The following is a 55,671-nucleotide window of genomic DNA, read 5'->3' as shown; positions in this document are numbered from 1 at the left end:
CATTGTATCCGGGGACCTTAGCCCTCTGTCTTCTGCTTCCTGCGCGCCTTGATGATCGGCATGGCCTCGGCGTAACTCACGCAAGCAACATCGTCGCTGCGGCAGACTTCGCGCAGCAGCCGCTCATAGGCGTTCCAATAGGCGCCGCCATTCATCTTCACGAAATGGAAGCCCATCTGCAGGGGGATGCGTTCGCCATTATACTGCTTGTCGAAAGCGGTGCGGAACGCCGCATAGGCGCGTTCCTCGAATTCCTGCGCGCGGTCCGGCGTCTCGATGCCGATGGAGTGGCGGATGAAGAGGTTGTAGTCCATGGCGATGATCGGGCGATTGCCGGGGCCTTCCGGAACCAGCGGCAGACCGAAATGTTCGATGCCGTCGCGCTCCACCGGCCATTCCGGTCCCTTGGTGATGCTGGTGGCGTCATAAACGAAGCCGTGTTTCTTCTGGGCTGCGGTCAGCGCCGGCCCCTGCGAAAGATAGGGCGCGCGGAAACCGTTGATGTTTTTCACCATGTCGCGCCAGCCTTCGGGTTCTTCACCCTTCTTGCCAATCATCTGCCAGGCATTTTCCAGCGTGCTGGTGAAGGTGGTAAACTCGCCGTCCCATTGCTCGGCGGTCCATTGGCCGCCATCGAAATGCCCACAGGTGTGATTGCCGATTTCGTGACCTTCGCGATAGGCCGACCAGATGTTGCGCAGCCGCGTCTCCACCTCTTCCGGCGACTGGCCAAATCCGACATTGGAGCGCCCGGCCTTCTGGCCGGGGCCCTGATAGGTCTTGGCGCTGGTCTTGCGGTCCATCACCAGCGTGCAGGCAAGGAAATAGGTGAAATGCGCGCCGACCTCCTTCGCCGTCGCCCGACTTCTTTCCCACAGCGAATTGTCGCCCGCACCGTCGAAAGAAACGATGACGAGCTGCTTCGGCTTCTCTGCATTTTCGGCAAAAGCGGGAAGGGCAAGGCATAGCGACAGGGAAAAAGCAGTCAATGGGCGAAACATCAGGCATCCGTCATGTGAAACACCGCTGCCTTTTGCGGGTGGAATAAGGCGAAGCTTTGAATAAACTGGCTTTTTTACGTCTTTCAGCCTAATTCCTTTTCTGCGTCGCGGTAATGAGGCCGCATTCCGTTCCACCGGGGGACCGTGTTCCATGCTTTTTCTCGTACTCTGTCTTGCCTTGTTTTTCCTGACGCATCTTTTGAAGGTGTTTGCGCCGCGATTTCGCGCGCAGATGATCGCGAAGATGGGAGAAGGACCGTTCAAGGGCGTCTATTCTCTCGCAAGCCTCATAACGCTCGGTCTCGTCATCTATGCGTTTGGCGAGGCGCGACAGGAAACCGGCGTTCTGTGGAACCCGCCGGTCTGGACGAGCCACCTCGCCGTGACCCTGATGCTGCCCGCGATGATCTGTCTTATCGCCAGCCTCATCCCGGCTGGCCACATCGCAACCAGAACCAAACATCCGCTCATTCTGGCGGTCAAGATCTGGGCGCTCGCCCATCTTCTGGCGAATGGAGAGACCTCTTCGATTCTTCTCTTTGCATCGTTCCTCGCCTGGGGTGTGGTGATGCGGATTTCGCTGAAGCGCCGGGAAAGAGCGGGTGAAAAAGTGGTCCGTCCCTTCGTCTCGGGCCGTTACGATCTGGTGGCCATCGTCGGCGGCATCGTTCTCTGGGGCGCTTTCATCCTGAAACTGCACGAATGGTTGATCGGCGTTCAGCCCATCGCCATGTAGGAAATCAACGTTTCCCCCTTACATATCAGGCAAAATAGGCTAGAAGGCCGACCATGACCCGTCGGCCGGACTTTTGCTGACCCGGGTAAGCGGCTTGGTATGTCTGCGAACGGATGGATCGGCGACGATCTCCGCGCGGGTAACGGAGAATTTGATGGCAAACGAAAATGATACCTTTATCCGCGAAGTGAACGAGCAGATCCGTTCCGAGCAGCTTTCCCGTTTCTGGGGCCGCTACGGTATCGTGGTCGTTGGCGCCGCCGTTCTCGTGGTTGTGGGCGCCGCCGGTGCCGGCATCTACGAATACTGGAACACTAGCCGCGCTTCCAACTCCGGCGACCAGTTCATTGCGGCGCTGAAGCTTGCTTCCGACAACAAGACGGACGAAGCGCTGAAGGCCTTTGCCGATCTTGAAACCTCCGGTCATGGCAATTATCCGGTGCTGGCGAAGTTCCGTTCTGCGACGCTGCTTTCGCAGAAGGGCGATGCGGCCGGCGCCATCGCTGCCTTCACCGCGATCGGCAACGACACGTCTGCCCCGCAGGTCTTCCGCGATACGGCGAAGGTGCGCGCGGCGTGGCTGCTGGTTGACAACGGCACGTATGATCAGGTCGTTGCACTTGCGGAGCCGTTGAGCGGCGAAGGCCAGACCATGCGTGCATCGGCTCGCGAAGCCCTTGGTCTTGCCGCCTACAAGGCTGGCGATTTCGCCAAGGCCAAACAATGGTTCGAGCAGATCGTCAGCGACGCGCAGGCGCCACGCAATGTGACGAACCGCGCGCAGATCATGCTCGACAATATCACTGCTTCGGGCAAAGCTGTCTAACACGGCTTTCCCACCTCCAAGGATTAACGATCAATGAGCTTCACCGTCGCCATAGTCGGGCGCCCCAATGTCGGCAAGTCCACGCTTTTCAACCGTCTGGTCGGAAAGAAGCTGGCGCTTGTCGACGATACGCCGGGCGTGACCCGTGACCGCCGCCCCGGCGACGCGAAGCTTGTCGACCTTCGTTTCACCATCATCGATACCGCCGGTCTGGAGCAATCCGGGCCGGAGACGCTTCAGGGCCGCATGTGGGCGCAGACCGAAGCGGCGATCGACGAAGCCGATGTGACCCTTTTTGTCGTTGACGCCAAGGCAGGCCTGACGCCCGCCGATGAAACGCTGGCCGAAATGCTGCGCCGTCGTGGCAAGCCGGTGGTTCTGGTGGCCAACAAGTCCGAGGCGCGCGGTTCCGATGCGGGCTTCTACGATGCCTTTACGCTCGGTCTTGGCGATCCGTGCGCCATCTCGGCCGAACATGGCCAGGGCATGATCGACCTGCGCGACGCCATCGTCGAGGCGATCGGCGAAGACGTTGCCTTCCCGCCTGAAGTGGATGAGGCGGAGACCGATATCGTTCTTCCGCGCACTGAGCCCGGCAGCGAGGAAGAGGAAGAAGAAGAGCCTGTTTATGACGAGACCAAGCCGCTGCGTGTCGCCATCATCGGCCGACCGAATGCGGGCAAGTCCACCCTCATCAACCGTTTCCTTGGTGAAGACCGCCTGCTAACCGGCCCGGAAGCGGGCATTACCCGCGACAGTATTTCCGTCGAGTGGGACTGGCGCGGCCGCACCATCAAGATGTTCGACACGGCCGGAATGCGCCGCAAGGCCAGGGTGACGGAGAAGCTGGAGAAGCTCTCGGTCGCGGATTCCCTGCGCTCCATTCGTTTCGCCGAAACGGTGGTGATCGTGTTCGACAGCACCATTCCGTTCGAAAAGCAGGACCTGCAGCTGGTCGATCTCGTTATCCGCGAAGGCCGCGCCGCCGTGCTTGCCTTCAACAAATGGGATCTGGTTGAAGATCCGCAGGCTTTTCTGGCCGATCTGCGTGAAAAGACCGAGCGGCTTCTGCCGCAGGCCCGCGGCATTCGCGCCGTGCCGATGTCCGGCCAGACGGGCTATGGCCTTGACCGGTTGATGCAGAACATCATCGATACCGACAAGATCTGGAACCGCCGCATCTCGACCGCCAAGCTTAACCGCTGGCTCGATGCGCAGACCACGCAGCATCCGCCGCCGGCCGTTTCCGGCCGCCGCCTCAAGCTGAAATACATGACGCAGGTAAAGGCGCGCCCGCCAGCCTTCATGATTTCCTGCACCCGACCGGAAGCCATTCCGGAGAGCTACACGCGCTACCTCGTGAACGGTCTGCGCAAGGATTTCGACATGCCGGGCGTGCCGATCCGCGTGCATTATCGTGGCTCGGACAATCCATTCGAGAGCAAGGCGAAGAAGAGGCGGTAATCGGCTGCTGAAAACCTCTCCTCCGTTATTCTCGCGCTAATCCCGAGAATCTGCAAACTTTCGATTTTGCGACTCGGGAGGTAGATCCTCGGGACAAGCCCGAGGATGACGTCGCGTGGGGCCGAGGTCTCACCAATATCGAGATCGACGGTGAACCGGTCTCTCCCGTTGCCTTCCGATAATCATAAAACTGGCGAGTAAAAAACCATGTTGATCAAGCAGACCGACTATCACCGGATTTACCGCGTCATCAACAGCCTGCTCGTCAACGACAATGCCGACCCGGCTACGGCCTGCATGTATTTCAGCACCTTCGGCGCCTTCATCCTTCAGCAGCATTACAAGGTGAAAGCTGTGCCGAAGGGCGGGCTTGCCGCTTATAATCTGGGCGGAACGGTGATGCTTTTTGCGGACCATCGTGACGATGGTTACGTAACGGGCGCTGGCGATAATTTCCATTGCTGGGTCGAAGCGGACGGATGGGCTATCGATTTCATGGCGCCCGCTTTTTCGCAGAGCGCACGCGAACTTTCCGTGCCCCCGAAGATGTTTCAGCGTCCGCTATCGGCCATGGCGGCTTCCATCAACGATCTCGATCATTCTGGCGATTTCTTCTACCGCTCCGAGCCGGAAGCCACCGCGCGGCGTTTTGCCGACTGGCATAAACAGGCGATGATCGGCGATCTGGCGAGCGTCGCCGCAAACTGGTTCCGCAAGTCGCCGAAACAGATGTCCCCGTCGCTTTCGGTCACGGAGCGGAACGGCAAGGCGCGGACGGTGCCGCTTTCCGGCCAGACGCTCGTCGGCGCGTGGTGATCTGAGACGGGATAAGTCTTTGCGAAATTAGGACGGCCAGCGTGATCTCGCGGCAGCCGCCTGACGTCAATCAGCAGCCCGACCCCGTTCTAAAGATAACGGCGGTCGCGTCCAGATCGTCTTGTGACACTCCTGCTTTGTTTCGTCCACCGTTCCCCGATAAAATGTCGGGGATCAATGTGTCTCCACGTCAGGCAAGTCGTGAGCGGGACAAAAGCGGCAGGGATTTTCCGGCGGCGTGAATGACGTTGTCGAGGAATTGCCGCGATGCCTTTTCCCAGCTGTAGCTTTTGGAAAGCGCCAGAGCCTCCTGCGATGAACAATGGAGCGCTGCAAGACACGCGTCGCGAAGATTGTCATTCAGCGCGCCTGCCCCGGGATTGCCGCCGAGAATATCGATCGGCCCGGTAACGGGGAAGGCGGCCACCGGCACACCGCTCGCCAGCGCTTCCAGAATGGTGTTGCCGAATGTGTCGGTCTTGGACGGAAAAACGAAGACATCGGCCTGCGCATAGGCAGCCGCGAGTTCTTCCCCGGTCTTGATGCCGGTAAACAGCACGTCCGGATATTTTTCCTGCAATTCATGGCGGGCCGGGCCGTCGCCGATCACGACCTTCGATCCGGGCAGCTCGAGGTCGAGGAATTCAGGCAGGTTCTTTTCCACCGCCACACGACCGACCGTCATGAAGATCGGTCTCGGCAGATCGAAAGGCAGCGACGTTTTCGGACGTGGATGGAACAGTTCGGCATCGATGCCGCGGCTCCAGCGCTTCAAGTTGCGAACCCCGCGGGCCTCAAGCTCGGTCTCCAGGCTTGGCGTCGCCACCATGCAGGTGTTGCCGCCATTGTGAAACCAGCGCACGAAAGCGTAAAGCCAGCTTTCCGGGACGGGGAAGCGCGCCGCGACATATTCGGGAAAGCGGGTGTGATAGCTGGTGGAAAAACGCATCCTGTTCTTCACGCACCAGCGCCGCGCCATGAAACCCAGCGGACCCTCGGTGGCGATGTGGACGAAGGAGGGCTGGCTTTTTTCAATCTCCGCCGCGACACGGCGATAGCCGGCGACTGACAGGCGGATTTCCGGATAGGTCGGGCAGGGGATGCTGTAGAAACTCTGCGGTGTCACCATGTGCACATCCACGCCCAGCCGCGCGAGTTCCGTATTGGTATTTTCGATGGAACGAACCACGCCGTTGACCTGCGGGTGCCAGGCATCTGTGACAATCGTGATTCTCGTCATGAAACACCGATCCTGCTCGACTGCGCGCGGGCGATTCCCCACCACCCGGCTTCCGCCCGTATATGCGGCGTGCGTGTTACAGGATCATGTCAGGTCGGATGAGGGTAGAGAAGTGTCCTTTGCACACACAAGCTTGCTCTGTCCGTAATGCGCGCTCCTGGTCATCCCTGTGACAAGCACAGGTATCAGGAAGCCGGTTCCGTCTTGCATCATCCGACCAACGGAAGAAGCTCGGGGCTGATCAGCGCGCCGTGATGGCCGATGACGGTTGCCGCTGCCCGTGCGGCAAAGACGGCGGCGTCATGCGGCGAACTGCCGGTTACATATCGGGCGAGAAACGCGCCGTTGAAACTGTCGCCTGCACTTGTCGTATCCACCACATCCACGGCTTCTACCGCCGGAGCGTGGCTGCGTGCGCCGCTGAAATCGAGTGTCGCACCCTTTGCGCCATCCTTGACGACGATGTTGGCGACGCCGAGCGCACGGTAACGCTCGATTGTGGCCTCGACAGATGTGTCACCGAAATGGCTGGCTTCGTCATCGAAACTTGGCATTACCAGCGTTGCGGCGCGTGCGCCGTTGGTAATCGTCTCCAGCATCGTGTCCTTGTCGGACCAGAGGCGCGGGCGGATGTTCGGGTCGAAGACCACGGGCTTGCCCGCTGCCTTGGCGCGGCGCAGTTCCGCAAGGAAAGTATCGACATCGTGCGGCGAGGCGAGAATGGCGAGCGTGATACCGGAAAAATAGATGACGTCGGCGCTTTCCACCGTCTTGCGCAGGTGGTCCGCATCTGCTGCGAGTTGCCTTGCTGCTGCGGCGTTGCGCCAATAGCTGAAGGTGCGCTCACCATCCTTGAGGTTGATGAGGTAAAGGCCGGGTGTGCCGCCCTTGATGCGGCGGATTTTTTCCGTGCCGATACCGGCATCTGCAATGAAGGCCAGCATGTCCTGCGAAAGAGGATCGTCGCCGAGTGCCGTGAAATAATCGACGGACCAGTCTTCTGGCAGGCAGGCACGCGCATACCATGCCGTATTGAAGGTATCACCGGCAAAACCCTTGCGCAGCAGCCCGTTTCCGGCCTGCGACAGTTCCACCATACATTCGCCAATCGACAGAAACCGTCCGCCCACGCCGTCATCCTCCACTTGCTTTACCTTCGGGATTACGACGACAGGAGGTGCCTGACAAGCCCGCTTCGAGGTGATTTTGGGCATTTGCGAAGTTCCGGTTTACGCAGGGACAGCTGCTTTATATTCTCGGACCAACCCTCATCAGGAGATCGCTCATGCCGACAACCCATGCCCCGGTCCACAAATCCCAAGCGCAATCGGACTGGTGGAAGGGGGCGGTGATCTATCAGGTATATCCGCGATCCTTTCAGGACACGACCGGGGACGGTTACGGCGATCTTGCTGGGGTGACGAAGCGGCTTTCCTACATCGCCTCGCTCGGCGTCGATGCCATCTGGCTCTCGCCTTTCTTCACCTCTCCCATGGCCGATATGGGCTATGACGTTTCCGATTATTGCAATGTCGATCCGATGTTCGGCACGCTTGCCGATTTCGATGCATTGATGGCCGAGGCGCACCGGCTGGGGCTGAAAGTCATTATCGACCAGGTGATTTCGCATACATCCGATAAGCATCCCTGGTTCGTGGATAGCCGTGCAAGCCGCATCAACAGCAAGGCGGACTGGTATGTCTGGGCCAATCCCAAACCGGATGGCACGGCGCCCACCAACTGGCTTTCCGTGTTCGGCGGGCCGGCATGGGAATGGGATGGCGTGCGCAAGCAATATTACATGCACAGCTTTCTCGCCTCGCAGCCGGATCTCAATTTTCACAATCCGGATGTTCAGGATGCGCTTCTGGAAACCGTACGGTTCTGGCTCGATCGCGGCGTGGACGGTTTTCGTCTCGATACCGTCAATCACTATTTCCACGACAAGCTGTTGCGCGACAACCCGCCGCTTTTGGACGACGAAAGCTTTGGTCTCGATGCGTCCGACGTCAATCCTTACGGCATGCAGGATCATCTCTACGACAAGACGAGGCCGGAAAACGTGGCCTTCCTCCAGCGCTTCCGCGCGCTTCTCGATGAATATGAGGGCCGCGCCACCGTGGGCGAGGTGGGGGACGGCGCACGCTCGCTGAAGACGGTCGCGGCCTACACATCCGGCAACGACAAACTCAACATGTGCTATACCTTCGATCTGCTTGGCCCGGATTTCAGCGCAAAACACCTGCGGGGCTCGGTCGAGACCTTTGGCAAGGTGGTGACGGATGGTTGGGTGTGCTGGGCTTTTTCCAACCACGATGTGGTGCGCCATCTGAGCCGGTTTTCCGAAGGCTCCGAGGAGCAGACGCGGGTTGCGAAGCTCGCCATCTGCGTTCTCGCCAGCCTACGGGGCTCGATATGTCTGTATCAGGGTGAGGAGCTGGGCCTGACCGAGGCCGAACTGGCCTTCGAGGATTTGCGTGACCCCTACGGCATTCGCTTCTGGCCCGCCTTCAAGGGGCGTGACGGGTGCCGCACGCCGATGGTGTGGGAAACCGGCAAGCCGAATGCGGGTTTTTCAAGCGCGGAAAAGCCGTGGCTGCCGGTGCCCTATGTCCACGCCATGCAGGCGGCGGATGCGCAGGAGCGCAAGCCGGACTCGGTTCTTAACCACTACCGCGCGGTCTTGTCCTTCCGCAAAACCCATGGAGCATTGCGCGACGGCGATATGGACTTCATCAAGACCAATCTCGATGTGCTGGCCTTCACGCGCCACAAGGGTGACGAAAAACTGCTGTTCGTTTTCAACCTGACGCGTGAGGCGGTGGAATTTCCTATCCCGAAGGGTATGGAGGTCACGGATATCCTGCCGATGCCGGGTTTTGAGCCTTTGTTCGACGCCGGGATCGTGAAGCTTGAGGGGTTGGACGTGTTTTGCGGGGTCGTCGCTTGAGCCTGCAATTTTCCATCAGGGACGCCGCAGCATCTCTGGATGACTGGTCCCTTTTGCGCCACCGTTTATGGCCCGATGCCTCTGTTGCCGACCACAGGGCGGAATTGCAGAACCTATCCGACAACGACGCCGGTTTCATTGCCTATGATCTGGTCGGAATGGCCATCGGTTTTGCCGACGTCAGCCTCCGGCGGGATTATGTCAACGGATGCAATACCTCGCCTGTTGCGTTTCTCGAAGGCGTTTATGTGGAGGAGGAATTCCGCGGTCAGGGCGTTGGCGCGGCATTGATCGCCGAGGTCACCCGCTGGGCGATCAGCAAGGGTGTGAGCGAACTTGCCTCCGATGCCAATATTGCCAATGTCGATTCACACCGTATGCATGCGGCGCTGGGGTTTGAGGAGACCGAACGGGTGGTTTATTTCCGCAAGCTGCTGCCATCGCATTCATGACTTGCCGATGCTGTAAGTCAGCCGATTTAGCAATCCGTCCGTTTCGCCTTCTTTTTTATGCGGACGTCGCTCGGCTCATTTATTCTTATTCCGGTAACTTGCGCCACGCCTATTTTGGCAGGGTCGCGGGCAAATATTATTACGTGACCTGGCCTGCAGAAACGAAAATCTGAGACGGCTCGCGCCGTCTCAGAAACGCGGCATAAGCAGATTACGCTGTTTCCAGCCGATAAACTCCGTCGTCAGATCAGTGCAAACCGATCCACATCCACCATGCCCATGTCGGAAATCTTCAGGTGCGGGATGACGGGTAGCGGCAGGAAAGCCACCTGCAGGAAAGGCTCCTCGAGCGTCGTGCCGAGCGCATAGGCTGCCTTTCGCAGGGTGTGGAGCGTGTCTCGCACCGTTTCGTAAGGTTCGAGGCTCATCAACCCGGCCACCGGGAGCGCAATCTCGCCCGTCACCTTGCCGTCTTCGACTACCACAAAACCGCCCTTGATTTCGCCGAGCCGGTTGGCGGCCAGCGCCATGTCGTCCTCGTTAACGCCGACAACGCAGATATTGTGGCTGTCATGACCGACAGTGGAGGCGATGGCACCCTTCTTCAGCCCGAAGCCCTGCACGAAGCCGTTGGCGTGGTTGCCGTTCTTGCCATGGCGCTCGATGACGGCGACCTTGATGATGTCGTTTGCGAGATCGACAGTCGTCTGGTTGCCGTCCGTCGGCAGCGTGTAGCGGCGATGTTCGGTGATGATCTTGCCGGGGAGCACGCCCATCACCGGGGTCTCGCCTTGCGCGACCGGCACGCCGAAATGGGCGGCGAGCACGGGTCTTGCCTTGACGCTGTCAAGACCGACGGGCGCGACCGGCTTGCGGGTGGCAAACAGCGCGTCATCGACGATACGGCCGCCGGAGAAGACCATGCCGGCCTTGCAGTTCTGCAAGGTATCGATCACCACGAGGTCGGCGCGCCAGCCCGGTGCGATAAGACCGCGATCGCGCAGGCCGAAGGCCTTTGCGGCGGAAATCGAGGCGGCGCGGTAGATGGCGAGCGGTTCCACGCCGTTGGCGATTGCCGTGCGGATCATATAATCGAGATGACCCTGTTCGGCGATGTCGAGTGGGTTGCGGTCATCGGTGCAAAGCGCAAGATAAGGCGACAGACGCTCGGTGATAACAGGCATCAGGGCGTGCAGGTCTTTTGAGACCGAGCCTTCGCGCACGAGAATATGCATGCCCCTGCGGATCTTTTCCAAAGCCTCGGCAGCACTGGTGCACTCATGTTCGGTGCGGATGCCGGCTGCCAGATATCCGTTCAGCGCCGTTCTCGACAGAAGCGGCGCGTGTCCGTCGATATGCTGTCCCTGAAAGGCTTCGAGTTTTGCCATGCATACCGGGTCTTTGTGGATGACACCCGGAAAATTCATGAATTCGGCAAGGCCGATAACCTTCGGATGATCACGGAACGGCAGCAGTTTTTCGATCGGCAGATCGGCGCCCGAGGTTTCCAGATGGGTTGCGGGCACGCAGGACGAGAGCTGCACGCGGATGTCCATGATGGTTTCCATGGAACTGTCCAGGAAGAACCGAAGCCCCTCCGCGCCCAGAACATTGGCGATCTCATGCGGGTCGCAGATGGCGGTGGTAACGCCGTAGGGCAGAACGCAGCGGTCGAATTCGTGCGGCGTCACCAGCGATGATTCGATGTGGAGATGGGTATCGATGAAACCTGGAACGACGATTTTCCCCGAAATGTCGATTTCCCGGCGACCCTTGTAGCTTTCGCAAGTTCCAACGATGGTATCGCCGCATATGGCGATGTCGGAGGCAACAAGTTCTCCAGTTACGAGGTCGAAGAATCGTCCGCCCTTGAGAACTATATCTGCCGGTTCACGGCCCGTACCCTGATCGATGCGCGTTTCAAGTTTCGAATTCATGCGGCTTTTCTTCGGCTCCTGGTTTACGTCGTTCGCGAGAATTTTCAGTATTTACATTCTTAGGTTGTTTCTTGGCTTAATCGAATTGATTCTTTGCGTTTTAAATATATCCAGAGTAAAAAATTTTCATATTCGTGCTATCTTATGTTTAAGTTCCAAAATTGAACAATGTTAGGAATGCGTAACTTACCCTTGCAGGGATACCGGTTGGTTCCGGTCTTTTCAGCATTTGCCAGTGCAGGTTACCATTCCCGGGAAGGAAAATAAAAGCGTCTGATGCTCAAACGAATTTCTACCCAGCAATTGACGGTTGGCATGTTTATCGAAGCGGTCGAGGGAGCGCTTTCGAACAGCGGATTTTTGCAGCGATATCGATTTCTTCTGCGCCATGAAGAGTTGATGCGTCAATTGAAATTGAGCGGCGCTGAAAGCATCATCATCAATACGGCCAAGGGAAACGATATCGAGGGTAGGCCGTACTCTGAAACCGTCCCGCCGCGATTAAACAATGGCCCCGAAACCATGGCTGCCATTACCCATGCCGTGCGCTCTGCCGCCGATGCCATTGCCGAGACATTTGCCGTTGCCGAAGCCGGTGGCTGCGTGTCCCTCAAGGGCATGACTGCGGCGGCCGGCAAGATTTCCGATGCGGTCCAGTCGAACCCGGCGATTTTCATCGGGGTTACCCGGTTGAAGTCGAAGGACGAGACGACCTTCGTGCATTCGGTTTCCGTCAGCGGGTTGATGATCCATTTTGGCAATTATCTCGGGCTGGAGAAGGAAACGGTCGATCTGCTCGGCATCAGCGGCCTGCTGCACGATATCGGCAAGGTGGAAATTCCTTCGTCGATCCTCAACAAGGCGGAAGGGTTAAGCGCCACCGAGCGGGAAATCATCAATCTTCATCCAACGTTCGGCCGGGATATCTTGTCTCGCAACGAGCAGATGCCGGCCATGGTTCTGGATGTCTGCTTCAATCATCACGAGCGCATTGATGGCGGCGGTTATCCCAGCGGCTGCGCCGGAAACGAGATCAGTCTTCACGCGCGCATTGCGGCGATCTGCGATGTCTATGACGCCGTAACCTCGGTTCGGCCCTACAAGAAGCCGTGGACGGCAAACGAAGCGCTGACGTGGATGTTGCGCCGGGAAGGCCACTTCGACATGCAACTTTTGAAGAAATTCGCGCTGTGTATTTCCACATCGCTGCCGCGTAGCTAGGCAGCAGGCGATCTCGAAGTCGCGCTGTTTGAGGCTTGCCCGGCGGCGCCGAAGTGACGCCGCCGATGCAGGATGTTTACGCTGCCTTGGTTTTCGCCTTGCGGGTGAGATGCACCACGACGTTCTCGATCATGCGCATGCCGGCATCCTGGCCGAGAGTCATGATCGATTCCGGGTGGAACTGAACGGCGGCTACCGGTTCCTTGGCGTGTTCGATGCCCATGATCGTGCCGTCTTCACTTTCCGCGGTGATGATGAAATCACGCGGAAGGGTGGAAGGGTCGGCGAAGATCGAGTGGTAGCGACCCACGGTCACTTCCTTGCCGAGACCGGAGAAGACCAGGCCTGGCTCCAGCACGCGGATGCGTGAGGGCTTGCCGTGCATTGGTACCGCAAGTTGGCGAAGTTCGCCGCCATAGGCTTCCGCCAGAGCCTGAAGACCGAGGCACACGCCGAAGATCGGCAACTCGCGGGCGCGGGCGGCCTTGATCGTCGCCTTGCAGTCGAAATCCGTCGGGCTGCCCGGTCCGGGCGAAAGCACGACGAGATCGGGCTGGAAGCGGTCGAAGACCTCCGCTGCGACCGGCGTTCTGACGGTGGAAACCGTGGCGCCCGTCTGGCGGAAATAATTCGCCAGCGTGTGCACGAAACTGTCTTCGTGATCGACCAGCAGGATCTTGACGCCGGTGCCTACCTTGGCGGCATCGCGCTTGGTGGCGGCCGAGTTTGTGGCTTTTGCATCGCGAATGGCCGCGATCATGGCGGATGCCTTCAGTTCGGTTTCGGCTTCTTCTTCCTGCGGATTGGAATCATTGAGAAGCGTCGCACCGGCGCGGACTTCCGCGATGCCATCCTTGATACGGATGGTGCGCAGCGTAAGCCCGGTATTCATGTCGCCGTTGAAACCCACCATGCCGATTGCACCGCCATACCAGGCGCGCGGGCTCTTTTCATGGCTTTCAATGAAGCGCATGGCCCAGAGCTTCGGTGCGCCGGTGACGGTGACGGCCCAGGCGTGGCTGAGGAAGCCATCGAAGGCATCCATGTCGTCGCGCAGACGGCCCTCGATGTGGTCGACCGTGTGGATGAGGCGCGAATACATCTCGATCTGGCGGCGGCCGATGACCTTCACCGAACCCGGCTCGCAGACGCGGCTCTTGTCGTTGCGGTCCACGTCCGAGCACATGGTCAGTTCGGACTCGTCCTTCTTCGAATTCAGCAGCTTCAGGATCTGCTCGCTGTCGGCAATCGGGTCGTCGCCACGCTTGATGGTGCCTGAAATCGGGCAGGTCTCAATGCGACGGCCGGAGACGCGCACGAACATTTCCGGCGAAGCACCGACCAGATATTCCTGATGACCGAGATTGATGAAGAAGGAATAGGGCGAAGGGTTGATCGCCTTCAGGCGGCGGGAGATCGCCGATGGATTGCTTTCGCAGCGCTCCATGAACTTCTGCCCGGGAACGACCTCGAACAGATCGCCGCGTCGGAAGCTTTCCTTGGCCTTCACCACCAGCTCGGAATATTCGCCTGGACGGTGATCGCCCTTGGGCGGGATCGTGTCGGTGGTCTTGAAGGGATCGGGCGCGATCTCTGAGGACTTGCCGTCCGTCGTTACACCGTCCTTCTCGAAATCGTAACGGTCGATCCAGGCCTTGGCGGAATAATGGTCCACGACGAGAATTTCGTCGGGCAGATATAGCACCATGTCGCGCTGGTCTTCCGGGCGCGCGAGCGAAAGCTTGATCGCGTCGAACTGGAAAGCGAGATCGTAACCGAAGGCGCCGAACAGGCCGATGGCCGAATCCGCATTCGAATAGAACAGGTCGACGATGGCGCGCAGCGCCGTGAAGACGGTCGGGATTTTCGAGCGTTCTTCTTCTGTAAAGACGCGGTCCGGCTCGTTGACCGTGAGGTCGAGACGGCGGACGGAGGATGCGCCCAGCGTCAGATCGGGCGTCGCCTTCAGCTTTTCGGTGATGAAGTCGAGCAGTACTTCGCCGCGGCCGTTATAGGCTTCGATCCACATCTGGCGACCGAAGCAGGAAATGCCGAGCGGCGGATCGATGATGGCCGTATCCCAGCGCGTGTAGCGGCCCGGATATTCGTAGTTCGACGAGAAAACCGCGCCGCGATGGGCATCGAGCTTTTCGATGTAGTTGTCGATGGCGCTGGCATATTCGGCGGCGCGACGCTTTCGGCTGACCTTTATGCCGCCTTTCGTCTCGTAGGTTTCCGCTCCGTCATCCTGAATGATCGTTACCATTTCTTTCGCACTTCCCGTTTTTCAGGCCCGATGACAGGCGGCAGAATAACAAAAAAGCCGCCTGAAAATTCGGGCGGCTTGGACTTTGTCTGAAGACATGACTGGTCAAGGCCGCGTAAAGCTGCTCCACCACCAGTTAGCAATGTTCATAGACACGATGTTCATGGGAAAATTGTTAGCCTGCACAATTCGCCTTGGCAAGCGGATTCCGGCGACGGAATGAACCTTACCGGCGCGAGTTGCGTTCCTGTCCTGCCGAAACAGTCAGGAGTGCCCCGGAAAATGCTTCATCGCCTGTGTCTTCTGATGACGAGTCTCGCCCTTATTTCCGCTTCCGAACCGCCGCCACAGGTGCCGGTGCCACAGCCGAAGCCTGGCGAACAGCAAGCACCTGCCACGACGGAAAAGCCGGCCGATAAGGGCGCGCAAACGCCCGAAGACACACCGAAGCCGACCCCCAAGCCGCAACCGCCTGAAGAAGGAAAATCCGACGCGGAAGGGAAGGGTGCCGAGGACAAGAAGAAAGATGACAAGGGGCAAAACGGCGGCGAGACGGTAACTCCGGCTGTCGAAGCAACGAAACCCGAGGAAAAACCGCCGGAGCCTGTGAAGCCGGAAGACCCGGCAGAGCTTCAGGCCTGCCTTGGCGCATTGAAGGAAATCGGCGCGGAATTCAAAGAGCTCGAGCCGATCCGCGACGACGAGCAGGGGTGCGGTATCGAAGCGCCGATCGAGCTTTCCGTGGTGCTGCCGGGCATCAAGCTTGAACCATCTGGCACCATGCGCTGCGAAACGGCCCTTGCGCTATCGCGCTGGACAAAGGAGATGATGCTGCCGGCTGCGGCTCTCGCCCTGCCGGACAAAAAGGTAACGGCGATTGCCAATGCCTCGACCTATATTTGCCGCAACCGCAACAGTGCCGAAACCGGCAAGATTTCCGAACATGCCAAGGGCAATGCTGTCGATATTTCCACCATCGCCTTTGACAAGGGCGATCCGCTGGTGATGAAGCCGCGCGGCGAGGATGGAACGGTGGAAGGTGCCTTCCAGCGGACGATCACAGCCGCCGCCTGCCTGTTCTTCCGAACCGTTCTTTCCCCCGGCAGCGACGCGACCCATCAGGATCACCTGCATCTCGACGTGCTGGAGCGAAAGGGAGGTTATCTCTACTGCCGCTGATAAAAAGGGGGCGACCCGAAGGCCGCCCCGACTGGAGATGATGTTCCGACCGGGTTCAGAATTTCTGGGTCAGAGAGATTTTGAAGGTGCGTCCCGCTTCCGTATAGAAGTCGACAGGCTGGTTGACGGTGCTGACGGCATTGGGGTTGACGTCACGGACGCCGACGGCGTTCCAGTATTGCTTGTCGAACAGGTTGTAGACGCCGGCCTGAATACGCAGGCCCTTGGTCTGTTCCGGTTCCCACCAGCCGGTCAGGTTGAAGATGCCGTAACCGGGTGCGTCGTAGGTTGTGGCCACCTTGTCGTCACGCATATGCGAGGAGAAGATGCCGGTGAATTCCGTGCCCCATGTCTCCTGTGCGTAGCCGACGCCGAGGACGGACTTGAACGGCGCCACCGTGCGGATGAATTCGTTGCTGTCTGTGTCTTTGCCATAAGCATAAGCAAGCGACGCATGGGCGAAGAAGCCGTTTGCGAGTTCCTTGCGGACCTTGGCTTCCACTCCGGAGATTTCAACATTGTTGCGGTTGCGATAGGTAAAGAGCGATCCGTTGCCCCTGCCGCCGAAGCCGGGGAACAGCGTCGTCGAGGTCGTGTATTGCTCGATGAAGTTCTTGTACTTGTTGTGGAACAGCGTCAGGCTCCCCGTCAGATCGCCGGATGCGTAATTGGCGCCGATTTCAAAGCCGTTGCTGGTTTCGGGGTTGAGTGCGGAGTTGCCGACCACGGCATAACCGGAGCTGATATTCGAGAAGTTCAGATAAAGCTCGTTGATGGTCGGAGCGCGATAGGCCATCGACCATTGCGCGAAGAGCTGCAATTCCGGCGTCACGTCGTATGTCGCGAGCAGCTTCGGCGAGAAGCGCGAACCGCTATTGCCGCTTGGCAGGCCGAAGGTGTTGTAACCGCTGTTGCTGGATACCGAGCCATCCGGATCGTAATCGTAGGAATCGAAGCGCAGTCCGGGGGTCAGCCTGAAACCGTTTCCAAACGCGATTTCGTCATCGAGATAGAGGCCAAGGCTCTTGCCGCTCACGTCAGGCATGTCCGACTGTGACGATGAGGTCACTCCGCCTGTGTTGGCATAAAGTGCCTGGCTGAAATCGGTTGTCATGGCGTTGCCGCCGAAGCGCACGGTGTGCTGCACGCCGCCGAGTTCGAAGCCGGATTCAAGGCCGCCGACTATGCCGAAAGCGCTGTTGCGCATGCTGTCTTCGCGGATATAGAGCGAGTTGTTGGTCAGCCGGTTGCCAGCGCCAGATTCTTTGGAGAGGCGCGTCCAGTAGAGCGACAGATTGGCTGCATCGATCAGGCTGTCTGTCGACGGCGCTTCATATTCGTAATCAAGCGATACGCGGTCGCGCTCCGTATCCTCGTAGCCGCTGTAGTCGCCAATACGGTAAGTCGATCCCGAGACGCTGACGCCTTGCAGGGTTCGCATGTCGCTGCGATCTCTCAATGAATAACGCTCGGCCGTAAGTCCGATGCGGTGGCCGCCTTCCAGATCCTGGCGGATCTTGAACATCAGGTTGCTTTCGTAGGTATCTGCCGGGTTGGGCTTGGTGCGGCGGGTTCCGTAGATATCGGCGAAGCCCTTATTGTCCGTTTCGTTGCCGCGCTTGTAGGAGCCCTGGAACAGAACCGAGGTGTTTTCGATCTTCTTTGCAACGGCGAGCGATCCGCCGACGCTTCTGTCCTCGCTGTCATAGGTGGTCTTGGCAACACCGCCCCAGTCCTTGCCTTCACCGATCAGGTCTTCCGGCTCAAGCGTGCGCAGAACGAGTGCGCCGCCAAGGGCGCCGGAACCGATGCGGCTGGAATCGGCGCCGCGTACAACGTCAACCGTGGAAAGCGATGAAAAATCAAAGCTCGAACTGGTATCACTCAGGGTCGTCGTGGCCTGTCCCTGACGGGCGAAATTGTTGAAGTAGGGAACGGGAATATTGTCGATCAGGGTCACGACACGGGCGCCGCCCAGACCGCGAATGAACAGGCCGCCGGGCCTGCCGGGCTTGGCATCCACATAATCGACACCCGGCTCGGTGGAGTTTCCGAGGTCCTTGATGCTGCCGATGTCTTTCTTCCTGATGTCTTCCGCCGTCGTCTGGCTTGCAAGCGGTGTGTCGGCGGCTGCATTCGCGCTTTTGACGCGCTTGCCCTTGACCACGATCTTCTCCAGCGTGGTGGTGTCGTTCGTCTGCGAAGCGGCATCCTGCGATTGCGCAGGTCCGGCAAAGGGCAGAAGAGACATGGCAGTGCACAAAAACAGCGCCGAATGTGTGCGCGAGATGGACATTAAATACCCCCGGATAAGGCGTGCGCAGAAGCTATGGCGCGCAAAAACGCGCCGCGCTTGCTGTCGCGGCTGAAACTGTTTTGATTTGTTACGGGCAAGCCGATTGCTGAGGACTAAAAAACATGATCATAACTGTCAACATATTATATATGACTTTTATCATCATGTTTTAAAGCATAACGGTGCGTGGCAAAAATGTGACGCCCCGTGAGACTGCATCCGGACCGGTGGAGAGGCGCGAAAATGCCGGGTTCCGGCCAAAGTCCCGACATTGACGCTTGCTAGGATATTCGCAGCCAGTTTAGATGGCGGAAGAATGCATGCTCCAACAATATACAAAAAAGTAATCGGATACGGAAATGAAGTCACTTGAACTGCTCGTCGAGCGGATCATTCTCTCCAGCCGCTGGCTGCTCGTCGTGTTTTATCTCGGGCTCGTCGCGGCGCTGGCGGTTTATGCATTTTCCTTCGTGCTGAAATTCCTGAAGGTCGCCAAAAACGTTTTCACTTACGACGAATCGGACATGATCCTCGCCATGCTCGGGCTGATCGATGCGGCGCTGGTCGCGAGCCTTATCGTCATGGTGATGATTTCCGGCTACGAGAATTTCGTCAGCCGTTTCGATGAGGCGGATGACGAGGTTTCGTTTCTGGGCAAGCTTGATGCCGGCAGCCTGAAAATCAAGGTCGCATCGTCGATTGTGGCGATTTCGTCGATCCACCTGCTACAGATATTCCTCAACGCCAGTCAGTATACGGATAGCCAGTTGATGTGGTTCACCATCATCCATCTGGCCTTTGTCGTCTCGGCGGTCATGCTCGGTTTCCTGGAGAAACTGATGGCTAAGCCGAAGGATAAACCCGAAAAACCGGCACTTTAGTCAAGGTGGTCCGCCCGATATGAAGGTTGCAACACTGTTTGCCCATGCCGCCTGGTCGTCGCTTCTGGGTGTCCTGCGCCCACCGCCGGGTGGCGCCTGAATGCCAAAGACGGAGCGCCAGGCCAGACTTTGCCGCGACCTTTCTGCTGCCATTGACAGACCCCAATGGCTGGCGGCGCTGCAGCAGGTGATGCAGGCGTTCAGTTATTCCTACGTGACCTTGCTGAAGCTGCCGAGCATTCGCAATGCCTATGCCCTGCCGATAGTGGTGGAAAGCAGCCTGCCGGTGTGGGTGGTGAATGCGATGACCCGGGACGGTGAACTTGCAGATTGCCCCGTCATAAAGCGCGGCGCTTCATCGATGATGCCGCAATACTGGTCTCTTGATGATAAGGACATCAACTCCGGCTCGCTGCTGGAAGTCTCAACCCTGCTGCGCGGCATGGGCATCACCTCCGGTCTTCTGGTGCCGGTGAACGGCATGGACGGAAACCGGCATCTGATGAATTTCGCAGGCGATTGCGATGTCCTGTCGCAGGGTTCGCTGAACGAGCTGTGCATGATCGCCCTTCACGCCCTGGAGGCCTATGACCGGCTTTGTCGTGCAGGCTCAAAACTCCCCTCACCACTGACGAAGCGGGAACTCGACGTGGTTCGCTGGACTGCGCAGGGCAAGACCTCCGTGGAGATTGCCGAGCTTCTGTCCATCTCGGAGCACACCGTCAATACCTATATGAACAACGCCATTCGCAAGCTGGATTGCGTCAACCGCGCGCAGCTGGTGGCCAAGACAATACGCCTTGGCCTGATAAGCTGATTTTCATGCCGGTCCAAGCTGTTGACTTACCTGTCGAGAACGGAGCGAAGCTCGACGAGGTTGGAGCGAACGCGCAGAACGTAAAATCCCATGGTGGCAAGGTGCGAGGGCATGATCCAACCGCTTTCGTCGCCGTTGGAAATGATTGCCGGCTGGATGCGTAGCGCCGCACGGGTCTGTCCCAGGGTGTCATTCCACAGATTGGTCAGATTGCGTTCGCGAATAACCTGCGCGAAGTCCGATCCGGCTGCCGACAGCACGCCGTAATAACCATAGAGCTGGCCATAGGCGAACCAGAAACGGTCGTCGGCGCGAGTGTCGAACCAGCCGCCATTATAGTTTTCCGAACGCTCGCGCAGAATGGCCGATGTCGAGCCGATATCGCCGGCAATGCGGTCGATGAACTGGATGAGGTTATCGGCGCGGGTATCGAAGACGGCCTTGCAGGCGGTGAGTTCACCGTTAAATGCCTGGAAGCTGCGGATGGCGGCGCGATAGTAGCTCGGTGTCGGCGTTTTGGGGCCAAACGGATCGAGGCCGAAATACCAGGAATATTCGCTGAACTGCATGTTCCCGCGCGCTTCCTGGAGATTGTTGTTGATACCGGAGGTTCCGCGAACGCGACCGAGCGTATCCACCAGTTCCACCGCGGTGCGGCGCACCGCCTGGTTCACGCCGCGCTGGAAGGACGCCTTGTTGTCCAGGAATGGCGTGCTGTCCCAGTCCATGCCGAAGAGGCCGAGACGATAGAGCAGCATGGAGGAAATCCATGCATTCTGATTGACGTTGAAATCGGTAAGATCGGCGGCAGCATCGACGATAGCCGAGCGCTGGCATACCGGTGCGGAGGTGTTTGCGGCAGCACCGGTGGCGCCGGCGGCGGCCGTGGGTGTCGCAGCCGGCAATTCCTGCCCGGGCGGCACCGTGCGTTCGGCAAGCTTGTAACGGGAAATATAATCCGGGTCGAAATTCGTCCAGACCTGCGTTTGCCAGAAGAAGTATCCGTAAAAGCCGGCCAGAAGGATGAGCACCAGAGCGATCGGACCCTTGATGATCCAGTTGCGGTCGCGGTACCAGCCGTGGGCGGCCATGAAAGGCCACAGAAGCCAGGCTACGACGAGACCGGCGGCCTTGCCGATGGCGTTGAAGGCTGCCTGAATCAAAGCGGTTATCCGGTCGATCATGTCGTCATAGTCTCCTCTGCCCGTGGGGCTGAACGCCGGAAGGAACAACCGCGGTTCGGCCATGCGCCTTTTGGCGCTTCGCAACAACCGCGGTCGTTTACTGTCTTCCAGATATGTCCCTACCCACCGGGATACAACATGATTGCGAAACTTTTCTCAACCTGCGGTCCGCGCGGGTCGTTCCCGTGTTCCGGAACCACGCGCGGAGCATGTATCGCCTGGACAAGGTGACAGGCGGTTACAGACCGAGCTTGGCAATTTCGGCGTCCAGCCGCTCCCGCGCCTTTTTCGGCAGCTTGCCGGTCTTTATGGCATCCAGATTGGCCGGTGCGGCATCGCCGACCACAACGAGGGCGACCATGCCCATGCCGAGATGCGGCGTGCATTTGACGACGTATGCGCCGTCCTTCTCGACGGTCAGTTTCACCGTCTCGTTCATCTTGCCCTTGAAGTCCGCAACGCCCTCGGGAAGCATTTCCTTGACGGCAGCCGCATCATGACCCTTGTCGACGGGCACGAAGGAAATGACGTCGCCGACAGCTGCCTTGACGGTTGCCGGTTCAAAGACCATCGCCTGGCCATCGCTGCCCTTGTTGAGCATCTTCACCTCGATTTCGGCCGAGAGGGCGGGAAAGGCAAGGAGGGCAGCAGCGATGGCAAGGCTGGCGACGGTGGCAGTTTTGTTGTGCATATCTTTTGCTCCTGAGAGAAAGCACATCCACGCGAATGTGTCCGCATGGTCTTAGCGCAGGAGCAGGGGAGCCATCCTTGCGAAAAATCAAATGCGGCAACCGGCCGCAGACGGTCAGTCGCCCTTGACCGTTTCGACCCAGTGGCGGCGGCAGAAGGAGACGTATTTTTCGTTGCCGCCGACATCGATCTGCGCGCCTTCCTTGACCACATTTCCTTCATTGTCGAAACGGGCGACCATCGTCGCCTTGCGGCCGCAATGGCAGATGGTGCGGATTTCGCGAAGCTCGTCGGCAATGGCGAGCAGTTCCCTGGAGGCCGGGAAAAGCTTGCCCTGAAAATCCGTGCGCAGGCCGTAGGCCATCACCGGAACGTTCAACCGGTCGGCAATACCGGCAAGCTGCCAGACATGGTGTTCGGACAGGAAGTTGGCTTCATCGATGAAAACGCAGGCAACGGGCGCTTCGGCATGCAGGGCCTCCACTTCGGAGAAGATATCGGTGTTTGCGTCGAAGGTCCGTGCGTCGGACGACAGGCCGATGCGTGACGCGACCCGGCCGAAGCCGGCCCGGTCGTCAAAGGCGGCCGTGAAAATCAACGTGCGCATGCCGCGCTCGTGATAATTATAGGATGCCTGTAACAACATGGTCGACTTGCCGGCGTTCATCGCCGCATAATTGAAATAGAGTTTTGCCATCGTCCACTCCCTGTACACCTTCGCGTCTTTTGACGGCGAAGGGCCGGGTTGAAAAGTGCCGCAACGGGAAAAACACAGATTTCCGCATGCCGCAGCTATCCGTATCGCGGACCAAAAAGCCGGAGATTTTCATCGTCGTGTCGCAAACGGCGGGCCAAAGCACGCAAATGCACGCGAGTTGATTGTGTCCGGCAGATATTGATAATGGCAAGGGAACGAAAAAAAGGGAGCAAGCGATGTTTGCAAATAGAAGTCGCTGTCTGGCTTTGGCCGCAGCAATCTCCGTCATGACGTTCAATGCAGCCGGCGCTGCGGAGCCGGCAAGTTGTGGCAAGGTTCGTTTTTCCGATGTGGGCTGGACCGACATCACTGCCACCACAGCGACTGCCACGGTGCTGCTGAAGAGCCTCGGTTATGAAACCGACGTCAAGCTTCTCTCGGTGCCCGTTACCTATACATCCCTGAAAAACAAGGACATCGACGTCTTCCTCGGCAACTGGATGCCGACCATGGAAGGCGATATCGCGCCTTACCGCGACGACAAGTCGGTTGAAACGCTGCGTGAAAACCTGACCGGCGCCAAATACACGCTCGCGACCAATGCCAAGGGTGCTGAACTCGGCATCAAGGATTTCAAGGATATCGCGGCCCATAGCGGCGATCTCGGCGGCAAGATCTACGGCATCGAGCCCGGCAATGACGGCAACCGCCTGATCCTCGACATGGTCGCCAAGGACACCTTCGGGCTGAAGAGTTTCGAGGTGGTCGAATCCTCCGAACAGGGCATGCTGTCGCAGGTTGCCCGCGCGGGGAAATCCGGCGAACCGATCGTGTTCCTCGGCTGGGAACCGCATCCCATGAATACGAATTTCAAGCTGACCTATCTGACCGGCGGTGACGAGGTTTTCGGCCCCAATCTCGGCGGTGCGACGATCTACACCAATGTCCGCAAGGGTTACACCGAGGAATGCCCGAATGTTGGCGTCTTTCTCAAGAACCTGGAATTCTCCCTGCCCATGGAAAACGAGATCATGGGCAAGATCCTGAATGATGGCCTCGAGGGCGAAGCGGCGGCGACTGCCTGGCTGAAGGCCAACCCGGCCGCGATCGAACCCTGGCTTGCCAACGTCAAGACCAAGGATGGCAGCGCTGACGCCTTGCCCGCCGTCAAGAAGGCCTTGGGCCTCTAGGTTGCAGACAACGCATGTATCCGGCCTAACCTTTTAAACAGGCCGGATACTGCAGGAAATTACGATGTCCTTTGCATGATCTCGGTCCGCGAATTTTTCTCGCATCAGGGGTCACGCGCGATCCCGGTGTCCGGCAATGCTGTTGCCGGCCGTCGTTTCTGCATTAGCGGCATTTCCGGTGAAACGGGATCACCTTCAATGCCTGTTCTTCTTATTTTTTTGCAATTCCGGGCCCAAAACCGTTACGCATTTTTACTGGAATTGCTCTGGTTCACGAAAGGTCTTGTCTTACCGTGGAATGGCTCAGCGCTCCTGAAAACCGCCTGCCCGTCGGCCGATATGCCAAGGAGGCCATTGACTGGCTGACCGGCAATCTCGCTTTTTTCTTCGATTGGCTTTCTTTCATTTTCCAAAGCGTCATTAACGCCCTGCTTTACGTTTTGCAGGCGCCGCATCCGCTGGTCATCGTCGCGATTGTGACGGCTCTTTCAGCCTGGACGAGGCGGTCGGTCGGCATGCCGGTCTTTACGGCGCTTGGTCTGCTGTTCATCATCAATCTCGGGTACTGGAAGGCGACGACGGAAACGCTGGCGCTCGTTCTCGCCTCCAGCGCGGTCTGCATGATCATCGGCATACCGCTTGGAATACTGGCGGCGCGGCGCAAGTGGATCTATGCCGGCATGCGCCCGGTGCTGGATCTGATGCAGACCATTCCGACCTTCGTCTATCTCATTCCGGCGCTAGTGCTGTTCGGCCTCGGCATGGTTCCCGGGCTTATCGCCACCGTCATCTTCGCCATTCCCGCGCCCGTGCGCCTGACCCGTCTCGGCATCGTTTCGACGCCGCCGGCGCTGGTGGAAGCGGCCATCGCCTTCGGTGCCACGCCATCGCAGGTTCTGCGCAAGGTGGAGCTTCCCTTCGCTGCGCCGCAGATCATGGCGGGCCTTACCCAGACGATCATGCTTTCGCTTTCGATGGTGGTCATTTCCGCCCTCGTCGGCGCCAACGGCCTGGGGGTGCCGGTGGTACGCGCCTTGAACACCGTCAACATCGCCATGGGCTTCGAAGCTGGGTTGTGCATCGTCATATTGGCGATCGTTCTCGACCGACTTTTCCGCCTTCCCGGCACGGAGCATGATCTATGAGTGATGCAATCATCTTCGGAAATGTCGATATCGTCTTCGGCGACCGGCCCGAGGCGGCGCTGGCGCTGATCGACAAGGGCAGCACGCGTGACGAGATCAACGAGCAGACCGGACTGGTCCTCGGCGTTGCGAATGCCTCGCTTTCGGTAAATGAGGGCGAGATACTCGTGCTCATGGGGCTTTCGGGCTCCGGTAAATCGACGCTGCTCAGGGCCGTTAACGGCCTTGCGCCTGTGGTGCGCGGCAATGTCAGCGTGAAGACGGCGTCCGGTTTTGTCGATCCCTATCGGGCGACGGCGAAGGCGCTGCGCGATCTGCGCATGCATACGGTTTCGATGGTCTTCCAGCAATTCGGCCTGCTGCCCTGGCGAAACGTTGCCGACAATGTCGGTTTCGGGCTGGAGCTTTCCGGGACGCCGGAAGCGGAGCGCAAGCGCATGGTGGCCGAGCAGCTTGAGCTGGTGAACCTGTCCGCCTGGGCTGACCGCAAGGTGGGGGAGCTTTCCGGCGGCATGCAGCAGCGCGTAGGGCTGGCGCGCGCCTTCGCGACCGGAGCGCCCATTCTCTTGATGGACGAGCCGTTCTCGGCGCTCGACCCGCTCATCAGAAGCCGCCTTCAGGACGAACTTCTGGAGTTCCAGAGCCGGTTGAAGAAAACCATCCTCTTCGTCAGTCACGATCTGGACGAGGCATTCCGCATCGGCAACCGCATCGCCATGATGGAGGGCGGGCGTATCATCCAGTGCGGCACGCCGCAGCAGATCGTCAAGCAACCGGCTACGCAATATGTCGCGGATTTCGTGCAGAACATGAACCCGATCTCCATGCTGACCGCCGCGGACGTGATGAAGCCAGGCGTGGATGAACAAAACGGCCGGTTGAACGTGGCCGCTACCGCCCGTCCGACATCGCCGCTGATCGATATCCTCGATGCGCTCTCGAAACATTCCGGCGCGATCGGTGTTGTCGATAATGGCGCAATTATAGGCACGATTTCCGCAGAGGAAATTGTGACAGGCCTCACTCGCCACCGCAAGAAATGAGAAACACTCGCATTGGTCGAGAAAACGAAAGGCCTTCCTCACCGGAAGGCCTTTTTGTATTACCTAATGCTGGTATAAAGAAAAAGAATACCCAAGACATTATAAGTTATGCATTAAAATAATTACGAATAAAAAGCATATTGCAAACTTTGAGAAAATTGCGCAAAGTAAAACTAGATTCTGTACCTCCTTGCTAAATTTAAGGTGGTGTAAGGTAGTGGTCACGAAGCCAGACATTGGAAGACAAGATTTGTGTGCTCAATTTTTGATTGTTTTTTGCTCCAAATACTACTGAGAATGTAGCAGTTTGTTGCTAAAATGACGAAAAACAGGCGAAAGTCTGAAAATTTGATCAAGATGTCCAGGTAAATGATCAATGAAGAATAGTCTTGGAGGGGGACACGATATAAGCAAGATTTAGGTATATACAACGTATCGACTGAATTATAAAAAACACCTTTTGGACCACCTATAATAGCCACCATGACGGTCTTTCCGACTGTCATCAGGAGACTTGAGCGTATGGATAACCAATCTCTGTCGGAACATAGCATCGCCGCTGCAGACTTGCTCTCAGCGATGGCAAATCCCAAGCGCCTGATGATCTTGTGCACGCTGGTGGATACGGAAGTGCCGGTCGGTGTTCTCGCCTCCCAAGTTGGTCTCAGCCAGTCCGCGCTCTCGCAACATCTTTCGAAATTGCGTGCCCAGCGGCTGGTGAAAACAAGACGGGATGCTCAGACCATCTATTATTCCAGCAATTCCGAATCCGTCAAAAAAATCCTCGCTTCCCTCGAGGAGATTTATTGCCAGGTGCAGAAGAGCAGCAAGACTGCTGCCGCTTGATCTAACGGCCATCCCACGGCCCGGCGGTGCCATTCCGTTGAAACCGGCGCATGACGCCGGTTTTTTCTTTTTTTGGCGTCTGGCTCGCATGTAATGCGGTGAAAAGTCGCCCGCGCCACTCAGGGCGAAGACGCAGCCTGTATCTGTTGCTTTAGGCGGCTTGCCGCAGCCGCATATCCACCGTCGGCACCATCGACGAAATGCATATGGTCCTTCGAAAGCGGGGAGGGCACGATACAGGTCATCAATGCGGCGTCCTGCTCGTGCAGGCCGAAATAGCAGGTGCCGGAAAGGCGCCCCAGCTCCAGCCGCGCACGGATCTTTTCGAGCCTCTCGGCGTCGATATCAACCGTCATTTTCAGGCCATCGTCGAATTTCCGGAAATCGGTGTTGCTGGCAACCGAGCGCCGATAGCGATCCGCATTAAACCGTCCGAGCGACAATCCCGTCATGCCTAGGAAATTCACGAGGAAGCTCTCGCCGAGAATGCGCAGCGAACGGCGCACCTTGCCCCAGCTATCGTGATAGGCCGCACCTGCCCTGGCTTCCAGACCGAGGCCTTCCCGCACGAAGCCCAGTTTCGGCCCATCCTCCGGTACGGGGTGGCCTTGTCTTGCGTCCTGCGTGGCCAGATCGACGAGATCGATGACCAGCTGGCGGAATGCCGGCATATCCAGTGAGGGTCCAGGCATGGCGATGATCGACACCACCTTGCCATGGGTTGCCGGAATGGGGTTCCAGCGGCATGAAAGGCCGGTCAGGTCCGGCCGACCGCCTGTCGCAACCGTAGGCAGGGCATATTGCCCCTCCTTCATCCGCGCCTCGGCCCAGCTGTTGCCGCCGCCCGAAAACATGGCGTAGGAAACATCCTCGCTTGCCTGAAAGCGCGCGACGCGAACATCGAAGCCGTTGTTGCGTATGTCCTCCACCGGAACAAGCGCCACACGCATCGAAAGGTCGAGATCGTCCTTCACCCAGCGCTGCACGTTCGAAAGGGCGGTGCGCGCAAGGGATATCCCGTTCGGTGGCACCGCAACGGCGGCTCCATCGCCACCGAACACGAAGGGCAGGTCGTGACGCCCGAGGCTGTTCGATATGCCTGAGATGACCGCAGCGCCCGCCATGTTGACGGACTTATATCTGCCGGTGCCGATCGCCCCTGTCGAATCGATGATATCGGCAATGGCCAGCGCCCATCCCGGCGGCAGGGCGCGATAAAGCGCCGGGTCGGCCACGTCCTCGAAATGTCGGAAGACGGGCAGACCCGTCAGAAATTCGTCATCTGCTGTTATCATGCCGCCATTATCCTCCTGCGGCGACCAAACGCCAAGCGTTTACGCCGTTGCGCTCGCCCGTTTCGATGACACGATCGAGCCTGGCCTGACGATAGATTTACCGCGAATAGACCTTATCCAGCAAAGGTGACTTGCATAAGCCATCAAACCTTCCGTATGAGTTGAAATGAAGGCTCGGAATTCAAAAATGGAACGGGTTTTCGCCGGGAGGCGTCCGCGAAGTTTCATTCGGTCGGCGCCCAAGGCGCTCATCGGGGCTGAGACCCCATTTCCAAGGAGACACCAGGATGAAACTGAAGACATTGACCAGCGTGACGCTTGCAGCGTCCTTCGCATTCGCACCGCTTGCCCATGCCGAAATCGTCATCGGCCTGATTGCGCCGCTTACCGGTCCCGTCGCCGCCTATGGCGACCAGGTCAAGAACGGCGCCCAGACGGCAGTCAATGAAATCAACAAGAAGGGCGGCATTCTCGGAGAGCAGGTCGTTCTGAAGCTTGCAGACGATGGCGGCGAGCCGAAGCAGGGTGTGTCGGCCGCAAACCAGCTGGTTGCCGAAGGCATCCATTTCGTCGTCGGTCCGGTCACGTCAGGCGTTGCCATTCCGGCATCGGACGTGTTTGCTGAAAACGGTGTCTTGATGATCACCCCCACGGCGACCTCGCCGGGCCTGACGAACCGTGGCCTTACCAATGTTTTCCGCACTTGCGGTCGGGACGACCAGCAGGCCGAAGTTGCGGCGAAATACGTTCTTGCCAAGCTTAAGGACAAGAAGGTCGCCATCATTCATGACAAGGGCGCTTACGGTAAGGGTCTGGCGGATGCCTTCAAGACCACGCTGAATGCCGGTGGCGTTACCGAAGTTCTCTATGACGCGCTGACACCAGGCGAAAAGGATCTCGGCGCGCTGACGGCCCGCCTGAAGTCTGAAAATGTCGATATCGTCTATTTCGGCGGTTACCATCCGGAAGCCGGTCTTCTGGTGCGCCAGTTGAACGATATCGGCGCCAAGGCTGCCGTTATCGGCGGTGACGGCCTGTCGAACAGCGAGTTCTGGAACATCGGTGCCAAGGCTGGTGAAGGCACGATCTTCACCAACGCCTCCGACGCCCTGAAGAACGCGGATTCCAAGGCTGCTGCCGAAGCTCTAAAGGCCGCCAACATTCCTGCGGAAGCCTTCACCCTTAACGCTTACGCTGCCGTCGAAGTGCTGAAGGCCGGCATCGAGAAGGCTGGAAGCGCAAAGGATTCCGAAGCGGTCATCACGGCTCTGAAGAGCGGTGACGCTTTTGCCACGGCGATCGGCAAGGTCACCTATGGCGAGAGTGGCGACCTGTCATCGCAGGCTTTCTCGCTCTACAAGTGGCAGGACGGCAAGATCGTCGCAGCCGAATAAGGATAAGGCGTACCGGCCGCATCCGTTGCGGCCGGTACCATCTCCGTTGCGTGACTAGGGGCAAGCATAATGGGCAGTGACCTGGACGCCCGGGATGCAAGCGCGGCGGGTGGGGAAAACCTTCCTCACATTGGCTTTGCGCGGATATTCCCGATTCTCAGAATTTTCGATGAGGCCAAGGCGCGGGAATTCTATGTTGATTTTCTCGGTTTCAAGGTCGACTGGGAACACCGCTTCGGCGAAAACTTCCCGCTCTACATGCAGGTTTCGCGGGCCGGAATGGGGCTTCACCTCAGCGGCCATCATGGCGACGCGACGCCGGGCTCCAATATCTTCGCCACCATGCACGGCGTGCATGCCTTCCAAAAAGAACTGGCGGGCAAAGACTACCGCTTCCTGAAGCCTGGTGTCGAAGAATTGCCCTGGGGCGATGTCATGGAAGTCATCGATCCATTCGGCAACCGTATCCGTTTCTGTGAGCAGAAAAGCGAGGGGTGACGTCTTTGACGTGACCTCATGGGTCTTGACCTCGGCTGCGGTTTGAACGATAGGAAGCGCAAATAGCGAACCGCGTGCACGGAGACCCCGTGCGCGCGGTTCGTGCGTTTTGGCGGTCAGTTCTGCAATTCGTTCGCATCCGCACGGGGGCAAAAAATGAACACTGAAGGCAATGCACTGGTAAGGAAGCTCGCATTCTGGGGCATTCCACTTTCTTTCGGCGTGCTTGGCCTCAAGCTCGTGGCGTGGTGGGTCACAGGGTCGGTAGCGCTGTTGTCGGACGGTCTGGAATCGACCGTCAACGTTGTTGCGGCCTTCATTGCCTATTTCGTCATCCGTTATGCGCAGAAGCCCGCAGATGACGATCACCAGTTCGGCCATCACAAGGCGGAATATATCTCGGCTGTCGTCGAGGGCGTGCTGATCGTCGTCGCCGCACTTCTGATCGTGCAGGAAGCCTGGGGTGGTCTCTTCAACCCGAAGCTGCCGGAAGCGCCGGTTCTCGGTCTTGCCATCAACGCGTCAGCGGGCGTCATCAACGCCGTCTGGGCGACAATCCTCATCCGCGTCGGCCGGAAATACGCTTCTCCCGCCCTCAAGGCGGATGGTCATCATATCATGTCGGATGTCGTAACGTCGGCAGGCGTGCTGGTCGGCCTGGTTCTGGCGCTTCTGACGGGTTACGCCATTCTCGATCCGCTGCTCGCCATTCTGGTGGCCATCAACATCCTGTTTCAGGGATCGAAGGTCATTTTGCATTCGCTCGGCGGGTTGATGGACCGGGCGGTGGAACCGGAAGAAGACGAGGCGATCAAGAAGGCGATCGCCGAAAATTCCGTCGGCATCATCGGCGTGCATGATCTTAGAACCCGCCGCGCCGGTTCGGCCGCCTTCATCGATTTCCACGTGGTCGTTCCCGCCCCGATGACGGTGCGGGAGGCGCATGATATTTGCGACCGCCTTGAAGATGCCATAAGGGAAGTCATACCGGGTGCCAGCCTTGCCATTCACGTCGAGCCGGAAGGCGAAAAGGCGCATGGCGTCAAAGTGATCGTTTGAATAAGCAGGAGTTTTCCATGTCCGTGACGGATGTTTCCAGCCTGTCGCAGCTGGGCGCGAAGGTCGATACGCCCGAGAGCCCGGAAAAGGCCATTCTCGAAAAGGTGCCGAACGGCAATGCCGGTACCGATTACGTGGTGCGGTTCACAGCACCCGAATTCACCTCGCTTTGCCCTATGACCGGACAGCCGGATTTCGCCCATATCGTCATCGACTATATTGCCGGTGATTTTCTGGTGGAATCGAAGTCGCTGAAGCTGTTCCTGCAATCCTTCCGCAACCACGGCGCATTTCACGAGGATTGCTCGGTCTATATCGCCAGGCGGCTGGTGGAGCTGTTGCAGCCGAAATGGCTGCGCATCGGCGCTTACTGGTATCCGCGCGGCGGTATTCCGATTGACGTTTTCTGGCAGACCGGACCGGTGCCTGAGGGCGTGTGGTTGCCGGATCAGGGTGTGCCGACCTATCGCGGCCGCGGCTGATCCGGCTTTTCACGGTTGAAAACGTTCAGGCGAACGACCCGTCGTCGCCTTGATCGAAATCGTCATCGGCGCTGTCGTCGTAGTCGGCCTGCTGGACATCGTTACTATTGTCCGGCTGGGAGGAACTGTCGCCGTAGTAGTTGTTGATGACGGTTTCTTCGACCGGTGCGTTGTTGCCCAGCGGATTGCCGCCGCCGAATGGCGAGCCAATGCCGAGCGACGATGCGTGGTTGCCGAAAATACCGCTCAGCGAATTGGCGAGCAGCATGCCGCCGGCAACACCTGCAGCAGCGCCGAGCGCACCTTGCAGGAAACCGCCGCCGGAGCGTCCGGCTGCTGCGGGTTGCTGGCTCCAGAGGCCACCGGGCTGCTGATCAGGTGCGCGGCCGGCTGGTGAGCGCCAAGGACCGGTGGTCTGGCCTGCGGTATCGTTGCGCCATGATGTCTGGGGCGGTGGCGAGACGGGCGCCGGAGCAGGTGATTGCTGTTGGCCGGTGCCGAAGATCGAACTCAGAAAACCACCCTGTGCGGCTGCTTGAGGGGCCGCATTACCGCTTTCCAGCGCATGGATGTGGTCTTCGAGCTGTTGGATGTGTGCTGCTGCCGCTTCCAGACCTTTTTCCTGAACAATCACCGCCTGGGCGAGATAATAGGGGGCTGCGGGCTGATCGCGCACGGCATCTGCGATCAATATTTCCGCCTCGCGGTCGCGCGGAGTGGCGGATGCGGCTTTTGTCCTGTCGAACAGGGCCTTGAGAAGTTGGCTTTCTTCCGGTGACATATGATGCCTCCTTACCGTGAAGCGGAAATCAACGATAAGGAGGTAGGTCCAAATTCAGGCTTTTCAAAGCGGCCGAAACTTTAAATTTCGGTAATGATCGTCACCCGCCGAAGGCAAGCGAAAGGCCCGCTATCGCCGTCAGTGCGCCGGCGGTACGGCTTGCGGCCGAGCCGAAACGGGCAATGCGCAGGCCAAGCACGATGCCTGCGAGATGCAGGATCGCGGTTGCTATCATGAAACCGATGCCGAATTGCAGGGCGCCGGCGCTGCCGAGTTCACCGCCATGGGCATGGCCGTGGAAAAGGGCAAAAGCGCCGACCACGGCCGCAGCGGCTGCCGTCGGCAGCTTTGCCGCAATCGTGACCAGCAGGCCGAGGCCGATGACGGAGGCCAGGATGGCCGGTTCGACAAACGGAAGGCCGATGCCATAAACGGCCATCAGGAAACCAATGGCCATGGTGCCGACGAAGGCGGCAGGCACGATCCACAGCGCCTTGCGGTCATTCTGCGCCATGGCGATCTGCGATGCCCAGAGACCGACGGCAACCATTGCCAGAATATGATCCGCACCGAAGAAGGGGTGGGAGACGCCAGCCATGAAGGAGCCGTGTTCTTCCGGGTTCAAATGGGCGAAAGCGGGCAGGGCGGTGGCGCCGAGCGCTGCGGCAGCAAGGCTTAGTCTTTTCAGCATGATTCCCTCTTTTGATTATCGCCGCCAGCAAGGGGATCTTGGGGTTCCCGCAATCGGCGGCACTGCAATGAGGACCTGACGATACCGCGAACCCGGAGAGGCTGTCCATGCGTCATCTGCCGGGGGCGATGTTTATTGTTGGGGCGCAAACCTTGCCTTTTTTGCTCATTGCCTTACGTAACAAGTCGCACTATGTCCGAAGGGCATGCATGAATTACGCTGGAGAGCCGCTGATGAACGAAGACGAAGACGACAAGAGCAAGGAACTGCCGATCGGCAAGGAAACGGAAGCGAATCTTTTCAAGTCGCGTTCGATCTTCATCTATGGTGGCATCACGCAGGAATTGGCGCAGAAGGTCTGCACGCAGCTCGTGGCACTTGCCGCCGCCAGCGACGACGACATTCGCGTTTACGTCAATTCGCCGGGCGGCCATGTCGAATCGGGTGATTCTATCCATGACATGATCAAGTTCATCAAGCCGAAGGTTTATATCATCGGTACGGGCTGGGTCGCTTCCGCTGGCGCGCTGATCTATGTTTCGGTGCCGAAGGAACGTCGCCTTTGCCTGCCGAACACCCGCTTCCTGCTGCACCAGCCCTCCGGCGGCACGCGCGGCATGGCATCCGACATCGAAATCCAGGCCCGCGAAATCATTAAGATGAACCAGCGCCTGATCAAGATCTTCGCCAAGGCCACCGGCCAGAGCGAAGAAAAGATCGCCAAGGACATCGATCGCGATTACTGGCTCGGCGCTGAAGAAGCCAAGGGCTACGGCCTCGTCGGCAAGATCGTCGAGAGCCAGTCGGAAGTTTAAGGTTTTGATTTTTAGTTGAGAGAGCCCGTGCCGGTGGAAACCGGCACGGGCTTTTTCATTCAGGCCGGATGATACGTGCCGCTCCCGGTTATGTGCATTGAATGTTCGGCCGGCATCACTTCATCGTGTTGCAGGCCTTCATCATGTCGGCTTTTTTCATCTTGTTCATTTCCATGTCAGCCTTGTGCATGCAGTCCTTTTTGGATGCCATGGACATGTCGCCTTTTTTCATCGTCTGCGTCTTCATGGTGTCGTTGTGCATTTTCGTCATATCGGTTTTCATGCCGTCGGCATGTGCGATGCCTGCGAAAGAAAGAACAGACAGCATGGAAGCGGTGGCGATGGCGGTGAAAATGCGGGTCATGAAAGATCTCCTCTGGACGTCATTAAATGTCCGCCGGCGTTGCACCGGGGCTCACGATTGTCCATTCGGTGGGGGCCCGTGTGTCGTTACACGCTCACGCGTTTGTGACATCATATTCGGGCGAGATTCTTTTCACGCCATTATGTAACAATATCCCGCCGATTGCGAATAACCCGATAGTGACGATGACAGGCAGCCTTTCGGAAGAGACATTAAAAATGCTGATGCTGCGTTCCCTCGATGGGGACGAGGGCGCTTACAGGCATTTGCTCCATGCCCTACGCAGGCTGCTGACAGCCTATTTCGACCGGCGCATGAGGGCCGCTTCACGGGGGGATGTGGAAGATCTCGTTCAGGAAACCCTGTTGTCGCTTCACGCCAAACGCGAGACCTATGATCGAGCAAGGCCGTTTACCGCCTGGTTCTTTTCGATAGCGCGCTACAAACTCATCGATCACTACAGGGGCAGGGGTGCGCGCCAGCTTTCGGAAGTGGAACTTGATGAGACGCTGGAAGCGGGATCGTCCGTCGATCAGGTCACGGCACGTATGGATGTGGAACGGTTGCTCGACGAGTTGCCGCAGCGGCAACGCGACCTCATTCGCAGGGTAAAACTCGAGGGTCAGTCAATCGCCGAAGCGGCCCAAAAATCCGGCCAGACCGAGCTTGCGGCGAGGGTCGGCATTCACAGGACGCTTAAAATGCTGGCGGCAAAGTTGCGAGGCGAAACGTGAGGAAGACGGAAGACATCATTGAACAACTGGCAAGCGGCCTCAAGCCCGTGCCTGCCTTGTCACTGGAGCGCCGGCTGGCGCTGGCCGTCCTGCCCGGCCTTGGCGTTTCGCTGTTGCTGATGCTTGCAATTCTCGGGCCGCGGGTCGACATGCACAACGCCTTGACCGAGCTGGGTTTCTGGATCAAGTCCGCCTATAACGCCCTGCTGGCCCTGACTGCGTTTTTCGCGGTCGGCCGCCTTACCCGCCCCGAGGGGAACAGCGGCTGCCTTTTCGTTTGGCTTGCGGTGATTTTCGTTGTGATGGCGGCGATAGCGCTCGTACAGCTGGGGTTTGCCTTTCCGGACAATTACAGGACGCTTGTTCTGGGGTCGTCCGCGCTGCATTGCCCGTTTTTGATCGTCGCTTTCGCGCTTCCGGTATTCCTGGCGAATTTTTCAGTTCTCAAACGCTCAGCCCCGGCTGATCCAGCCCTGGCAGGTTTTGTGGCAGGCATTGCGGCGGGTGCGGCCGGATCCTGGGTTTATTCCTGGTTCTGCACCGAAAACGGCATGGCTTTCGTGCTGATCTGGTATTCGCTTGGCATTTTCATCACCGGCCTGATCGGCGCTTTTGCCGGTTCGCGTTTTCTGCGCTGGTAAAAGGCGTACCTGTTCAGCCTGCGGGCATCTTGCCAGCGGTTGGGTTTTTTGATCTTCAAGGGAAACAGAAGATCCGGGAACCGCCATGTTGATGAAAGATTTTTCCGTACAGAGCCTGTTCATGGGGTGCCTGACCGCCTTTGTCGGCTTTGCCAGTTCTTTCGCCGTGGTGTTGCAGGGCCTGAAGGCCGTGGGTGCGACGGATTTCGAGGCGGCGTCTGGGCTGATGGCGCTTTCGGTGGCGATGGGGGTTTGCGCGATAGCGCTTTCAGTCGCGACGCGAATGCCTGTAAGCATCGCATGGTCGACACCTGGTGCAGCCTTGCTGGCGACCACAGGCGTGATCGAGGGCGGTTTTCCGGCCACCGTGGGCGGGTTCATCATCTGCGCCATATTGATCATCATTGCCGGCCTGTTCCGGCCGCTCGGAAAGGCGGTGGCCTCCATTCCAGCGCCACTTGCCAACGCCATGCTCTCCGGGGTCATCATCGGCCTGTGTTTTGCGCCGATCAAGGCGATCGGCTTTAACCCGGCGCTCGGATTGCCGATCATTCTTGCCTGGATCGTGGTGGGAGCCTTTAAACGACTTTTCGCCGTGCCTGCGGCACTTGCCGCTTTCGTCCTGGTGATGATCTTCGGTGTCGATATTCCGGCGGGGGCGCTTGACCGTGTGGCGCAATCGCTGACGCCTCCGATGGAGTGGGTGACGCCCATCTTTAGCCTGCACGCCGTCATTTCCATCGCGCTGCCGCTCTTCATAGTCACCATGGCGTCGCAGAATATTCCCGGTATCGCAGTGCTGAAGGTCAATCACTACGATCCGCAGCCCGGACCGCTTTTCGCGGCGACCGGCTTCTTCTCACTGCTTTCCGCACCCTTCGGCGGCCATGCGGTCAATCTTGCCGCGATTACGGCGGCGATGTGCGCTGGCGAGGACGCCCATCCCGATCCGAAACGGCGCTATTGGGCGGCGATCATCGGCGGTGTGGGCTACATCGTCTTCGGCCTGCTGGCGGGCGCGGTCACGGCTTTCGTGGCACTGGCGCCGCCTGTCCTCATTCAGGCGGTGGCGGGGCTTGCACTGGTGGGCGCCTTTTCCGGCTCTGCCGTTGCGGCTTTCAGGGATCCGGAAACACGCGAGGCAGCGGCGATCACCTTCCTCATCACCGCCTCCGGCCTTTCCTTCGCCGGTGTCTCCGGTGCCTTCTGGGGGCTGATCGGTGGCGGGTTGATGATGGCTTTGACCGGTTTTGTAAAAGGATTGAAGAGACAATAGCCCTTGCATCCAAATATTTCGCCGATTATAAGCTTGCCCATGAGCAACAGCATCGCAACCATTTCCGGCATGAGCGCGCAGATTTCTGCGATTGCCTCTCCGTGCGGTGCACTCTCGCTTCTTAGCCTCGACCTTACACGCGGTTGCCGGGTCCAGTGAGGAGCGCCCGGCGGCCGAAAGCCCGCTGGCGCAAACGCTCCTCATCTCGAAATCTCATTTATACTGGATTTAGGCCCTTGAGGGCCGCGCATCCGCCGATGGCTCGAGAAGCCCGCGGAATGCGCAAGGAGGAAGCGAAATGGACGGCAAGATCACCAATATTTCCAAAGGCATGTCGGACGCGAACGTCAAGTATCGCCCTTACCCGACCATCAATATTCCTGACCGCACGTGGCCGGGCAAGACCATCACCAAGGCACCGATCTGGTGTTCGGTGGACCTGCGTGACGGCAACCAGTCGCTGGTCAACCCCATGGGCCACGACCGCAAGGCCCGCATGTTCAAGCTGCTGCTCGAAATGGGCTTCAAGGAAATCGAGATCGGTTTCCCTTCCGCTTCGCAGACGGACTTCGATTTTGCCCGCTGGTGCGTGGAGCAGGGCAATGTGCCTGAGGATGTTTCCCTGCAGGTGCTGGTGCAGTGCCGTCCGGAACTGATCACCCGTACCTTCGAAGCGCTGGAAGGCGCCAACAAGCCGATCATCCACTTCTACAACTCCACCTCGGAATTGCAGCGCCGCGTGGTATTCGGCAAGGATGTACACGGCATCAAGCAGATTGCTGTCGATGCCGCCAAGATGATCACCGACATGGCGGCCAAGGCCGGCGGCGGTTTCCGCTTCGAATATTCTCCGGAAAGCTTTACCGGCACCGAGCTGGAAGTGGCGCTGGAAATCTGCAATGCCGTGGTCGAGGTGGTGAAGCCGACGGCGGATAACAAGCTGATCCTGAACCTGCCTTCCACAGTCGAAATGGCCACGCCGAACATCTATGCCGACCAGATCGAATGGATGTGCCGCAATATCGACAATCGCGAAAACGTCATCATTTCGCTGCATCCGCACAACGACCGCGGCACTGGCATCGCTGCGACGGAGCTCGCTCTGATGGCCGGTGCGGACCGCGTCGAGGGCACGCTGTTCGGCAATGGCGAGCGCACCGGCAATGTCGACGTCGTGACGCTGGCGCTGAACATGTATACGCAGGGCGTCGATCCGGAGCTGGATTGCCGCGATATTGAGCGCATCAAGGCAGTCTACGAATATTCGAACGAGATGACGATCCCCGAGCGCCACCCTTATGTCGGCGAACTGGTCTATACGGCGTTTTCCGGCTCGCATCAGGATGCGATCAACAAGGGTATGAAGGCGATCAAGGTTGCCAATCACCCGGTATGGGAAGTGCCCTATCTGCCGATCGATCCGAAGGATGTCGGCCGCTCCTACGAAGCGATCATCCGCATCAATTCGCAGTCCGGCAAGGGCGGAATCGCCTATATTCTCCAGCAGGATTACGGCATCAACCTGCCGCGCAACCTGCAGGTGGAGTTCCGCGAAGACATCCAGCGCATTACCGATGAAGAAGGCGTGGAACTGCCGGCCAAGCGCATCTACGAGCGCTTCATGGAGCGTTACGTGACGCAGCCGAATGCGCGCATCAAGTTCGTCGATCACCACACCTATCCGGCGGGCGATTTCAAGGGCGTGCGCATTGTCGCCGCCGAAATCACCGATAATGGTGAGGTGAAGCGCATCGAGGGCAAGGGCACCGGTCCTATCGACGGGTTCATCAATGCGCTGTCGGTCTATCTCGGCATCGATCTGTCGGTGAATGATTATTCCGAGCATTCGCTGCAACATGGGTCCAATGCTTCCGCCATTGCCTATGTTGAGATGGAGCATCCGGGCGGAAAATTGTTCGGCGCCGGGGTGAATACGAATATTGTTGGCGCTTCGCTGGAGGCGATTGTTTCGGCGGCCAATCGGGTGCTGGAAGAGCGGGTTAAGTAAAGTTGGCGTTTGGGGGTGGGGCTACCCCCCTCTGTCCTGCCGGACATCTCCCCCACAATGGGGGAGATCGACCTGAGGTACGGTCTCGCCCATCTCAACGCTCAGAATGAATTGACGAAAGAGCGTCTTGCCGATCTCCCCCTTGTGGGGGAGATGCCCGGCAGGGCAGAGGGGGTGAGCCACAGACTCTAACCTCAACACTCCGGAGTTTATCCCCCCAGCCGCGAAAACCCCAACGGCCTACCATTCTCATAAAATACCCTGATATCTTCAAGCCCGATACCCGTTCCGGTGTCGTTGAGACTGTGGCGTTCGCAGGCGACGTTCCAGGTGCCAGGGCCACCGGAAATATGGAAGAGATTATAGGCCGCGCGCGGTTTTTCGCCGCCCGGTCCCTGGCTGGCGGAGGCAATGCCGACGACCGGGATGTGCTCTTGCCCGTGGTGAGTGTTCAGCCAGTATACGGTGTTCAAATGGGTGTGGCCATGCAGCACGAGCTCGGCGCCGCCAACGCCAAGCGCTGCCGCGAAACGGCGAATGCCGAACATGCGCTTGTGCGCAGCCGCCGCACCGCGGATCGGTGGGTGATGGATCATCACCACGCGGAACAGCCCCTGTTCACCGGCTTTTTTTAAGAGTTCCGCGGTTGCGCGTGCTTGACGGTTGCCGAAATAGCCGGTGGCCGAGAAGGGTGGCGTTGCAATCGAGGTGGAGCAGCCGATCAGTGCGACAGGACCGCGCACGCGCATGTAGGGGAAAATCTTGCGGTCATCGTCCCATTCCGCCGGGTCGCCATCGCCCCGAACATAAGGATACCAGGCGCGCATGGCCTTGTCGTGCGCGCCGGAAACATAGGCGTCATGATTGCCGGGAACGACCGAGATCTTTTCAGGGTCGCCGACTTCTTCCAGCCAGTCGGCGGCCGCGCGAATTTCAATGCCTGTCGCAAGATTGACGAGATCGCCGGTAATAGCCAGATGATCCGGCGATTTGGCTTCGAGATCATCGAGCAGCTTTTCCAGCGTGTCGGTGAAAAGGTGCTTGCGGCGGTTGCGGTGCCAGTTGACGAAACCGGTGATACGCTTGGATGCAAGTTCCCGGAAAGTAAGTTTTGGCAATGGCCCGAGATGGACGTCTGAAATATGCGCAAGTTTGAACATGGCGGCAGAGATAACCTATGATATGCGGCACGTCCAATAAAAGCCTGCCGGCAAGGAGAAACCAGGGTGAATGACGAGAGAACCGAGCGGCAGGCCCGTCCGTTCCACACGCGTATCCTTATCCGCCTGCTTCATTTCGTTTTTCTGTTCACACGCGGTGCCACCCTCGGTGTACGTGCGCTCTGCTTCGATGATGCGGGACGGATTTTTCTGGTGCGGCATACCTATCTGCCCGGCTGGTATCTGCCCGGCGGCGGGGTGGAACGCGGCGAAACGCTGCTGATGGCGCTCAACAAGGAAATCCGCGAGGAAGGCAATCTCGAGGCTGCGTCGATCCCCGAGCTTGTCCATGTCTACCTCAATCTGGAAGGCAGCAACCGCGATCATGTGGCGCTCTACCGGCTTCAGGTCACCCAGACCACGCCAAAAAAACCGGATCATGAAATCACCGAAAGTGGTTTTTTCGATCTCTCGGACCTGCCGGAAAATGTGACGCCTGCCACCCGCCGCCGCCTTGCCGAACTTTCCGGCAAAGCGGCGATTGCCGACTACTGGTAGCGGCGGCGTCTCTGCCGTCAGGCAAGCGTCTCACGGCCATGGGCCATGGTAAGGTCCAGTTCCGGGCCAACGGGCACGATACCTGTCGGGTTGATGGTGAGGTGGCTGCGGTAATAATGTTCCTTGATGTGGCGGATATCGACTGTGTCCGGCACGCCTGGTGTCTGGTAGAGGTCGCGGAGGTAACCCGTGAGATGCGGGTAATCGTGAATGCGGCGGATGTTGCACTTGAAGTGGCCGACATAAACAGGGTCGAATCGCACCAGCGTGGTGAAGAGACGCCAGTCTGCTTCCGTCTGTTCTGCACCGAACAGGAAACGGCGGTCCTTCAGCCGGTCTTCCAGCATATCGAGCGTTTCAAACACCTTCACGGCATTTTGCTGATAAGCATCCTGGGTGGTGGCGAAACCGGCCTTGTAGACGCCGTTGTTGACGGTGTCGTAGATAACGTCGTTCAGCGCATCGATGTCGGCGCGCAGTGCTTCGGGATAATAATCCGCCGCCGATCCGGTGAGGTCGTTGAAGGCCACGTTGAACATGCGGATGATTTCGGCCGATTCATTGGAGACGATGGTGCCGCGTTCTTTGTCCCACAGTACCGGCACGGTCACCCGTCCCGAATAGTTGGCATCCGCTTTGGTATAGACCTGCCACAGTGTGGAGAAGCCGAAGAGGTGGTCCTCGGTTGCACCCGGAGTGCGTTCGCCTTCCGGTCTGAACTCCCAGCCGTTTTCCAGCATCAGCGGATCGACGACGGAGACGGAAATCAGGTCTTCCAGCTTTTTCAGTTTACGGAAAATCAGGGTGCGATGCGCCCAGGGACAGGCGAGCGACACATAGAGGTGGTAGCGATCCTTCTCGGCCTTGAAGCCACCTTCGCCGGAAGGCCCGGGCGCGCCATCCACCGTTACCCAGTTGCGAAATTGCGAGGCGCTGCGCTTGAAGTGCCCCTTGGTTTCCTTGGTGTCGTACCAGACGTCTTTCCATACGCCTTCCACCAGCATGCCCATGATGATCTCCTTGATTGTTTCCTTGACCGCAATCCTAACCGTTTAGCGCGGTGCCGCGAACCCGTGGCGCATTGAACAATGCGTTTCCGGTCTCGCATGGGCTGAATGGGATAGTGCCGAGATTTGTTCTGGACGGGTGGGAATTTTCCTGATAATTGCGATTTTCACAAATCTGAGGAAATCGTAGATTATGATCGAAACACGGATGCTCCGACGACGCTGACGCTCCTGAACGCCTTTACCGGCGCAGCCGTCATCTATTGTCGCATCCGCATTTTGGAAGTTTCGGTCTCTTCATGTCCAAGCACGATCTTGTCTACCTCACCGAGGACGCGTCGCACGACGCCATCATCGAAATCATCAACGAAGAAGCATTCGGCCCCGGTCGGCACACCCGTGCCGCCGCGCGCATTCGCGAGCAGGGTCCGCATGACCGGTCGCTGTCCTTCGTCTGCGCCGATGATGGCGAGACGATCGCTTCGGTGCGCATGACGCCGGTTCTGGCCGGTGGGGTAAAAGGCCATATGCTCGGCCCGCTTGCCGTGCGGCCTTCGCACAAGAACATGGGCATCGGTCGTGAACTCGTCCGGATTGCCATCGCTGCCGCCCGGCGGAAGGGTTCGGAGGCCGTCATTCTGATCGGCGATCCGCCCTATTACATGCCGCTTGGTTTCGAAAAGGTCGCCTACGCCGCGCTTGATTTTCCAGGCCCGGTGGATCCGAACCGGGTGCTGGTCGTGCCTGTTGGTGACGACGTGCACCAGCGGCTGAAGGGCAAGATCGGCTGGCGCAAATGCGATGCCGCCATGCCTGCAGCCCAGGCGGAAGACGACGGCTTCGAAGAGCCTCTTCGGGTTTACGGCTGACGGATTTCTTTACGTCGGATTTCCCGCCCTTCACCAGTGCGCACTTTTTCCCTCATCAAATACGACTGACTTGATGAGGGACGGGGCGTTGAGTCGCCCATATACTGGCCGGTTATTTCGCTAAAGATGACGGGATGGTGTTCTGCCTTGAAACCATGCATCGTACTTCGCAAAATTCAATTCCGTTTCTTTCCCCTATGCGATAGCACTCGATAGTCGATTTCGGCACGGGGGCGAGCATATGACGGCAATCACCATGAACGATGCGCTGGAACGCGCAGGTGCGGGCGCCTATCAGCGGCGGTTGATGGGTATTTTCGGCCTCGTCTGGGCAGCGGATGCCATGCAGGTGCTGGCGGTCGGCTTCACTGCCGCCTCGATTGCCCTAACGTTTGGCCTGACTGTTCCGCAGGCCCTTCAAACCGGAACGGCCTTCTTTTTTGGCATGCTTTTAGGTGCTGCCGGTTTCGGGCGTCTGGCGGACCGTTACGGTCGCCGCCGTGTGTTGATCGTCACCGTGGCCTGCGATGCCGTGTTCGGTGTGCTTTCCGTCTTTGCGCCGAACTTTGCCATTCTTCTTGTGCTGCGTTTTTTAACGGGTGCGGCTGTCGGCGGCACCCTGCCGGTGGATTATGCGATGATGGCGGAATTCCTGCCCGCAAAGAACCGGGGGCGCTGGCTGGTTATGCTGGAAGGCTTCTGGGCCATCGGAACCCTGATCGTGGCGCTTGCAGCGTGGGGTGCGAGCCTTGCCGGTGTTGCCGATGCCTGGCGTTATATTTTCGCGGTTACGGCTTTCCCAGCCGTTGTGGGTCTGGGTTTACGGTTCATGGTGCCCGAATCGCCGCTTTACCTCGTGCGGAGAGGTCGATCGGACGAAGCCAAGGTCATCGTCAACCGCATGCTGGTGGTAAACGGCCGCGCGCCACTTGATGCCGGGACAGGGCTTTTTCAGCCGGAGGTTTCAAAAGGGCAGGGGATATTTTCGCCGGCGCTCAGACAGCGCAGCATCATGATCCTTGCCATCTGGTTCCTTGTCTCCGTTTCCTATTATGGCGTCTTCACATGGATGCCGGCAAAACTGGCGGGAGACGGTTTCGGCTTCGTGCGCGGTTATGGTTTCCTCGTGCTGGTGGCACTGGCGCAGATCCCCGGTTATGCGCTTGCCGCCTATGGCGTTGAAAAATGGGGCCGCAAGCCGACGCTGATCGGTTTCTGCCTGCTGTCCGCCCTCGGTTGCCTGCTCTTCACGCTCGCTACAGGCGGCGCAATGATCGCCACATCGCTTCTGATCATGAGCTTTGCGCTGCTTGGCACCTGGGGTGCGCTTTATGCCTTCACGCCCGAATTGTACCCGACGGAATCGCGTGCGACCGGCATGGGGGCTGCGGGCGCCATGGCAAGGCTGGGCGGCCTTCTGGCGCCGTCGTTGCTGGGTTATGCCATCGCGCAGGGCTTCGGTTTCGCCATCGGCATTTTCGCCGGGCTGCTGGTGCTGGCTGCGATTGCCGCAACGATGATCAATGCGGAAACGCGGCGGGTGGCGCTCTCCTGACACTGCCGCGCCAACCGCTTTCTCTCGAACGGATTAGAAACGCTTTTCAAGCCATGTGATCGCCTGGCCGCTAGAGAGCGGGGCAAGCGAGCCGATCCTGTTGAAACCGCAGCGCTCATAAAGCCTCAGCGCATCCGGGTTCATCGTGTCGATGTAAGCGCCGATGCAGCCGCGCTTTTTCGCTTCCTCTTCCGCCATGCCGAGAAGCTTCGCGCCTGTGCCCTGACCGCGTAAGGTCTCGGGGATGAAGAGAAGCTGCACATAAAGCCAGCCGCGGCCGGTATAGCCGACAAGACCGCCGGTGACGGTGTTCTCATCGTCGCGGATTGTGATGATGAGTTCGCGTTTGTCGCTTTCGCCAAAACGGGCGAGATTATAGGCCACCAGGGGATCGCGGATGGCCTTTTCAGCTTCTGCATCCGCGATGTCGCTCAAAACGAAATTCATGATTATCTTTCCCAGGTCGCCGAGCGGCGGCCGTTTCTCGTTTCCACTGCGAGACGTGAAAGCGCCTGAGCTTCCACCGGAAAGTTCCTACCGGCCCTCACGCCACCAGAGCGCGGAGAAAGCAAGGAGCAGGGCGGCAAGCCCGGCAAAACCGGCAAACAGCGGCAGGGTGTTGACACCTTTCAGCACCGTCTCGTCGGTCATGCGTATCAGCATGCGATCCTCATCGGCAACCCTGATATCGCCCCTGACAGGCAGGATATCGGGTAGTGCCACGCGGCCCGAATTGTCGGCGACACGGTGCACGCTGCCCTTGGTAGCGTCGGCAAGCGGCTTCAGCGTTTCGGTTGTCGAAATCATTGCCTTGAATTCCGGCGCATCCACCGCGCCGACATGGACAAGCGTAGTGAAATCGCCGTTCTTGATTTCGAACAGGCCGGTCTCGTCCATGCGACGCTCGATCTTGTAAAGACCGGGCTCGGTATTGTTGAAGGCCATGTTTTCGGTTTTGCCAGAGGGGAAATGCACGCTTGCCTGACCGGGGTCGTCGCCGATGGTCTGGCGGGTAATTTGCAATGTGCGGCCGTTGGCGCGCGCCGTCAGCGCCTCTTCCTCAAGCTCCGGTTCCTTCATCAGCCAGTGGGCGATACGCCGGTAAAGTGCCACATGCGGGCCGCCGCCTTCGTAGCCACGCGCCCAAAGCCAGCCTTGATCGGAAAGCAGCATGGCGACACGGCCTTCACCTTGGCGGTTCAGCACCAGCAGCGGGTCCTGCCCGTCACCCAGCATCACGGTCTGGCCCTGCGGCGGCTCGACGCTGACGGTGCGGAACCAGCGGCCCCAGTGCGGCGGCTCATCGCCCGACCCTTCCAGCCCACGGGTAACGGGGTGTTTCTTGCCCGCTTCCGAGAGGCGGGGATAAAAGGCGGACTGATGCACCTGGCCTGTCGGCTGGGCCGGCAGCACGGATGCAAGCGGCGTCATGGCGATCGAATCCTGACCGGCATGTTCCGGGCCGGCTGCGATCAAGAGCGCGCCGCCCTTTTCGACATATTGCGCGATGTAATCGTAATAGAGGATCGGCAGCACGCCGCGATGTTGGTAGCGGTCAAAGATAATGAGGTCGAAATCCTCGATCTTTTCCACGAACAATTCGCGTGTGGGGAATGCGATCAGCGACAGCTCGTTGATCGGCGTACCGTCCTGTTTTTCCGGCGGGCGCAGAATGGTGAAATGCACCAGATCAACCGAGGCGTCGGATTTCAGGAGGTTGCGCCAGGCGCGCTCGCCCGCATGCGGCTCGCCGGAGACCAGCAGCACGCGAAGGTTCTGGCGGATGCCTTCGATCAGGTGAACCGCACGGTTGTTCGCGGCCGTCACTTCGCCGGGAAGCTCGGCGACGGAAAATTCCATGACATTGTTGCCGCCGCGCGGAACCTTGAAAGTGAAGGGTGTCGGCTGGCCGGGTGTGGCCTGCAAGGTGGCGATTTCTTCGCCGTTCATCTTCACGGTTACTTCCGCCGAGCCACCGCCTGCGGCTGCACGGCCATCATCGAAGACGCGCAGCGTCAGTTGCTGTTCCTCGTTGACGATGCCAAAGCGGGGCGCGCGGACTATCTCGATACGGCGGTCGAATTCATCGGCCTTGCCGGTGATCAGCCCGTGGAGGGGAGCGCGGAAACCAAGCGCCTGTTCGGCATTGGGCAGAGCATTCGGAATATCGTGGATCTGGCCATCGCTGAGGAAAATCGCACCGCCGACGCGGGAGGGTGAAACATCCGAGACGGCGGAGGAGAGGGCCGAGAAAAGCTGCGTCGAAGGTGAATCGCTCTCACCATCATCACGCACTTCCACGATGCGCGGTTCGATGCGCGGGAAGCGCGACAGCCGGTCTCTCAGCGCGGCAAGCGCCGTATCCGTCATCTGCGGTCGGTCCTGCACGTCCTGGCTCTGCGATCGATCGACGATAACGGGGACGATTGTGGAGAGAGGCTCGCGTTCCTCCTGCGTCAAAAGCGGATTGGCGATGGCGGCAAGCAGGGCGACAAGCGCCAGCCCGCGCAGCCATGCGCCGCGCACGCCGCGCCACAGGCCGATGAAGGAGAGGAGAAGGGCGGCGACGGCCAGAACGGCAATCACGATCCACGGCAGGAAGGGGGCGAATGTCAATGTCATGTCACTGCCCCAACCGTTCGAGAAGTGCTGGAACGTGTACCTGATCGGCCTTGTAGTTGCCGGTCAGCATATACATCATGATATTGACGCCAGAGCGAAACGCATGTTCGCGCTGCAACTCGTCCGGCGGCACAGTGGGCAGCACCGGTGCGCCCTGCGCATCGACGGCCCATGCGCCGGCAAAATCATTGCCTGTTATCATGATCGGCGTCACGCCATCGCCGGAGGAAGAGAGGCCGGAGGTAGTCTTTGCCGCCCCCTGGCGCGATTCCACCCAGAGCGGCGAGCCGTTGTAACGGCCGGGGAAATTGGTGAGCAGGTAGAAAGACCGCGTCAGGACGTGGTCTTCCGGCACGGGCTCCAGCGGCGGAATATCGATATTGGCGAGGATCGCCTGCAAACGTTCGCCATTGGGGCTGGTCGCGCCAGTGTCGAGCGACGAAAACTGATCGCGCGTGTCGAACAGAACGGTGCCACCGGCGCGCATATAGGCATCGATACGCGATATGGCAGCGCTCGACGGCATGGGGGCGGAGGCCGACACCGGCCAGTAGATGATCGGGTAAAAGGATAATTCATCCTTGGATATGTCGAGGCCGACCGGCCGGCCGGGCTCCAGCGTCGTGCGCCAGGTCAGGAATTCGCTCAACCCCTGCAAACCCTGTTCGGAAATGCGGTCGACATCGTCCTCGCCGGTGCGGACATAGGCGAGATGCGTCGTGTCCAGCCGCTCGAAAATCTGCTCGTCACCGGGTTTGGGGTCGTCGGCGCGCGCATCGCTCGGGGACATCGCGGCGAAGGCGCCAATGGCCAGCAGCACGGTGGCAGCTGTGGCGCTGCGGGCTTTCGGCAGGCGTGCGAAGGCGCCGTTCATGAAGAGCACGATGAGACTGTCGGCAATCAACATCAGGAAGGCGGCGATGAACAAGGCCGGGCGCAGCGATTTTGCCGTTTCGCCGATCAGTGCCTCGCTGGTGGTGTTGACACCGGCGAGCGAGGTATCGAGCGGGCGAAGCGTGGCGCCAGCCGGTAGAAGATTGAGAGCCACGAAACCATCCTCTGTGCCATAAAGGCCGGGGGGATTGTCGAAACCGGTGCGGGGAGCTTGACCGGGGCGCATTTCCAACGGCCGGGCGGAGCCGACATCGGCTGACAAAGCACCTTCGGCCGTCAGTAGCCGGAAGGGCGGTAATGCTGCGGCCGGGGCATTCGCGGAGGTGGAAGCACCGCCTGCCTTGGACAATTGCACGATACGGCGCAACATATCGACGAAGTGGCCTGATATCGGCAGGTCGGACCAGCTTGCCTCGGCGCTGACATGGAACAGCACGATGCGGCCCGCTTCGACATTGCGGGTGGTGACGAGTGGCGTGCCGTCGGCAAGGCTCGCCCAGGTGCGCTCGGCAAGGTCGGGTGTCGGTTCGGCAAGAACCTGCCGTTTTACGAGCACGCCATCGGCCTTCGGCATTCCGGCAAAGGCGCCGAAATTCGGGAAATCGGCAAGCGGCTGTGGCTCGGCCCATGAGAGCGCGCCGCCAAGTGCGCGTTCACCCTGCCGCAACGTCACCGGCACCAGCGGATCATTGGTGGGGGCTGCGGCAAGGCGCGGTCCGGCAAAACGGATCAGCGTGCCGCCGGCGGCAAGCCAGCGCTGCATCGGCTCATAGGTCTCCTGCGGCAGACGTCCGATATCGGCCATGACGATGACGGAAGGATTGGATTGCAGGATTTCCGGGATCGCCTGCGCAAGATCTGCCTGTCGTTGCGGGATGAGATCGACAAAAGGCTGAAGGGCGCGGCTGATGTAATAAAGCGGCTGCAGAAGCGGCTGGAAATCATTGCCGGTTTCACCGGCCAGCAGCGCCACGCGGCGGCGGCGGAAACCGTCATCCAGAAGATGCACCGCGCCCGCCGTCGAAACTGCCTCGATGGAGAGGCGGGCGAAGTCGTTGCGCAATTCGAAAGGCGCTTCCACCGTCGCCGTCGTTTCCGCTTCGCCGGGGGCGAAACTGGCGGTGCCAGTGGCAAGGATGCGGCCCTGGCTGTCCTGCGCATTGACGGTCAACCGGCTGGGGGAGGCCGTGTCGAGCCGCGATAGCGTGACGCTCATCGCATCGGCATTGTTGGCGGCGCCGGTAATGGCGGCGATGGATTTCCCATCACCCGTGACGATGCGGAACTCGGCAGCTGAGAGGCTGGCCAGCGTTTTGAGTGCGCTTTCATCCTGCGCGGTGGCAACGCCGTCGGCAATATAGGCGAGCGTGCCGGGGGAGGTGCCGTTGAGCGCCTCGGTAATGGCTTCCGCCGTGCGCACGCGGTCCGGCGCAAGAGGCTTCGGCTTGGCGGCGGCGAGCTTGTCCAGCGCCACCGCCGTGGTGGCCGGCACGGCGTCGTGTTCGGCATCTGCGGTGAAGCTGATGGAAACGGGGCGATCAGCCCTTTCCGCGTCGCCGATCAGGGCCTGAGCGGTTTCGACGCGTCTCTGCCAATCAGTTGCGGAGGCCCAGCTATTATCGACCACAAGCACCAGGGGACCAGTGCCGGCAATGCTGTTGTTGCGGGGGTTCACCACCGGATCGGCCAGCGCGAAAATCACGGCGGCGGCGAGCGCGATGCGCAGCAATGTCAGCCACCACGGGCTTTTCGAGGGCGTTTCCTCGCGCTTCAGCACGGTGGCCAGAATTTTCAGCGGCGGAAAAACCTCTGCCTTGGGGCGCGGCGGGGTGAGCCGCAGCAGCCACCAGATGGCTGGAAGCGCCAGAAGGCCGAAGAGAATATAGGGGCTGGTGAAGACGAAGGGCAATGCGCTCATCGGTTGCCACCGCCTTGCGCGGGCGCACCGGACAAATACATGTGAACAGCCACAAGCGCCTCGGAGGCTAGATGATCGGTGCGGTGAAACACGAAATTCCAGCCTAGACGGCGCAGCGACGAAGACAGCGCTTCGCGGCGGGCGAGATAGGCGCGGGTATAATCCTCGCGAATGGTTTCCGCGCGGCCGGAGACGAGTTTTTCACCGGTTTCCGGGTCGGTAAATTCGGTGCGGCCCGAATAGGGGAAGGTTTCTTCGGCCGGATCGGCGATTTCCACCACATGGCCGCGCAAGCCGCGCCGCGCGAGTGGCGAAATCCGCTCCATGACGTTTTTCGCATCGTCGAGAAAATCGCCTATGAGGACGATGTCGCTTGCACCGCGGATCATGCCCGTTTCCGGCATGCCTGTGGTGAGCGGCGCGTGCATGATGGCGGCAGCCAGACGTTCGGCGGCGTTTCTGGCCGAGATGGGCTCCATGATACCGGGACAACCTATGCGCTCGCCCGAGTGGGCGAGGATTTCCGCCAGCGCCAGCATCAGCACCAATGCGCGGCTTTCCTTGGAGACGGAGCCGAGGGTGGATTTGAACATCATTGACGGCGACATGTCGGCCCACAGCCAGATGGTGTGGGCAGCTTCCCATTCCCGATCGCGCACATAGGTGTGGTCGTCGCGGGCCGAGCGTCGCCAGTCGATACGCGACAGGCTCTCGCCTTCGGCATAGGGGCGGAACTGCCAGAAATTCTCGCCGATGCCGCGCTTGCGCCGCCCGTGCCAGCCGGCGGTGACGGTGTTGGCGATGCGCTTGGCTTCGACCATGCAGTCCGGCACCAGTGCGGCACGCTGGCGCGCGCGCGCCAGGACTTCGCTACCCGGTGTCTTATCTACGATCTGGCCGATGGATGCCACAGGCACTCCTTTCGAGAAAGCTTAGGCAGATGTCAGAGCGGCGGGCCGCTCCGAGTTTTTGTCGAGCATCGGATTTTCCGAAAACAGCGTCACACTTTTCGGTCCGATGCCTTAGTTCTTCGCCTGCTCCACAAGGGCTGCGATGACATCGCGCACCGACATGCCTTCGGCGCGGGCGGCGAATGTCAGCGCCATGCGGTGCTCCAGCACCGGTTCGGCCAGCGCATAGACATCGTCCAGCGACGGCGCGAGCCTGCCTTCGTAAAGCGCGCGGGCGCGTGCCGTCAGCATCAGGGACTGGCCGGCGCGGGGACCCGGGCCCCAGACAACGTGTTTGTCGGTCAATTTGTTGCCGTGGCCGGGGCGGGCAGAGCGGACAAGCGAAAGGATCGCGTCCACAACCTTGTCGCTGACCGGCATCTGGCGGATGAGCGCCTGGATTTCCATCATGCGTTCGGCGTCGATAACCTTGCGTGCCTCGCCCGATGCGGTGCCTGTCGTGTCGAGCAATATCTGGCGTTCGGCAGCAAGCTCGGGATAGCCGACATCCACCTGCAGCAGGAAGCGGTCGAGCTGCGCTTCAGGCAGTGGATAGGTGCCTTCCTGTTCCAGCGGGTTCTGGGTTGCGAGAACGTGGAAGGGTTTCGGCAGATCGTAACGCTGGCCGGCCATGGTGATGTGATATTCCTGCATGGCCTGCAGCAGCGCGGACTGCGTGCGCGGGCTGGCGCGGTTGATTTCATCCGCCATCAGCAATTGCGCAAACACCGGACCTTTTATGAAGCGGAAGGAGCGCCGCCCGTTTTCATCCTGATCCATGACTTCGGAGCCGAGAATATCCGATGGCATGAGGTCCGGTGTGAACTGGATGCGGTTGGCATCGAGCCCGAGAACCGTTCCAAGCGTGGTGACGAGCTTGGTTTTGGCAAGGCCAGGAACGCCGACAAGCAAGGCGTGGCCGCCCGAGAGTATGGCGAGAAGCGTGTTCTGCACCACTTTTTCCTGGCCGAAGATGACCTTGGATACCTCCGCGCGGATCGCGGCAATATCCGAAAGCGCCTTTTCGGCCGAGGCGACGATGGCTTTTTCGTCGAGGGTTTCGCCGGTATTCATCACGCCCATGTCGCTCTCCTCATACCTTTGCCGCCGACCCATTCCTGCCCCGATCTTGATCGCCATTGGCCGGGGCGGATTTCGCGCTGCAACTAGCTTATTGCTCTCTTGGCCGCTGACAAGCGCCATTCGAATGACTATGTCGTGACTTAGTATTTCCTTATCGGCAAAGCGAGACTCGAATATGGCAGCGGAGACGATAAATTCGGCAAGCGATGCAGCAGGGCTGGCGGCGATGATTTCCCGCGCCGCCGAGCAGACCGGCGACGCCAAACGTGGACCTGCGCCGGTGGAGCGCTGGAATCCCCCCTTTTGCGGCGATCTCGACATGGAAATCCGCGCAGACGGCACCTGGTTCTACATGGGTACGCCCATTGGCCGGGCGCCGCTGGTGCGGCTGTTTTCCACGGTCCTGCGCAAGGATGACGACGGCAAGACCTATCTTGTAACTCCTGTGGAAAAAGTCGGCATCCGCGTGGTGGATGCTCCTTTCGTGGCCGTCGAGATGAAGGTGACGGCGGGCGAGAAGGATGGCGGGCCGCTGCTGACCTTCCGCACCAATGTCGGCGATGTGGTGGAGGCCGGGCCGGAGCATCCGCTACGCTTTACGATTTTCGGAGAAAACCGCGAATTGAAACCCTATATTCTGGTGCGCGGCAGGCTGGAGGCGCTCGTCTCGCGGGCGGTGATGTATGATCTCGTGGCACTCGGCGAGGTGATCGATGTGGACGGCGTCGAGATGTTTGCGGTGCGCTCGGGCGGGGTTGTCTTTCCCGTGATGCCCGCCAATGAACTGGAACGGCTTTCGCAATGACAATGACGACAACCCGCCTTGAAACTTTTACCGCCGCCGATTTCCGCCGCCGGGTGCTGGAGGAAGGCGAGGGCGTGGCGGAACGCGAGAATGGCGATCATCTGCTCAATCCGGGCGTGGTGCTTTCGGGAAACGGCATAAGGCTAAAGGACGCCGCCGTGCTGGTGCCTGTCATCGACGACGGCAACGAAGCGCGGGTGATCTTCACCCAGCGCACCGCAACCCTGCGCAAACATTCCGGCCAGATTTCCTTTCCGGGCGGTGGCATCGATGCCGGGGACCGCACACCGGAAGAGGCGGCCCTGCGCGAGACGGAAGAGGAGATCGGCCTCTCGCGATCTTTCGTGGAAACAGTCGGGCGTCTGCCGGATTACATTTCCGGTACCGGTTTTCGCATCAAGCCGGTGCTGTCGGTCGTTCGTCCCGGCTTTGACCTGACGCTCAATCCCACGGAAGTGGATGAGGTTTTCGAGGTGCCGCTGTCTTTCCTGATGGACCCAGCCAATCACGGGCGCGGCAGTCGCATCTTTCAGGGGAAGGAGCGGTTTTTCTACGAAATGCCCTATGGCGAGCGCTACATTTGGGGCATTACGGCGGGCATCGTACGGACGATTTACGAGAGGTTTTATTCATGAGCAGCCTTGCCGGGCGGGACTGGTTTGAAAAGCCGGCGCTGAAGCGCATCTTCGCGCTGTTGAACGCCGATGGCGGCGAGGTGCGGATCGTCGGCGGCGCCGTGCGCAATGCACTGATGGAACAGCCGGTCGTCGATGTCGATATGGCGACGACGCTTACCCCCGATGTGGTGGTTGAGCGCGCCAAGGCGGCGGGCATCAAGGCGGTACCGACCGGCATTGAACACGGCACGGTGACGCTGGTGATCGACGGCGAGGGTTTCGAGGTGACGACGCTGCGCCGCGATGTCGAGACCAATGGCCGCCATGCGCAGGTCGCTTTTGGCACAGACTGGCAGATCGATGCCGAACGGCGCGATCTCACCATCAACGCACTTTACGCTGACGAGAAGGGCAAGATCATCGACCTCATCGATGGCCTTCCCGACATTGAAACCGGCACGGTGCGTTTCATCGGCGATGCGGCAATGCGGATTTCGGAAGATTATCTGCGGATTCTTCGCTTCTTCCGCTTTTTCGCCCATTATGGTTCCGGTCGTCCCGATGCCGATGGCTTGCGCGCCAGTGCGCGAGCCAAGGACAAGCTGGGGACGCTCTCGGCCGAGCGGGTGTGGAGCGAGCTGAAAAAGCTGCTTTCCGCGCGCGATCCCTCCCGCGCCTTGCTGTGGATGCGGCAATCCGGCGTGTTGGCGGAAATTCTTCCCGAAACGGAAAAATGGGGTATCGACGCCATTCACGGGCTGGTGGCAACCGAACAGGCGCTTGGCTGGACAGTTGACCCGATGCTGCGGCTCGCTGCGATAGTGCCGCCCGACAGGGAGAGGCTAGCGGCGCTTGCTGCGCGGCTGCGGCTGTCCAAGGCTGAAGCTGCATATCTCGCCCACTGGGCTTCCGCGCCGGTGATCGAGCCGGAGATGAAGGAGACGGCGCTCGACCGGCTGCTTTACCGGCAGGGCGTTGACGGTGTGAAGACGCGGCTGAAACTGGCGCTTGCCTCGGCCCGCGCCGACCTTTCAGGCGGTGAGGCGGCGATGCAGAAAGTCGCGCGGCTTTCGACGCTGCTGACGAGAGCGAATAAGTTCCACAAACCCGGCTTTCCGCTGAGCGGCGCTGATGTGATGGCCGCGGGCGTGGAGTCCGGTCCGAAGGTAGGCGAGGTGCTGAAAAGCCTCGAAGAAAAGTGGATCGACGTCAATTTCTCGCTAGACCGGGCAGCGCTGACCGCCCGGCTGAAGGATATGCTGGAGAATTGAGATCGCAGTGCCGGAGGCGTTGCGGCTCAGGCCGCGTTTGCCTCGTCGCGGATGCGGGATTTGATGTTTTCGATCATGTTTTCGCGGATGATGGTTTCGCCGTGGGCCGATCGCATATGTTCCACGGTGCGGCGTACGACTTCCGCGTCGTCATCCGCGCGGGTGTGCCAGGCACAGCCGGGCACGAGCGTTCCACATTCAAACAGTCTCATGGTCTTGCCTCCCTGTTTTAGACAGAGGGACAGCCTGCAAATGCCTGCTGTCCCTCTGACAAGAAACGAACGGTCGCCGCTAATGTTCCAGAGCGGCGTCCGCTGACCCTGTTCAGGCCCTATTCGGGCATCGCCCAGCACTGGAAAACAGAGGATGTGCCGGCTGCCGGGATTTTTGTACGAGGCATTTCGTCATTGTCGGCCCGCGTCACCGCTTTTCCGGCAAGCGTGCGTTTTACTTGTTCGACATAAAAGGAATGCGGCAGTTCGCGATCGCCGGTGGCACGCATTTCCGCTGCCATGCGGTCGATCAAATCAGGGGTATCGATGGAATGCGAGGCTCCCTCAGCGGAAGCGGATATAGGCATGCTGTTCGAAGTAATCATGACGATAGCTCCTCCAGTACGTCTGCACGCAGGAGATTATCATTGCCTTTATTTTTCCATAAGTCCTAATTTGCGCGATTTGCGCCCAAATTCCTGACGGGCGTCAAATTTACGTGAGTATTTCAGGGCCAGCGGACCACGGGCGGCAGGGAAGACAGAATCGATTCGACATTGCCGCCGGTCTTGAGGCCGAAGATCGTGCCGCGGTCGTAAAGCAGGTTGAATTCCACATAGCGGCCACGGCGAATAAGCTGCTCGTCGCGGTCCTCTTCCGTCCAGGGCTGGTTGAAGTTGGACCGCACGATTTTTGGGTAGACCAGGTTGAAGGCGCGGCCAACATCCTGCACGAAGGCGAAATTGGCGTCCCAGCCGCCCTTTTCCTCTTCCGGGTGCAGCCAGTCGAAAAAGATGCCGCCGGTGCCGCGCGGCTCGTTGCGGTGCTTGAGGAAGAAGTACTCGTCGCACCACGACTTGTAGCGCGGATAGTCGGCCACGGGATGGCGGTTACAGGTGATCTCGAAGCCGCGGTGGAAAAGCTGGGTGTCCGGATCCTGTTCCGTCCGCCGGCGTCCAAGCACGGGCGTCAGGTCCGCGCCGCCGCCGAACCAGTGGCTGGTGGTGACGACCATGCGGGTATTCATATGAACAGCCGGCACATTGGGATTGACCGGATGGGCGATCAGCGAAATGCCCGAGGCCCAGAAGCTGGGGTCTTCTTCCGCACCCGGTATCTGCTGGCGGAATTCCGGCGAGAACTCACCATAGACGGTGGAGGTGTGGACGCCGACCTTTTCGAAGACGCGGCCCTCCATCATCGACATCTTGCCGCCGCCGCCCGCGCCATTGTCG

Annotated in this window: 52 protein-coding genes (1 of these 52 only partly in view); 29 read left to right on the top strand and 23 right to left on the bottom strand. The window is 59.3% G+C overall.

Annotated features, from left to right (window positions below):
• Positions 1 to 17: 17 nt before the first annotated feature.
• On the bottom strand, positions 18 to 1,001 hold the full coding sequence (locus tag AC5SEO_RS11545; protein ID WP_003513634.1) for a polysaccharide deacetylase family protein: 984 nt from the start codon (positions 999 to 1,001) through the stop codon (positions 18 to 20).
• A gap of 151 nt (positions 1,002 to 1,152) precedes the next feature.
• On the opposite strand from AC5SEO_RS11545, the gene AC5SEO_RS11540 reads away from it, so the two are divergent.
• The 4 genes from AC5SEO_RS11540 (at position 1,153) to AC5SEO_RS11525 (ending at position 4,843) form a co-directional block, all read left to right on the top strand.
• Positions 1,153 to 1,737: an NnrU family protein gene (locus AC5SEO_RS11540; protein ID WP_003513633.1), complete on the top strand. Its 585-nt coding sequence runs from the start codon at positions 1,153 to 1,155 to the stop codon at positions 1,735 to 1,737.
• Between the two features lie 154 nt (positions 1,738 to 1,891).
• On the top strand, positions 1,892 to 2,563 hold the full coding sequence (locus AC5SEO_RS11535) for a tetratricopeptide repeat protein (protein ID WP_003513632.1): 672 nt from the start codon (positions 1,892 to 1,894) through the stop codon (positions 2,561 to 2,563).
• 33 nt (positions 2,564 to 2,596) lie between these two features.
• Positions 2,597 to 4,027, top strand: coding sequence for a ribosome biogenesis GTPase Der (der, locus tag AC5SEO_RS11530; RefSeq protein ID WP_003513631.1), 1,431 nt, complete (start codon positions 2,597 to 2,599; stop codon positions 4,025 to 4,027).
• Between the two features lie 207 nt (positions 4,028 to 4,234).
• Complete coding sequence (locus tag AC5SEO_RS11525; RefSeq protein WP_113292394.1) at positions 4,235 to 4,843, top strand: DUF2026 family protein; 609 nt, start codon at positions 4,235 to 4,237, stop codon at positions 4,841 to 4,843.
• Positions 4,844 to 5,033: 190 nt separating this feature from the next.
• Here the strand turns inward: AC5SEO_RS11525 and AC5SEO_RS11520 are convergent, their stop codons facing one another.
• On the bottom strand, positions 5,034 to 6,083 hold the full coding sequence (locus AC5SEO_RS11520; protein ID WP_003513627.1) for a bifunctional monoglucosyl/glucuronosyl diacylglycerol synthase: 1,050 nt from the start codon (positions 6,081 to 6,083) through the stop codon (positions 5,034 to 5,036).
• Positions 6,084 to 6,292: 209 nt separating this feature from the next.
• On the bottom strand, positions 6,293 to 7,213 hold the full coding sequence (locus AC5SEO_RS11515) for a sugar kinase (RefSeq protein ID WP_003513625.1): 921 nt from the start codon (positions 7,211 to 7,213) through the stop codon (positions 6,293 to 6,295).
• 155 nt (positions 7,214 to 7,368) lie between these two features.
• On the opposite strand from AC5SEO_RS11515, the gene bglA reads away from it, so the two are divergent.
• Positions 7,369 to 9,033 carry a beta-galactosidase BglA gene (gene bglA, locus AC5SEO_RS11510; RefSeq protein ID WP_003513623.1) on the top strand — a complete coding sequence of 555 codons (1,665 nt, stop codon included), beginning with the start codon at positions 7,369 to 7,371 and terminating at the stop codon, positions 9,031 to 9,033.
• Entirely contained in the window at positions 9,030 to 9,485 is a 456-nt protein-coding gene (aac(6'), locus tag AC5SEO_RS11505; RefSeq protein WP_003513621.1) for an aminoglycoside 6'-N-acetyltransferase, read from the top strand. Before bglA ends, aac(6') begins: the two co-directional genes overlap by 4 nt.
• A gap of 242 nt (positions 9,486 to 9,727) precedes the next feature.
• Here the strand turns inward: aac(6') and ade are convergent, their stop codons facing one another.
• Positions 9,728 to 11,422: an adenine deaminase gene (gene ade, locus AC5SEO_RS11500; RefSeq protein ID WP_174068567.1), complete on the bottom strand. Its 1,695-nt coding sequence runs from the start codon at positions 11,420 to 11,422 to the stop codon at positions 9,728 to 9,730.
• A 276-nt stretch (positions 11,423 to 11,698) separates the two neighbouring features.
• Here ade and AC5SEO_RS11495 point away from each other — a divergent pair, with 276 nt between their 5' ends.
• On the top strand, positions 11,699 to 12,643 hold the full coding sequence (locus AC5SEO_RS11495; protein ID WP_174068566.1) for an HD-GYP domain-containing protein: 945 nt from the start codon (positions 11,699 to 11,701) through the stop codon (positions 12,641 to 12,643).
• Between the two features lie 76 nt (positions 12,644 to 12,719).
• Here AC5SEO_RS11495 and AC5SEO_RS11490 read toward each other — a convergent pair whose 3' ends face one another.
• Positions 12,720 to 14,909 (bottom strand): anthranilate synthase, encoded by a 2,190-nt coding sequence (locus AC5SEO_RS11490; protein ID WP_003513614.1) that lies wholly within the window; start codon positions 14,907 to 14,909, stop codon positions 12,720 to 12,722.
• 282 nt (positions 14,910 to 15,191) lie between these two features.
• Here AC5SEO_RS11490 and AC5SEO_RS11485 point away from each other — a divergent pair, with 282 nt between their 5' ends.
• Positions 15,192 to 16,088, top strand: coding sequence for an extensin-like domain-containing protein (locus AC5SEO_RS11485; RefSeq protein ID WP_080797961.1), 897 nt, complete (start codon positions 15,192 to 15,194; stop codon positions 16,086 to 16,088).
• Between the two features lie 55 nt (positions 16,089 to 16,143).
• On the opposite strand, the gene AC5SEO_RS11480 is transcribed toward AC5SEO_RS11485, so the two are convergent.
• A complete protein-coding gene (locus tag AC5SEO_RS11480; RefSeq protein WP_003513609.1) occupies positions 16,144 to 18,384 on the bottom strand; it encodes a TonB-dependent hemoglobin/transferrin/lactoferrin family receptor in 2,241 nt (746 codons plus the stop codon).
• A gap of 359 nt (positions 18,385 to 18,743) precedes the next feature.
• Between AC5SEO_RS11480 and AC5SEO_RS11475 the strand changes: the two genes are divergently transcribed.
• Both AC5SEO_RS11475 and AC5SEO_RS11470 read left to right on the top strand, forming a co-directional pair.
• A complete protein-coding gene (locus tag AC5SEO_RS11475; RefSeq protein ID WP_013636634.1) occupies positions 18,744 to 19,265 on the top strand; it encodes a TIGR00645 family protein in 522 nt (173 codons plus the stop codon).
• Positions 19,266 to 19,365: 100 nt separating this feature from the next.
• Positions 19,366 to 20,082: a helix-turn-helix transcriptional regulator gene (locus AC5SEO_RS11470; protein WP_003513606.1), complete on the top strand. Its 717-nt coding sequence runs from the start codon at positions 19,366 to 19,368 to the stop codon at positions 20,080 to 20,082.
• A 26-nt stretch (positions 20,083 to 20,108) separates the two neighbouring features.
• On the opposite strand, the gene AC5SEO_RS11465 is transcribed toward AC5SEO_RS11470, so the two are convergent.
• From AC5SEO_RS11465 to AC5SEO_RS11455, 3 genes are all read right to left on the bottom strand, one after another.
• The gene (locus AC5SEO_RS11465; RefSeq protein WP_013636632.1) at positions 20,109 to 21,266 is read right to left on the bottom strand and encodes a DUF2333 family protein; all 1,158 of its coding nucleotides are present in this window, start codon (positions 21,264 to 21,266) and stop codon (positions 20,109 to 20,111) included.
• Positions 21,267 to 21,504: 238 nt separating this feature from the next.
• Positions 21,505 to 21,957: a pseudoazurin gene (locus tag AC5SEO_RS11460; RefSeq protein WP_003513601.1), complete on the bottom strand. Its 453-nt coding sequence runs from the start codon at positions 21,955 to 21,957 to the stop codon at positions 21,505 to 21,507.
• Positions 21,958 to 22,071: 114 nt separating this feature from the next.
• Positions 22,072 to 22,653 (bottom strand): thymidine kinase, encoded by a 582-nt coding sequence (locus AC5SEO_RS11455; RefSeq protein ID WP_111783605.1) that lies wholly within the window; start codon positions 22,651 to 22,653, stop codon positions 22,072 to 22,074.
• A gap of 287 nt (positions 22,654 to 22,940) precedes the next feature.
• Here AC5SEO_RS11455 and AC5SEO_RS11450 point away from each other — a divergent pair, with 287 nt between their 5' ends.
• The 4 genes from AC5SEO_RS11450 to AC5SEO_RS11435 all read left to right on the top strand — a co-directional run bounded on the left by AC5SEO_RS11450 (position 22,941) and on the right by AC5SEO_RS11435 (position 26,877).
• Positions 22,941 to 23,843, top strand: a complete 903-nt coding sequence (locus tag AC5SEO_RS11450; protein WP_233283658.1) for a choline ABC transporter substrate-binding protein — start codon at positions 22,941 to 22,943, stop codon at positions 23,841 to 23,843.
• Between the two features lie 293 nt (positions 23,844 to 24,136).
• Positions 24,137 to 24,988 (top strand): choline ABC transporter permease subunit, encoded by an 852-nt coding sequence (choW, locus tag AC5SEO_RS11445; protein WP_003513593.1) that lies wholly within the window; start codon positions 24,137 to 24,139, stop codon positions 24,986 to 24,988.
• Complete coding sequence (gene choV / locus AC5SEO_RS11440; RefSeq protein ID WP_174068565.1) at positions 24,985 to 26,031, top strand: choline ABC transporter ATP-binding protein; 1,047 nt, start codon at positions 24,985 to 24,987, stop codon at positions 26,029 to 26,031. The genes choW and choV overlap by 4 nt, the downstream gene beginning before the upstream one ends.
• 522 nt (positions 26,032 to 26,553) lie before the next feature.
• A complete protein-coding gene (locus AC5SEO_RS11435; protein ID WP_003513586.1) occupies positions 26,554 to 26,877 on the top strand; it encodes an ArsR/SmtB family transcription factor in 324 nt (107 codons plus the stop codon).
• Positions 26,878 to 26,996: 119 nt separating this feature from the next.
• Here AC5SEO_RS11435 and AC5SEO_RS11430 read toward each other — a convergent pair whose 3' ends face one another.
• Positions 26,997 to 28,172, bottom strand: a complete 1,176-nt coding sequence (locus AC5SEO_RS11430) for a DUF3095 domain-containing protein (RefSeq protein ID WP_003513584.1) — start codon at positions 28,170 to 28,172, stop codon at positions 26,997 to 26,999.
• 287 nt (positions 28,173 to 28,459) lie between these two features.
• On the opposite strand from AC5SEO_RS11430, the gene AC5SEO_RS11425 reads away from it, so the two are divergent.
• The 4 genes from AC5SEO_RS11425 (at position 28,460) to queF (ending at position 31,605) form a co-directional block, all read left to right on the top strand.
• Positions 28,460 to 29,566, top strand: a complete 1,107-nt coding sequence (locus AC5SEO_RS11425; RefSeq protein ID WP_013636629.1) for a branched-chain amino acid ABC transporter substrate-binding protein — start codon at positions 28,460 to 28,462, stop codon at positions 29,564 to 29,566.
• 69 nt (positions 29,567 to 29,635) lie between these two features.
• Positions 29,636 to 30,064 carry a glyoxalase superfamily protein gene (locus AC5SEO_RS11420; RefSeq protein ID WP_145166675.1) on the top strand — a complete coding sequence of 143 codons (429 nt, stop codon included), beginning with the start codon at positions 29,636 to 29,638 and terminating at the stop codon, positions 30,062 to 30,064.
• Between the two features lie 156 nt (positions 30,065 to 30,220).
• On the top strand, positions 30,221 to 31,123 hold the full coding sequence (locus tag AC5SEO_RS11415) for a cation diffusion facilitator family transporter (RefSeq protein ID WP_003513576.1): 903 nt from the start codon (positions 30,221 to 30,223) through the stop codon (positions 31,121 to 31,123).
• Positions 31,124 to 31,140: 17 nt separating this feature from the next.
• Entirely contained in the window at positions 31,141 to 31,605 is a 465-nt protein-coding gene (queF, locus tag AC5SEO_RS11410) for a preQ(1) synthase (protein WP_013636627.1), read from the top strand.
• Positions 31,606 to 31,630: 25 nt separating this feature from the next.
• On the opposite strand, the gene AC5SEO_RS11405 is transcribed toward queF, so the two are convergent.
• Both AC5SEO_RS11405 and AC5SEO_RS11400 read right to left on the bottom strand, forming a co-directional pair.
• Positions 31,631 to 32,386, bottom strand: a complete 756-nt coding sequence (locus AC5SEO_RS11405; RefSeq protein WP_174068564.1) for a DUF2076 domain-containing protein — start codon at positions 32,384 to 32,386, stop codon at positions 31,631 to 31,633.
• Between the two features lie 100 nt (positions 32,387 to 32,486).
• Positions 32,487 to 33,077, bottom strand: coding sequence for a HupE/UreJ family protein (locus AC5SEO_RS11400; RefSeq protein WP_003513569.1), 591 nt, complete (start codon positions 33,075 to 33,077; stop codon positions 32,487 to 32,489).
• A 233-nt stretch (positions 33,078 to 33,310) separates the two neighbouring features.
• Between AC5SEO_RS11400 and AC5SEO_RS11395 the strand changes: the two genes are divergently transcribed.
• On the top strand, positions 33,311 to 33,892 hold the full coding sequence (locus tag AC5SEO_RS11395) for an ATP-dependent Clp protease proteolytic subunit (RefSeq protein ID WP_003513567.1): 582 nt from the start codon (positions 33,311 to 33,313) through the stop codon (positions 33,890 to 33,892).
• A 115-nt stretch (positions 33,893 to 34,007) separates the two neighbouring features.
• Here AC5SEO_RS11395 and AC5SEO_RS11390 read toward each other — a convergent pair whose 3' ends face one another.
• Entirely contained in the window at positions 34,008 to 34,256 is a 249-nt protein-coding gene (locus AC5SEO_RS11390) for a pentapeptide MXKDX repeat protein (protein WP_065659139.1), read from the bottom strand.
• 218 nt (positions 34,257 to 34,474) lie between these two features.
• On the opposite strand from AC5SEO_RS11390, the gene AC5SEO_RS11385 reads away from it, so the two are divergent.
• The 4 genes from AC5SEO_RS11385 (at position 34,475) to leuA (ending at position 38,915) form a co-directional block, all read left to right on the top strand.
• Positions 34,475 to 34,990, top strand: coding sequence for a sigma-70 family RNA polymerase sigma factor (locus tag AC5SEO_RS11385; RefSeq protein ID WP_003513560.1), 516 nt, complete (start codon positions 34,475 to 34,477; stop codon positions 34,988 to 34,990).
• On the top strand, positions 34,987 to 35,631 hold the full coding sequence (locus tag AC5SEO_RS11380; RefSeq protein WP_174061030.1) for an NrsF family protein: 645 nt from the start codon (positions 34,987 to 34,989) through the stop codon (positions 35,629 to 35,631). The genes AC5SEO_RS11385 and AC5SEO_RS11380 overlap by 4 nt, the downstream gene beginning before the upstream one ends.
• An 88-nt stretch (positions 35,632 to 35,719) precedes the next feature.
• A complete protein-coding gene (locus tag AC5SEO_RS11375) occupies positions 35,720 to 36,907 on the top strand; it encodes a benzoate/H(+) symporter BenE family transporter (RefSeq protein WP_174068635.1) in 1,188 nt (395 codons plus the stop codon).
• 298 nt (positions 36,908 to 37,205) lie between these two features.
• Positions 37,206 to 38,915: a 2-isopropylmalate synthase gene (gene leuA, locus AC5SEO_RS11370; RefSeq protein ID WP_013636621.1), complete on the top strand. Its 1,710-nt coding sequence runs from the start codon at positions 37,206 to 37,208 to the stop codon at positions 38,913 to 38,915.
• A 209-nt stretch (positions 38,916 to 39,124) separates the two neighbouring features.
• On the opposite strand, the gene AC5SEO_RS11365 is transcribed toward leuA, so the two are convergent.
• Positions 39,125 to 40,075: a metallophosphoesterase family protein gene (locus AC5SEO_RS11365; RefSeq protein WP_003513555.1), complete on the bottom strand. Its 951-nt coding sequence runs from the start codon at positions 40,073 to 40,075 to the stop codon at positions 39,125 to 39,127.
• 66 nt (positions 40,076 to 40,141) lie between these two features.
• Here AC5SEO_RS11365 and AC5SEO_RS11360 point away from each other — a divergent pair, with 66 nt between their 5' ends.
• Positions 40,142 to 40,633 (top strand): NUDIX domain-containing protein, encoded by a 492-nt coding sequence (locus AC5SEO_RS11360; RefSeq protein ID WP_019565194.1) that lies wholly within the window; start codon positions 40,142 to 40,144, stop codon positions 40,631 to 40,633.
• Positions 40,634 to 40,650: 17 nt separating this feature from the next.
• Here AC5SEO_RS11360 and AC5SEO_RS11355 read toward each other — a convergent pair whose 3' ends face one another.
• On the bottom strand, positions 40,651 to 41,643 hold the full coding sequence (locus AC5SEO_RS11355) for a glutathione S-transferase family protein (protein WP_174068563.1): 993 nt from the start codon (positions 41,641 to 41,643) through the stop codon (positions 40,651 to 40,653).
• Between the two features lie 296 nt (positions 41,644 to 41,939).
• Between AC5SEO_RS11355 and AC5SEO_RS11350 the strand changes: the two genes are divergently transcribed.
• A complete protein-coding gene (locus tag AC5SEO_RS11350) occupies positions 41,940 to 42,509 on the top strand; it encodes a GNAT family N-acetyltransferase (protein WP_112290404.1) in 570 nt (189 codons plus the stop codon).
• 241 nt (positions 42,510 to 42,750) lie between these two features.
• A complete protein-coding gene (locus AC5SEO_RS11345) occupies positions 42,751 to 44,064 on the top strand; it encodes an MFS transporter (protein ID WP_065659143.1) in 1,314 nt (437 codons plus the stop codon).
• A gap of 33 nt (positions 44,065 to 44,097) precedes the next feature.
• Here AC5SEO_RS11345 and AC5SEO_RS11340 read toward each other — a convergent pair whose 3' ends face one another.
• The 5 genes from AC5SEO_RS11340 to AC5SEO_RS11320 form a co-directional block, all read right to left on the bottom strand.
• Positions 44,098 to 44,511 carry a GNAT family N-acetyltransferase gene (locus AC5SEO_RS11340; RefSeq protein WP_174068562.1) on the bottom strand — a complete coding sequence of 138 codons (414 nt, stop codon included), beginning with the start codon at positions 44,509 to 44,511 and terminating at the stop codon, positions 44,098 to 44,100.
• A gap of 87 nt (positions 44,512 to 44,598) precedes the next feature.
• Positions 44,599 to 46,686, bottom strand: coding sequence for a hypothetical protein (locus AC5SEO_RS11335; protein WP_174068561.1), 2,088 nt, complete (start codon positions 46,684 to 46,686; stop codon positions 44,599 to 44,601).
• A 1-nt stretch (position 46,687) separates the two neighbouring features.
• Entirely contained in the window at positions 46,688 to 49,498 is a 2,811-nt protein-coding gene (locus AC5SEO_RS11330; protein WP_174068560.1) for a DUF4159 domain-containing protein, read from the bottom strand.
• Complete coding sequence (locus AC5SEO_RS11325) at positions 49,495 to 50,409, bottom strand: DUF58 domain-containing protein (protein WP_174068559.1); 915 nt, start codon at positions 50,407 to 50,409, stop codon at positions 49,495 to 49,497. Before AC5SEO_RS11325 ends, AC5SEO_RS11330 begins: the two co-directional genes overlap by 4 nt.
• A gap of 111 nt (positions 50,410 to 50,520) precedes the next feature.
• Complete coding sequence (locus tag AC5SEO_RS11320; RefSeq protein ID WP_003513541.1) at positions 50,521 to 51,531, bottom strand: AAA family ATPase; 1,011 nt, start codon at positions 51,529 to 51,531, stop codon at positions 50,521 to 50,523.
• A 175-nt stretch (positions 51,532 to 51,706) separates the two neighbouring features.
• Between AC5SEO_RS11320 and AC5SEO_RS11315 the strand changes: the two genes are divergently transcribed.
• The 3 genes from AC5SEO_RS11315 to AC5SEO_RS11305 are packed head-to-tail and all read left to right on the top strand — an operon-like array spanning position 51,707 to position 54,224.
• Positions 51,707 to 52,336: a DUF1285 domain-containing protein gene (locus AC5SEO_RS11315; RefSeq protein ID WP_013636611.1), complete on the top strand. Its 630-nt coding sequence runs from the start codon at positions 51,707 to 51,709 to the stop codon at positions 52,334 to 52,336.
• Positions 52,333 to 52,971, top strand: coding sequence for an NUDIX hydrolase (locus AC5SEO_RS11310; RefSeq protein ID WP_003513539.1), 639 nt, complete (start codon positions 52,333 to 52,335; stop codon positions 52,969 to 52,971). Before AC5SEO_RS11315 ends, AC5SEO_RS11310 begins: the two co-directional genes overlap by 4 nt.
• Positions 52,968 to 54,224 carry a CCA tRNA nucleotidyltransferase gene (locus AC5SEO_RS11305; RefSeq protein WP_174068558.1) on the top strand — a complete coding sequence of 419 codons (1,257 nt, stop codon included), beginning with the start codon at positions 52,968 to 52,970 and terminating at the stop codon, positions 54,222 to 54,224. The genes AC5SEO_RS11310 and AC5SEO_RS11305 overlap by 4 nt, the downstream gene beginning before the upstream one ends.
• Before the next feature lie 26 nt (positions 54,225 to 54,250).
• Here AC5SEO_RS11305 and AC5SEO_RS11300 read toward each other — a convergent pair whose 3' ends face one another.
• From AC5SEO_RS11300 to hemF, 3 genes are all read right to left on the bottom strand, one after another.
• Positions 54,251 to 54,436 carry a DUF1059 domain-containing protein gene (locus AC5SEO_RS11300; RefSeq protein WP_003513537.1) on the bottom strand — a complete coding sequence of 62 codons (186 nt, stop codon included), beginning with the start codon at positions 54,434 to 54,436 and terminating at the stop codon, positions 54,251 to 54,253.
• Between the two features lie 119 nt (positions 54,437 to 54,555).
• Positions 54,556 to 54,822 carry a hypothetical protein gene (locus AC5SEO_RS11295; RefSeq protein ID WP_003513532.1) on the bottom strand — a complete coding sequence of 89 codons (267 nt, stop codon included), beginning with the start codon at positions 54,820 to 54,822 and terminating at the stop codon, positions 54,556 to 54,558.
• Between the two features lie 122 nt (positions 54,823 to 54,944).
• Positions 54,945 to 55,671, bottom strand: partial view of an oxygen-dependent coproporphyrinogen oxidase gene (gene hemF / locus AC5SEO_RS11290; protein WP_003513531.1) — the 3' portion only. The gene runs 185 nt beyond the window's last position; only the last 727 of its 912 coding nucleotides appear in the window; the start codon falls outside the window, past its right edge — the gene reads right to left on this strand; it ends in the stop codon at positions 54,945 to 54,947.

This window comes from Agrobacterium sp. K11 (assembly GCF_059429395.1).
The sequence above is the reverse complement of the archived record's forward strand: the minus strand, read 5'-3'. Positions and strand labels throughout refer to the sequence as shown.

What these genes read in the sequence shown, in the direction of transcription:
- AC5SEO_RS11545 (WP_003513634.1), bottom strand. Translation starts at nt 1,001, where the DNA reads ATGTTTCGCCCATTGACTGCTTTTTCCCTGTCGCTATGCCTTGCCCTT.
- AC5SEO_RS11540 (WP_003513633.1), top strand. Translation starts at nt 1,153, where the DNA reads ATGCTTTTTCTCGTACTCTGTCTTGCCTTGTTTTTCCTGACGCATCTT.
- AC5SEO_RS11535 (WP_003513632.1), top strand. Translation starts at nt 1,892, where the DNA reads ATGGCAAACGAAAATGATACCTTTATCCGCGAAGTGAACGAGCAGATC.
- der (WP_003513631.1), top strand. Translation starts at nt 2,597, where the DNA reads ATGAGCTTCACCGTCGCCATAGTCGGGCGCCCCAATGTCGGCAAGTCC.
- AC5SEO_RS11525 (WP_113292394.1), top strand. Translation starts at nt 4,235, where the DNA reads ATGTTGATCAAGCAGACCGACTATCACCGGATTTACCGCGTCATCAAC.
- AC5SEO_RS11520 (WP_003513627.1), bottom strand. Translation starts at nt 6,083, where the DNA reads ATGACGAGAATCACGATTGTCACAGATGCCTGGCACCCGCAGGTCAAC.
- bglA (WP_003513623.1), top strand. Translation starts at nt 7,369, where the DNA reads ATGCCGACAACCCATGCCCCGGTCCACAAATCCCAAGCGCAATCGGAC.
- ade (WP_174068567.1), bottom strand. Translation starts at nt 11,422, where the DNA reads ATGAATTCGAAACTTGAAACGCGCATCGATCAGGGTACGGGCCGTGAA.
- AC5SEO_RS11495 (WP_174068566.1), top strand. Translation starts at nt 11,699, where the DNA reads ATGCTCAAACGAATTTCTACCCAGCAATTGACGGTTGGCATGTTTATC.
- AC5SEO_RS11490 (WP_003513614.1), bottom strand. Translation starts at nt 14,909, where the DNA reads ATGGTAACGATCATTCAGGATGACGGAGCGGAAACCTACGAGACGAAA.
- AC5SEO_RS11485 (WP_080797961.1), top strand. Translation starts at nt 15,192, where the DNA reads ATGCTTCATCGCCTGTGTCTTCTGATGACGAGTCTCGCCCTTATTTCC.
- AC5SEO_RS11480 (WP_003513609.1), bottom strand. Translation starts at nt 18,384, where the DNA reads ATGTCCATCTCGCGCACACATTCGGCGCTGTTTTTGTGCACTGCCATG.
- AC5SEO_RS11475 (WP_013636634.1), top strand. Translation starts at nt 18,744, where the DNA reads ATGAAGTCACTTGAACTGCTCGTCGAGCGGATCATTCTCTCCAGCCGC.
- AC5SEO_RS11470 (WP_003513606.1), top strand. Translation starts at nt 19,366, where the DNA reads ATGCCAAAGACGGAGCGCCAGGCCAGACTTTGCCGCGACCTTTCTGCT.
- AC5SEO_RS11465 (WP_013636632.1), bottom strand. Translation starts at nt 21,266, where the DNA reads ATGATCGACCGGATAACCGCTTTGATTCAGGCAGCCTTCAACGCCATC.
- AC5SEO_RS11460 (WP_003513601.1), bottom strand. Translation starts at nt 21,957, where the DNA reads ATGCACAACAAAACTGCCACCGTCGCCAGCCTTGCCATCGCTGCTGCC.
- AC5SEO_RS11455 (WP_111783605.1), bottom strand. Translation starts at nt 22,653, where the DNA reads ATGGCAAAACTCTATTTCAATTATGCGGCGATGAACGCCGGCAAGTCG.
- AC5SEO_RS11450 (WP_233283658.1), top strand. Translation starts at nt 22,941, where the DNA reads ATGACGTTCAATGCAGCCGGCGCTGCGGAGCCGGCAAGTTGTGGCAAG.
- choV (WP_174068565.1), top strand. Translation starts at nt 24,985, where the DNA reads ATGAGTGATGCAATCATCTTCGGAAATGTCGATATCGTCTTCGGCGAC.
- AC5SEO_RS11435 (WP_003513586.1), top strand. Translation starts at nt 26,554, where the DNA reads ATGGATAACCAATCTCTGTCGGAACATAGCATCGCCGCTGCAGACTTG.
- AC5SEO_RS11430 (WP_003513584.1), bottom strand. Translation starts at nt 28,172, where the DNA reads ATGATAACAGCAGATGACGAATTTCTGACGGGTCTGCCCGTCTTCCGA.
- AC5SEO_RS11425 (WP_013636629.1), top strand. Translation starts at nt 28,460, where the DNA reads ATGAAACTGAAGACATTGACCAGCGTGACGCTTGCAGCGTCCTTCGCA.
- AC5SEO_RS11420 (WP_145166675.1), top strand. Translation starts at nt 29,636, where the DNA reads ATGGGCAGTGACCTGGACGCCCGGGATGCAAGCGCGGCGGGTGGGGAA.
- AC5SEO_RS11415 (WP_003513576.1), top strand. Translation starts at nt 30,221, where the DNA reads ATGAACACTGAAGGCAATGCACTGGTAAGGAAGCTCGCATTCTGGGGC.
- queF (WP_013636627.1), top strand. Translation starts at nt 31,141, where the DNA reads ATGTCCGTGACGGATGTTTCCAGCCTGTCGCAGCTGGGCGCGAAGGTC.
- AC5SEO_RS11405 (WP_174068564.1), bottom strand. Translation starts at nt 32,386, where the DNA reads ATGTCACCGGAAGAAAGCCAACTTCTCAAGGCCCTGTTCGACAGGACA.
- AC5SEO_RS11400 (WP_003513569.1), bottom strand. Translation starts at nt 33,077, where the DNA reads ATGCTGAAAAGACTAAGCCTTGCTGCCGCAGCGCTCGGCGCCACCGCC.
- AC5SEO_RS11395 (WP_003513567.1), top strand. Translation starts at nt 33,311, where the DNA reads ATGAACGAAGACGAAGACGACAAGAGCAAGGAACTGCCGATCGGCAAG.
- AC5SEO_RS11390 (WP_065659139.1), bottom strand. Translation starts at nt 34,256, where the DNA reads ATGACCCGCATTTTCACCGCCATCGCCACCGCTTCCATGCTGTCTGTT.
- AC5SEO_RS11385 (WP_003513560.1), top strand. Translation starts at nt 34,475, where the DNA reads ATGCTGATGCTGCGTTCCCTCGATGGGGACGAGGGCGCTTACAGGCAT.
- leuA (WP_013636621.1), top strand. Translation starts at nt 37,206, where the DNA reads ATGGACGGCAAGATCACCAATATTTCCAAAGGCATGTCGGACGCGAAC.
- AC5SEO_RS11365 (WP_003513555.1), bottom strand. Translation starts at nt 40,075, where the DNA reads ATGTTCAAACTTGCGCATATTTCAGACGTCCATCTCGGGCCATTGCCA.
- AC5SEO_RS11355 (WP_174068563.1), bottom strand. Translation starts at nt 41,643, where the DNA reads ATGGGCATGCTGGTGGAAGGCGTATGGAAAGACGTCTGGTACGACACC.
- AC5SEO_RS11350 (WP_112290404.1), top strand. Translation starts at nt 41,940, where the DNA reads ATGTCCAAGCACGATCTTGTCTACCTCACCGAGGACGCGTCGCACGAC.
- AC5SEO_RS11345 (WP_065659143.1), top strand. Translation starts at nt 42,751, where the DNA reads ATGACGGCAATCACCATGAACGATGCGCTGGAACGCGCAGGTGCGGGC.
- AC5SEO_RS11340 (WP_174068562.1), bottom strand. Translation starts at nt 44,511, where the DNA reads ATGAATTTCGTTTTGAGCGACATCGCGGATGCAGAAGCTGAAAAGGCC.
- AC5SEO_RS11335 (WP_174068561.1), bottom strand. Translation starts at nt 46,686, where the DNA reads ATGACATTGACATTCGCCCCCTTCCTGCCGTGGATCGTGATTGCCGTT.
- AC5SEO_RS11330 (WP_174068560.1), bottom strand. Translation starts at nt 49,498, where the DNA reads ATGAGCGCATTGCCCTTCGTCTTCACCAGCCCCTATATTCTCTTCGGC.
- AC5SEO_RS11320 (WP_003513541.1), bottom strand. Translation starts at nt 51,531, where the DNA reads ATGGGCGTGATGAATACCGGCGAAACCCTCGACGAAAAAGCCATCGTC.
- AC5SEO_RS11315 (WP_013636611.1), top strand. Translation starts at nt 51,707, where the DNA reads ATGGCAGCGGAGACGATAAATTCGGCAAGCGATGCAGCAGGGCTGGCG.
- AC5SEO_RS11310 (WP_003513539.1), top strand. Translation starts at nt 52,333, where the DNA reads ATGACAATGACGACAACCCGCCTTGAAACTTTTACCGCCGCCGATTTC.
- AC5SEO_RS11305 (WP_174068558.1), top strand. Translation starts at nt 52,968, where the DNA reads ATGAGCAGCCTTGCCGGGCGGGACTGGTTTGAAAAGCCGGCGCTGAAG.
- AC5SEO_RS11300 (WP_003513537.1), bottom strand. Translation starts at nt 54,436, where the DNA reads ATGAGACTGTTTGAATGTGGAACGCTCGTGCCCGGCTGTGCCTGGCAC.
- AC5SEO_RS11295 (WP_003513532.1), bottom strand. Translation starts at nt 54,822, where the DNA reads ATGATTACTTCGAACAGCATGCCTATATCCGCTTCCGCTGAGGGAGCC.